Consider the following 57671-nt stretch of genomic DNA (forward strand, 5'->3'; position numbering starts at 1 on the left):
TGCTGTAGTATCAGTTGAGAAAAATGGATTTCCAGTCCCTGCTGCAAAAATGACAACACGTTTCTTTTCGAGATGGCGAATTGCTTTTCTTCTTATATATGGTTCAGCCACTTGTCGCATTTCAATAGACGTTTGGACGCGGGTCTGAATCCCATTATTTTCTAGGCTATCCTGAAGTGCTAGAGAATTCATAATTGTAGCCAGCATCCCCATATAATCAGCTGTCGCACGATCCATTCCCATTTCACTACCGACTTTACCACGCCAGATATTTCCTCCACCAACTACAATTGCTACCTCTACACCTAATTCTGCTACTTCTTTCACTTGCGCGGCAATAGATTGAATTACCTGTGGTTCTATTCCATAGCCTTCTTTTCCGCTTAAAGCCTCTCCACTTAATTTTAACACAATTCTACGGTACTGAGCTGTTGTCATAATTACCTCCATAGAAATATAATATTGTTTATATTAATGCTTGTTAAGTACAGGTCAAGTATTGTACCTATTAGTACTAGTTAGAAAACTTGGCTTATCGATAAGCCTTAATGGCGAACCCCTTAGTTGTACTTATGCAGTAAGAAAGTATTTATACTATCTTAACTATGAACAAAAGCGTAAGCTTCCGTTTAGTGACGTATGAATCGCGCCCACGCATCGCGGTTGGGTCGACATTGTCACAGGATGTGGTGGTTTTAGTCGAACATCATTTATTCCTTAAAATAAGGAGGTGTAGAAAATCCATTAGTCACTGGGTGCTGGAGCCAGATGTTGCTTACACAGTAACCAAAGTACGTAACGCAAAAGATTTATACTATCTTACTCCAGAAATAGGGAACAACAGTTACGTGTTCCCCATTTTTAGAATTTATTATTTTTTCATTTGGCTCTTTACTTCTTCAGCGAAGTTTTCTTCACGTTTTTCCATACCTTCGCCTACTTCATAGCGAACAAACGTTTTCACTTCAGCACCTTTATCAGCTACATAATTCTTTACTTTTTGATCTGGATCTTTGACAAAATTTTGTTCCAAAAGACAAATTTCTTCAAAGAATTTACCTAGACGACCCTCAACCATTTTTTCAACGATTTTTTCTGGCTTACCTTCATTTAAAGCCTGTGTTTTTAATACCTCGCGCTCACGGTTTACTTCATCTTCAGACACTGCATCACGTGATACATAACGTGGACTAACAGCTGCTGCATGCATAGCTATATCTTTCGCAACTTCATCATCAGTTGTTCCTTCAAGTAAAGAAAGTACACCAATACTGCCTCCCATATGAAGATAAGCACCAAACGCATCATTATCCGTTTTGTTCAAAAGTGTAAAACGGCGAAGTGAAATCTTTTCTCCAATTTTAGCAATTATAGAGTTGATGTATGATTCAACTTTATCACCTTCACCATGAAGGTTTTGCTGTAAAGCTTCTTCAACTGTTTCAGGATTTTGCTTCACAATATGTTTACCTAGTTCAGATAGCAATTGTTTAAATTGATCATTTTTAGTTACAAAGTCTGTTTCGCAGTTAACTTCTAAAAGCACAGCAGAATTATTATCAATCTCAATATGTGTTAACCCTTCAGCAGCAACGCGGTCTGCTTTTTTCGCTGCTTTTGCAACACCTTTTTCACGTAAGAAGTCTATTGCTTTATCAATGTCTCCATCTGTTTCTTGAAGTGCTTTCTTACAGTCCATCATTCCTGCGCCGGTTCTTTCTCGAAGTTCTTTAACCATTTTAGCGGTAATGTCCATTGTAAATCCTCCTTGTAATGTGAAACTATATTTTTTTGCAAAACCTATGTGTCAATTTTACTTAAAACCCTTATACTTTGAAGTGCAAGCCTTAATTGCACTTATGCAGCAGGAAAGTAGTTATACATTCATAGCTGCAAAAAAGGGTGATAAAAGGCTTATCCCCTTATCACCCGACCTTTTACAATACTACTCTTTATCAGTTTCAGCGTTGTCTACAGCGACAGCTTCTTCAGCTTGTGCTTTTGCTTGCGCTTCTACTTCTTCAGTTTCTTCGCCTTGCTTCACTTCTAGAATAGCGTCTGCTATTTTAGATGTTAAAAGCTTGACAGCACGAATTGCATCATCGTTCGCTGGGATAACATAGTCAATTTCATCTGGGTCACAATTTGTGTCGACCATTCCGATAATCGGAATATTCAATTTATGTGCTTCAGCAATCGCAATGCGTTCTTTACGCGGATCGATTACAAACATAGCGTCTGGAAGTTTTTTCATTTCTTTTATTCCACCTAGAAATTTAACTAAGCGATCTTTTTCTTTCAATAAGTCTACTACTTCTTTTTTAGGAAGTACTTCAAAAGTACCATCCTCTTCCATACGCTCAATATCTTTAAGACGGTTGATACGTTTACGGATTGTTTGGAAATTAGTTAATGTTCCACCTAACCAGCGTTGGTTAATATAGTACATGCCAGAACGAGTTGCTTCATCACGAACTGAGTCCTGCGCTTGTTTTTTTGTACCTACAAAAAGAACTGTACCGCCATTTGATGCGATTTCTTTAACGTATTTGTACGCTTCATCTACCTTCTTAACTGTTTTTTGAAGGTCAATGATATAAATACCGTTACGCTCTGTGAAGATATATTTCTTCATCTTTGGATTCCAACGGCGTGTCTGGTGACCGAAATGTACACCAGCCTCCAACAATTGTTTCATCGAAATTACTGACATAAAAAATTCCTCCTATTGGTTTTATTCCTCCGCTTAGGTCATTTTTGCATAAAGACCATTAAATGGCACCATTTACCCAAATCACTAAACGTGTGTTGTTTAACTTGCTCACTTTCGATCGGTGAACATAGTATTTACACCAAAAATAAATATACCATATCAGATATTCGCAATCAAGTTTTATTAATAGTTTTCTCATAAACAATAATATTTTTTTGTTCTATTCGTAAATTATACCGCTCTTTAACCATTGCAGGCGATATAAACTCCAACACAGACTAAAGGTATCCAACTCTCAGTATATTACATGACTCTCTGCCCACGCAACTGCTTTCACCGCTCAGGGTACCAAGGCGACATCTTCTCAAGCAGCCGCTTTTACAGTGTCCTCCTTAGCTTACCACGAGCCTTCGACGCATAGGACGTGCTAGTGCAGACGTTGCCACAAGACGTGGCGTACTTAGTCTGCCTCGCTTTCCGCAGTGTCTCGTAATTCCAACTGCTCGTTTAAATGATTTAGATCTTAATTAAATCCATCAAATACATTTTGCTAATTATAGGACATAATGAGTAAAATCCAGCGCAGGAAATACACGAAGACTACTGCAGGAAACTGGCTAAAAACGGTCACCTCTGCGACCAACGCCGGTACTAGAACGTCCTGTTCGTCGTAGCAACAGCTGAAGATCCCGCAGGAAGCGGTTTTTGCTTCTGAGGAAGCTGGAGCGTTGCTCTAAGGTTCGTGAAGTGTATTTCCAGGGGTATCATAGTGCTTAAGTGTTTTTCCGCATTATGTTGCAGTTTACAGATTTTGTTTCACAACGAACTTTTAGAATGGAGATGCTCTACCTATCCATAAGTCAGATAGACAGGGTGATTCTCTTGGTTTACTTACCATGCAGTTTTATTATTAGCTCTGCTTCAGTTTTTCCACAGTTCAACCGTCGTGCGATATCTTCCACTTTTAATCCTTGATCATAAAGCTGTAGTATTTTTGCTTGCATTGAAGTTTCGGAATCATCTACAACTTTAGCAGACTCAGGGATATATTCAGGTACTTTTTCTTCTTTCTGTTCTGCTTCAAATTCTATCGATGATGGAGCAACGGTCTCAGAATTAGTTTTCCCAATTTCTTCCTCTAAAAAACGGTTTTCTTCTTTAATTTCCTCTAAATATGTTTCCAATAGTTCCATAATATCTTGTGAACTATCCTTTTTTAATAGCTGAAGCTGTTTGAACAATTGAAAGATTGCTACTAAAGCAACTAAGTGTAACAAAAAACTTATTATAAGTAACATTGATGTCATCGTATCCCTCTATCCACTAAAATCAATTTTTTTACCCAAGTAAGGATGTTCTGCAAATTCATCATACTCAGATTTAGCTTTCTGTTCTTCTGAATTATTAACACCCTGTTCATCTTCGTCCTTGATTTTAACGTCATTAATGCTTTCAAACTCTTGTACCCGCTTACGTTTCTGTTCAATATCTTTTAATTGACTTTGCGCAAGCGACTCTTGAAAGTGCTGGTTTTGTTTCAGCATTTGTTCTTGAAGTTTTCCTGCATCTTGTGTCCTTGGAAGCGCCACCTGCATTTCTATTGATTTCCAGCTCAACAGAATCACTTCCCTTAATTTTCTATTTTATACTTTGCATAACAATTTCATTATTGCCTAACTTCATTTATATATATATTGATGATTTCTATCACTTTTACGTTTATATCTTCCAAAAGTAATAATTTTACTTGAATTAACTTGACCTCATATAATCAGAAGGAATTCATCTATTGATTTATTCTCAATTGTCTTTTATTTCGATAGTGTTGCTTGTAATTCCTCTTTTTGTGCCAATAATTTTTTCTCATGATCAACTACCTTTTTGTTAACACCAAGTATAATTTCTGTTTGGTATGCTTTGCTTCTACTAACTTACCAGCAGAGAAAGAACCATCAATTATATTACCTCTTTGATAAAAGACTTGTCATTTTGCATTGATGTTGTGCTATGTAATTCATGTTCTTAAAAAACGATCTTCCCTGTTGGTTGATTTTTCTTAGCGCCACGGTGGAAATATACACACTTTCCATAGGTATATTTCCACTGCTGGCGAGGGTGCATTTACCTACCTTTGTTCCAAACTTTCTGCGTGTTTCTCGGTCCGATAACGAACATTGCTCACGTTTTTAATCTTCTTGACCCATAAGGACCAGGAATTCTAAAATTTTACTCTCTTGTTTATTGGGTAGATTGCATTTTATTAATTGTGTTTTTTAATTTGAAAATAGCTTTTCTGTGAATTTGCGATATACGGGAAGTCGTCAATTCCAAGACTTGCCCTATCTCTGTTAAAGTGAGTTCCTGATGATAAAATAAACTAACAACCATCTGTTCATTTTCATTTAACAGTTTAATACTTTCTGTTAGTTCCTGTTTTATTTCTGTTTGAAGCATATGATCATCTGGTGAAATGGAAGATTCATCAGGTATGGTATAACCAATACCCTCTTTATGTTCTGCTGAATTATCTTTAGGTTTTTCTTCAATTGACAATATGTTTGCAAAAAGGGAGTCTTTTACCAATTCTTCCACTTCATGTACAGGTATTTCTAACTTAGCAGCGATCTCATCAGCAGTTGGAATACGCTGATAACTTTGCTCCAACTCCTGGGACACTTTCTCAATTCTTTTAGTCTTTTCTCTAATGGATCTTGGTAGCCAATCTTCCTTTCTTAGCCCATCAATAATAGCACCACGTATACGAAACGATGCGTATGTATCAAATTTAAGATTACGATTGTGTTCAAATTTATTTAACGCATCAAATAAGCCCATCAATCCAAAGCTCTTCAAGTCATCTTTATTAACATTACTTGGCAGGTGACTCGAAACTCTTTCGACGTGAAAGGTTACTAGATACATATAATTTTCAATTAATTCATTTGCGGCTTCATTATCTTTGTTTTCTAGCCAGTTTTTCCACAGTTTTTGCTCTAGAGGAGATTTATTAGTTGTCATTTGATTGCTCCTCCCTTTTATTTATAGTAAATGGGGACTTCTAATTTTATGCTATATGACCAATTCACCTTTATTTACTGTACGTATTTTCAAGTTACCTGTGGCAGGGTCAAAATCAATTGTTCTGCCACTGTTACCACCAACATCCATAGCTACAACTGGTATTCCATATTGTCTTAGCTTCTCTTGGATAGCTTGTACATTTCTTGGACCAATCCGCATTAAATCATTAGATGATTCAAATTGAAACATTTGTGCACCACCGGCTAACTTAGCTTGTAAAGCATATTTTCTCGCACCATTTGTGCATAATTCTTTAATTAAATAGTCTATAGCAGTATTGGCATATTTAAATTCATTCATATTTAACTGTTTCGCAAGGTTAGAGTCCGGCAACATCACATGTGCTAATCCTGCAACTTTACGTGATAAGTCATATAAAACTACACCTACACATGATCCAAGGCCTGATGTGCGTATTAGATGTGGTGCTTTTACAATATTCAAATCAGCAATTCTAACCTTTACCACTATTTGTGTATCATCCATTATTTTCAATTCCCAATACTTTAAATATTTTAGGAAACGCTTCCGGATCTGGCAGAAAAAAGAAATTACCATGTATCCCATCAGCAGATTCACTATCATTAATTTTGGTATCAATAATTATGGCATAATCAGTAACTTGTGATACTTCAATTAAGCCAACTGTCAATACAGCTCCAGCCATATCAATACTTAAATATGGTACTGATGGTTGCATCTGAAGGCTTGTGAAATCAGATAGGGCAGTAATATAGGATCCAGTTAGTATATTGCCTGTTTCTTTTAATGCAGAAAGTACCAATTCATTTGGTTCTTTATCACTTAATAAATTAAAGTCATGTTCATTGGTAATACTTTTTACCAATGATTCAGCTTCCTCAATACTTAGAATAAAATAAACTTTTCCTGTAGCCTCACCCGAAATGTGTATCATAATTCCAACGATGGGCGTTTCTGGACCACCTATCATCTCCATCACTTCATCGAACGCCACAACATTCACAGAAGGAACCTGCATATCAATTTTTTTATTAATTAATTTCGACATAGATGTAGCTGCATTTCCAGCACCAATATTTCCTATTTCCCGTAACACATCCATTTGTACTGTTGAAAGACGACTTATATCTTCCATCCTATTAACCTTCCACTGATTTTAACTCGTTTATTTCCTCTTTAGTTAAAACCTTTCGTAAATTGAGCAGTATTAGTAAACGATTATCAAGTTTTGCAACACCGTCAATATAATCAATATCTACTGACCCTATTACCTCTGGCGCTGGTTCAATCGTGTCTTCTGGAATATCAATTACATCGTTTGCAGCATCAACAATCAGACCTACCTCCATTTCATCAAGGTAAACAATGATGATCCGACTGGATTCTGTGAACTCAGTTTCCTTTAACCCAAAGCGGATTCTAAGATCGATTATCGGTGTAACGACCCCACGTAAATTAATAACCCCTTTAACGAAATCAGCAGTTTGTGGAACTCTTGTTATCGGTTGGATTCGCTCAATTGAACCTACTTGCTGTACTGATACAGCATATTCTTCATCATTTAATTGAAAAATAATTACCTTACGATCAACAATTGTCTCATTGTTCATTTTAATTCCTCCAATTTCAGTTTTTATTTAATTAGAGCGTTACTGTCAATAATTAAGGCTACTTCTCCGTCTCCCAGAATAGTTGCTCCAGATATAGCAAAAGTGTTAGATAAATAATCTCCTAATGATTTTAATACGACTTCCTGCTGACCAATCAACGAATCGACAACAAGTCCAGCCATTTTATCTCCTTTACGAACAATGACAACCGATAAATATTCTTGATCTTCTTTATTTGTTTGTGGAACAGTAAAAATCTCACTCAAATAAGCTAGCGGTACTACTTTACCCCGAAAATCTATTACGCTTTTATTATGAGCATACATGATCCGGTCTTTATGAATGATGGAAGTCTCAATTATTGATGATAATGGAACTGCATACTTTTCATTTTGTAATTCTACTAACAACACAGACATTATTGATAAGGTTAACGGTAATTGAATCGAAAATTTTGACCCTTTATCGACTGTTGCGTCAATTGTTATACCGCCACCTAATGACTCTATTGTATTCTTCACAACATCCAACCCTACACCACGTCCCGACAAATCGGAAATTGCGTCTGCTGTTGAGAATCCGCTTTCCATAATTAGATCATAGATTTGTTGATCTGATAGGGTCTCAGCATGTGCACTGCTTATTACTTGGTTAGTAATTGCCTTTTCAAGTACTTTTTGTTTATTAATTCCGGCACCATCATCTGATATTTCAATGAACACATGATTTCCACTATGGTATGCCTCTAGCGTAATTGTTCCTTTCTCGGGCTTTCCTTTTGCTTTTCGCTCTTGTGGTAATTCAATCCCGTGATCCATTGCATTTCTTATTAGATGGACCAATGGATCGCCGACTTCATCAATAACTGTTCGGTCTAATTCCGTTTCTGCACCAATGATGTCAATTTCCACAATTTTATTTAAATCACGTGCAATTTGCCTTATCATACGCGGAAATCGATTAAACACCTGATCAATTGGTACCATTCGCATTGTTAGAATGATATTTTGCAAGTCTCCGGACACACGTGTCATACGCTCGACAGTTTCCTGCAAATCGTTGTTATCAAGCTCCAATGAAATTTGCTCTAAACGCCCACGGTCAATAACCAATTCCTCAAATAAGTTCATTAAAACATCCAGGCGATCAATATTTACCCGAATTGTTTTACTTAGAGTGCTCTTACCAGTACTTTTTCCTTCATCTTTATTTTTTTCTGGCAATTCCGTTTCCTCACGGATTTCCATCGCAGACTCTTTATTCTTCTGCTCCTGTGTATATGTATCTATTGAAAAGTGATTTACGTTAACTTTTTCAATTTCTGACACTTTCATAATTTTCGATTGTATTTCTTCTTCTTCAAATTGAGATACTAGAAGCATTGTAAAAGAATTTTCAAAGTTCTCTTCTTCCAGCTCATTAACAGATGGTTCGGATTTAATAACCTCTCCAAGTTTCTCTAATACTTCAAATACCATAAAAACACGAGCACCTTTTAGTAAACAATCTTCGCTTAAGTGTACTGATATTTCATAGTTAAAAAAACCGCGTTCTGATGATTCTTTTAAAATGGAAATCTCAAACTGGTCTAATGATTTAACAGTTTCAAGTGTATTAAAGGTTTCACTTGAACCGTTTTCATTGGCTTTATCATTAATTATTTCCTTTTCACCTTTTTCAATTTTATCCAGATATGTAACAATATGGCTTACATTTCGTTTTCCGTCTCCTCCGTTTCCGATATCTTCAACAATTGCGTTTAACTGATCAACCGCTTCAAAAAGAGTATCAATCATGTCAGATTGGACAGCTATTTTATCGTACCTGATACCATCAAAAATGTTTTCCAACTTATGCGTTAAGTTAGCTACATCAGTATAGCCCATAGTTGCAGACATACCTTTCAATGTATGTGCAGCCCGAAATATTTCATCTATAATCTTTTTGTCTTCCGGATTTTTCTCCAATTCAAGTAACTGTTTGTATAACTCTTCCAAGTGCTCTGTGCTTTCATCAATAAACACATCTAAATATTGTGTTGTATCCATTTTACGTCCCCCCTGATCTATTTACTAACTTCGTAATGGTATCCCCTACTTGATGTAAATGAACAATATGATTGACGCGGTTTGTTTTCACAGCTGCTTTAGGCATTCCATATACAACAGATGATTCTTCCGCTTCGGCAATTATAACTGATTCTGGGTCAGATTCTTTCAAATCATTTATTCCCTGTGATCCATCACTGCCCATTCCAGTTAACACAGCAGAAATTTTGTTAACCTTTTCAACTTTTGCCAATGATTCAAAAAGAACATCAACTGCAGGTCTATGCCCATTTCTTGGTTTTTCCTGAGTCAACTCAATAACATGCGCAGTTCCAACAGTGTTCAACTTCATATGATAATTTCCTGGTGCAATATATGCAGTTCCTTCATTTATAAATTCTCCATGGGATGCTTCTTTAATATGAATATTAGCTAATTTATCTAATCGTTCGGCAAGTGACTTGGTAAACCCTGGAGGCATATGCTGCACAATCAATATAGATGCCGGAATGTTAACTGGCAAATCGCTTAATACCCGTTTAAGTGCTTTCGGTCCACCAGTAGATGCCCCTATAGTTACAATTGATTTGGAATATCTTCGCAGAACAGTAGTATCTGTTACGCTGCCATTTTCCTTTAAGGGTCTCTTTTTAACTATTTTTGCTTGTGAAGCAACAATAACCTTAGTTATTATCACTTCTTTCATTTGAGCTGTGTCTATGGAATTTACTCCTGTAGGCTTTGTTATAAATTCAACTGCCCCTTCAGATATTGCCTGGACTGTCTTGGATGTTCCTTCTTTTGTCGCACTTGAGAGCATAATTACTGGAGTTGGTATTTGCTCCATAATATGTTGTAATGCTGTAATTCCATCCATTACCGGCATTTCAACATCGAGTGTAACAACATCTGGCTTATGTTTATGAACTTTTTGAAGTCCATCCTGGCCATTTCTTGCTGCAGCAACTACTTCGATTCGATTATCACTGGATAACATATCTGTGATTATTTTACGCATAAATGCTGAATCATCAATCACTACAATGCGTATGGGCGTCATGTGAATTACCTCTCCATCATAAACTGCTTTAATTTTGTTACAAAGGAAGTAGATTTTTGTTGCTGATATTCAGTTCCATATGATGTGTAGTTGTTGACAATTTCTTTAATAGCCTTAGATACAGCAGCCTTTTCATTTAATAGAACGTATGGTATTTGGCGGATTACTGCAGTTGATACTATTTTATCATCAGGGAGTATGCCCAGCTTCTGAATTTCTACATCTAAAAATTGAGTAACAACCCTTTGAAATCTATCCAATGCTTGGTATCCACTTTTCACAGAAGCTGAGCGGTTCATAATAACTGATATTGGCATATTTCTTTGCTTATTTAAAATGTGCTTTATCATGCCATACGCATCAGTAATGGATGTCGGTTCTGGCGTGGTGACGACAACACATTCATCAGATGCAAGAATTAATGATAGACTATCATTTGTTGCTCCTGCCCCCATATCAAAAATGATATAATCATACATTTTAACTAATTCATCATATTGCTGATAGAAGTAGTCTCTTTTCTCCTGATCCATCATAAAAAGATCTGTTAACCCCGATCCTGCTGCAACATATGCCAAACCACGTGGTCCTGTTTCTATAATATCATGAACGGATAAGTGACCAGTAAACATATCAACAATTGTTTTCTCCGAATGTAAACCTAGTAATATATCAATATTACCCATTCCGACATCCAAATCTAGCAGAAGAACTTTCTTATCCTGATTAAGTAGCTCTAATGAAAAGTTTAACGCGACATTTGATTTTCCCACACCACCCTTTCCACTTACTACTGCTATTGTTCTTGCCTGTCTTGGGTCTTTGGAAATTTCCAATTGACGTCTAAGGCTTGCAGCTTGATCATGCATCACTATATTCACCTACTATATAGTTACTAATCAGTTTCGGAGACGGCTCAATTATATCGTCCGGTACATCCTGCCCATTTGTCATAAATGCCACTCCTACATTTTTCTTTAACGCAATGTTCAACATGCTGCCATATTGTCTTGTCTCATCAACTTTAGTAAAAATAACTTCACTTATCGATAAATGCCTGAATTGATCGTGTATTTCTGTAATATCTTTTGGCTTTGCTGTCATGGATAATACTAAATACGTTTCGATAGAAGCATTAAATTCAATACTATTCTGCAGTTCTTTTACGTACTTTTCATCGCGAAAATTGCGTCCAGCAGTATCAACAAGAATTAAATCATAGGATTTAAACTTTTCAACAGCATCCTTGTAATCGTCAATATTATAAGCGACTTCAATTGGTATATCTAGTATCTTTGAATATGTTTTTAATTGTTCTATAGCCGCAATTCGATATGTATCAGCAGTAATAAGTGCAACCTTTTTGTTGTCCTTTAACATACTAGCCGCTGCTACTTTTGCAATAGTAGTTGTTTTTCCAACCCCTGTTGGACCAACAAATTGAATAATCTTCTTTTGATATGTCAGTCCCTCAAATGGTAATTCACTTAATCTGTTTTCTATTTCTGCCTTTGTATCATCCAAAATACTAGCTTGTGTTGGAGTATGTTCTGGTAAATTATCATGTTTGCTAAGAATGGTATCAATTATACTTTCTGCCAAATCCTTATCAATTTCTTGATTTATCAAGTGGTAAAAGATAACTTGATACTCATCCGGATAATCGTTATTTCTATGCGATGACTGCACTTCAATAATTTTCTTTAAGTGTCGTATTTCATTTAAAATAGTACCATCTTCAACATTCGCTGTTTTATTGACACGACTCGTATCCTTTAACGTTTCCTGCTTTTTTGGTGGCTGAGGCTGTGGGTCGAGTGCTGCAATTACTTCAATATTTCTTTTCTTAAAAAACCCTAAAAAGCCACCGTGGAAAATCTCCTTTGAATTTAATATGACAGCTTCAGGTCCTAGTTCTTTACGTATTCGATTCATGGCCTCTGGCATTGTTGATGCTACATACTTTTTCACCTTCATGCTACATTCACCACTCCAACACTTTGTATTTGAACACTTGGTTCTAATTCGTTATACGATAGCACAACCACTTGTGGAAGGAACCTATCTAATAACTGTTTTAGATACATCCTGATTGCAGGTGAGCATAGAACAACAGCTGTTTCTTCTTGCAATGTCAGCTTTTCTACTTCATCATGGAGTGTTTTCACGATGATTTGCTGTGACTCAGGGTCTAACGCTATGTAATTACCATGCTCAGTCTGTTGAATACTTTCTGCAATCATTTTTTCTACTTTTCCTGAAACAGTAATCACTTTTAATGACATATCATCAGTTGCATATTGTTTCGTTATTTGTGATGATAATGCTTGCCGTACATATTCGGTTAAAAGTTCTGTGTCATTTGTCATCTTGGCAAAATCAGCCAACGTTTCAAAAATAATTGGTAGATTTCGAACCGAGATATTTTCTTTAAGCAGCTTAGCTAAAACTTTTTGAACATCGCCAACTGCTAATGGCTCTGGAGTTACCTCCTCTACCAGGATTGGATAGTTTTCTTTCAAGTGATCGATTAACTGCTTTGTTTCCTGACGGCCCAAAAGCGCATGAGCATTTTGTTTGATTATTTCCGTGATATGAGTCGAAACAACTGATGGAGGATCAACCACCGTGTACCCGGATAACTCTGCATCATCCTTATTCTCTTCACTAATCCACTTTGCCGGTAAACCAAATGCCGGCTCTTTTGTCTCGATACCATCTATCTCTTCATCATCTATGTCTGGAGTCATTGCTAGATAATGATCAAGCAACAATTCTCCAAATGCGACTTCATTTCCCTTTATTTTCAGCCGGTACTCATTCGGGTTTAGCTGAATATTATCTCGAATTCGCACTACGGGAACTACAATACCCAATTCGATAGCAAGCTGTCTTCGAATCATTACTACCCGGTCAAGTAAATCTCCGCCTTGACTAGCATCGACCAACGGAATAAGTGCATAACCGAATTCGAATTCAATCGGATCCATGTTTAATAGATTTACGACACTTTCAGGTGACTTCATTGATGATGACTCCGTCTGCTCCTCTTCCTCGATATCAGTCTCTTCTTTTTCATCGGATGGTCTAAGAAGTACATATCCGCCTAATGCTAATAGTCCGGCCATCGTTGTTGTTAGGAAGAAATTAATTGGTGTAAACCCTAGTAGGAATAATGTTCCCGCTGCAATAAATAACAATTTTGGGTATTGCAGGAGCTGTTCCGTTACATCACTGCCCAAATTACCGGTTGATGTTGTTCTTGTAACTACAATCCCTGTAGCAGTTGCTATTAATAGTGCAGGTATCTGACTTACTAATCCATCGCCAACGGTAAGACGCATATATGTATTCATTGCCTCCGTAAAGGTGAAGTCCATCTGAACCATACCAATAACAAGTCCAAAGATAATATTAATTAACACAATAATAATCCCTGCTATAGCATCACCTTTCACGAATTTACTTGCACCATCCATAGCACCATGAAAATCAGCTTCACTTTCTACTTTCTCACGTCGTTCTTTAGCCTGTTGCTCTGAAATCAATCCAGCATTCAAATCTGCATCAATACTCATCTGCTTACCAGGCATAGCATCTAATGTGAATCTTGCAGCAACTTCAGATACTCGCTCTGCACCTTTTGTAATGACTAAAAATTGAATAATTACTAGAATAACAAATACAACAAAGCCTACAAGAGGGTTATCGCCAATTACAAAAGATCCGAATGTAGCAATGACTCCACCAGCTTCTGCCTCAGATAATATTGATCTGGTAGTCGAAACGTTCAAAGCAAGTCTAAACAATGTCAATAACAATAAGAGAGAAGGAAATATAGAAAACTGCAGTGCCTCACGTGTATTCATCGAAACTAAAATAACGACAAGTGCTAAAGATATATTACATAAAATAAGTATACTTAATAGCCATCCCGGTAAAGGGACGACAAGCATAACTATTATTAAAATTACTCCTAAAAGTACGGATAAATCACGTGCTTTCATAGATGTCTCTCCTTATTGCCCAACTTTTTTCTCTACCCTGTAAACGTAAGCCAGCATTTCAGCTACAGCTTGATAAAATTCTTCTGGTATAATATCACCAATTTCAATGACATCATATAAGGTTCTTGCCAGTGGCTTATTTTCAACTGTAACTACACTGTTTGCTTTAGCAATTTCCCTAATTTTGAACGCTATCTGATCGACCCCTTTTGCAACAACATATGGAGCGGAAGCTTTATCTTCGTCATACTTAATCGCGATAGCAAAATGTGTAGGGTTAGTAATCACCACATCTGCTGAAGGAATCTCGCTCATCATCCGCCTCGTCGCCATTTGACGTTGTTTCTCTTTAATTTTCGCTTTGATTTGAGGGTCACCTTCGATATTTTTATGCTCATCTTTAACATCTTTTTTCGACATCTTTAAGCTTTTTTCGAAGTCATATTTTTGATAGGTGTAATCTAAAACAGATAGAAATAGTAATGCGAATGCTGCTGAAACACCCATAATAATTGTAATTCTTCCAAAAAAACCAATAGCACTCTCAGCGGTTTTGAATGCAAGCATCATCATCTCATCTTTATATATCCAAATAATTAAAAATGTAATTATTCCAATAAAGGTGATTTTTAATAACGACTTTAGGAGTTCAACTAAAGCTCTAGCCGAAAAAATCTTTTTTGCTCCTTGAATTGGATCCAGTTTCTTCAAATCAAGCTTTAATGGCTCTGTCGTAAACAAAAATCCGATTTGTGTGAAATTAGAGGCCAAACCTGCAAGAATTGCAACGACCATTATTGGCGCCAGCATTTTCCCAAGCTCTAATGATGTTTCTGTTAATACCTGGCCAACTGATGGTATCGTTACGTCCCAATTCATATACTCTGTAAAGGTGTGTTGAAACATTGTTGTCATAATGTCTTTCATGAATCCACCAAACACTACTAAAATCACGAAACAAAAAAACAATAAAAATGCTGTATTTATGTCCTGACTTTTGGCTACTTTCCCTTTTTTCCTTTCGTCCTGACGTTTTTTGGGTGTAGCTTTTTCCGTTTTTTCATCGGCGCCCGCAAAATATTGCAAGTCCAGTTTTAAGTGCACATTAAGCACCTCCGAATAATTGCATTAAACCTCGCATTGCATCAAACATCGTTTCAAAAAGGCTTTTCGCCAAAACAATGTAAAGACTAAGGAAAAATAAAATAACGACAAAACTCACGAAAATTTTTATCGGTAATCCTACTACAAACACATTTAATTGTGGTACTGCTCTAGCAATAATTCCCAGCGCAACATCAACTAAAAATAAACAGCCAACAATTGGAATCGCCATCTGGAAAGCAATCACAAACATTTTATTAAAAGTAGTTATCACAAAATCAGCGATTGTACCATCTTCAAATGGAATAAAAGATTCTATAGGAATTAAATTATAGCTATAAAAGATTCCATCTATTAACAAATGATGACCATTTACCGATAATAAGAATAATAAGGCAATTATATAAAGATACTGACCTGTTAAGGGACTTTGAGCACCTGTTTGCGGATCAATTACATTAGCAATTGCAAATCCCATTTGGAAATCTATGAAACCACCAGCAATTTGGATGGCTGATAGTATAATATAAGCTAGTAATCCTATTAAAAGACCAACAATTGCTTCCTTAACTAATAAGAACAAAAACATATCATCAATTAACACGTCCGATGAGTCAACTGTGTAAAACATTACTAATGCCAAAAAGAATGAAAAACCAATCTTAAATGGCGTTGGGATTGTTCGATACGAAAATAATGGAACTGTCGAAAAAAATGCTAGAACTCGTACAAAAATTAGTAAAAAAACAGGAATACTAGAAAGATTAATAATATCTAACATGCTTTACCCTACAAACTGATTAAGATTTTGATATAAATTCACCGTGAATTCGACCATTTTCGTAAGCATCCATGGTCCAAAAAATACAAGTCCTACTAACACAGCTACAATTTTTGGTATAAAGGCTAGTGTTTGTTCCTGTATTTGAGTTGTGGCCTGGAAAATACTGACAAGAAGTCCCACAGCTAACGCCAAGATAAGCAATGGGCCAGATATAAGTAAAATAACATAGACACCTTTTTCAGCTAAGGTTAATACAAACTCACTCGTCAAATATAATCACCTGCCTTAAAAACCTTGTAATAATGACTGTGTTATTAAGTACCAGCCATCTACTAATACAAATAACAGTATTTTAAACGGTAATGAAATCATTACTGGTGGTAGCATCATCATCCCCATGGACATAAGAACACTTGCAACAGCCATATCAATAATCAAAAATGGAACGAAGATCATGAATCCCATCTGAAAGGCAGTTTTTAATTCGCTAATCGCGAAAGCTGGTACCAATGTAGTTAACGGAATATCCTGTATATTATCTGGTTTATCAATTTCTGCATAATTCATAAATAGTGCCAGGTCTTTTTGCCTTGTATGTTTTGACATAAATTCTTTCATTGGTGTACTTGCTCGATCATATGCTTCATCCAATGTTATATTTTCTTCAAAAAGCGGCTGTAAAGCCTCATCGTAGACTTGATTAAACGTTGGTGCCATTACAAAAAATGTAAGAAACAACGCCAGTCCGATTAATACTTGGTTTGGTGGCATTTGCTGAGTAGCAAGTGATGTTCTAACAAATGACAGTACAATTATTATCCTTGTAAAACTTGTCATTAAAATTAATATACTTGGTGCTAACGATAAAACAGTAAGTAATAATAATAGTTTTACTGATGTTGATATAGATGAAGGATCAGATCCAGAAAACATATCGATAAATTCATTCATGTTTATCTTCCTTCTGTTTACGTTGATTGATTAATTTTGTTCTGCTTTGTTTTAATTTATTTAATTCACTTGAAAACATATTTTTAAAATCTTTCTTAGATTGATTTGCTTCATCTGAATCTGCTTTTTGTTGAAAAATAGAAGTCAATAATGACTTTGATTGCTCTTCATTGGATTCATTACTATGTAAAATCTCTTTTTTTGCTTCTTCTTCACTAATTTCTTGTAGCATTTCCACATTTTCACCGACACCTATAACGAAGATTTTTGAGCCTATTCGGACAAGCTGAATTGATTTATTAGGACCAACTGAGATACCACCTAAATTTTCCAACGCTTTTACTTGTTGAAACAGTTTATTACGCTTGCTTAAAAACTTAAGTAATAAGTATATAAGTCCAAGTACCAACAGTAAGGCAAAAAACATTTTGACCAAGTTAAATAGTAATGATCCATTACTCATTTCACCAGACTCCTCATCACTATCGGTATCATTAGGAGCTGTTTCAGTCTTTGTACAATCAACATCTTCATCGAGGCAATTTTCCACACTAGGTCCCGCCTCAGTAATCTCAGGATACGAAGCGGTGAAAACGAAAGCTATGATACAAATAAATAATCCTAGTCTTTTTATCACTATACTCACTCGTTTCTTAATCTAGCGCCTTCTGGATTGCTTCAACAACTCGTTCTGCCTGGAACGGTTTAACGATGAAATCTTTAGCGCCAGCCTGAATAGCATCTATAACCATAGCTTGTTGTCCCATAGCAGAGCACATGATTATATTTGCATCACCATCTAATTGTTTTAATTCTTTTAAAGCAGCTAACCCGTCCATCTCTGGCATCGTAATATCGAGTGTAACGAGATCAGGTTTCAACTCCTTATATTTCTCAATTGCTTCTACGCCATCTTGCGCTTCGCCAACCACTTCAAATCCGTTTTTACTTAAAATATCTTTTATCATCATACGCATGAAAGCTGCGTCATCTACTATTAAAATTTGTTTTGCCATTGTAGTAATCCCCCTTTTAAATATATTATTTATTTAGTTTCATTAAACGGTCTGTTCTGCTGCTAATATCTGTTACACGAACACCAAAGTTCTCATCAATAACTACTACTTCACCCTTAGCAATTAATTTTTCGTTCACCAAGATATCCACTGGTTCACCTGCAAGTTTGTCTAATTCAATTATTGATCCAGCTGATAGTTCCAAAATATCCTTAATGGTCCTTTTTGTACGACCAAGTTCAACCGTTACTTTTAATGGTATATCCAAAAGCATGTCCAGATTACGCTGCTCATTCTTGTTCAACTCAACTTGTTCAAAATTCGAGAATGTTGCTTGTTGAATAGAAGAACTATCTTGGTCAATTGAATCTCCCAGATATTGTGCACTCTCAGACCTTTCCTGAACTGAATTCGTCTTCTGTTCAGTTTTCACTTTTGACTTTTCTGTCTCTGCTGTTACTGCTGCTTCTTTTTCCCCATCAGAAGAAGATGCATTCAACAACTGATCAACCAATTCCTTAGCAAATTGAACAGGTATCAACTGCATTATATTAGAGTCTATTAGGTTACCAACTTGCAGCTGAAAAGAAACTTTCACAAATTGTTCTTCATCAGAGATAGATTCTTCACTTTTATCACCATTAGATTTTTCAAGATTAATAGTTGGCGGTGATATATCAACACGTTTCCCAAATACCGTTGACATACTTGTTGCAGCAGTTCCCATCATTTGATTCATTGCTTCCTGAACAGCACTCAAATGTATTTCATTTAATTCGTTATCAGGAGATGTTCCGTCACCACCTAGCATAATGTCTGAAATAACAGCAGCATCTTCTGACTTCATAACCAGTACATTTTTCCCATTGAATCCTTCTATATAATTTACCTGAATATTTACATGATCAAAATCAAATACATTATTTATTTCAGTATTTTTGATAACAGTAACTTTTGGAGTTGTAATATCTACTTTTTGATTTAGTAAAGTAGACAATGTTGTTGCCGAGCTTCCAAAAGAGATATTACCTATTTCACCTAGGGTATCTATTTCAATTGTTGATAAAGAATTTAAAGTATCGCTTGAATTTTTAACCATATCGTCCTCTTCTTCACCTACTTTTAGAAGTGCATCTATTTCGTCTTGGGAAAGCATACCGTCATTCATTATTGTCCCCCCCCTTAATTTCTCCGAGTACTTGCACTGACATCTTATTTTTAAATTTGCCAGGCTGTACATAGAATTTAGGTTCATCATTTACCGCTAATGTTAATGGATGATCTATTGACTGATTTAGCGCTATTATGTCATCTGCACCTAAATTAAGTAGCTGCTGAATGCTAATATTGGTGTTACCCAATATTGTCTTTGCTTCAATATTAGCAAGTTGAATATTGTTAGATAATTTTTCATATGCTTCTGGGTCCCGCTTCTTAGTAGCTGTTTGCATCCAATAATGCACTGATAACTTTGGAATAATAGGTTCTAATACTATATGTGGAATACAAATGTTAATCATGCCACTCGTTTCACCTATTGTTGTATTTAATGAAACTACAACAACTGTTTCATTTGGTGATACCATTTGAAGAAATTGCGGATTCACTTCAAAATCCTCTAGTACTGGATCAATTTCGATTAAGGATGACCAAGCCTCTTGTAAGTTAACTGTCGCTTTTTCAAATAGTTGAGACATTAGCATTGTTTCAATTTCAGTTAAATTTTCCACTTTGTTAACACTATGCCCTTTTCCACCAAGAACCCTGTCAAGCATTCCATATGCAATATTTGGATTAACTTCCATTAAAATTCTGCCTTCAAGTGGTTCTAGACTGTACATGTTTAATACGGTCATTTTGGGAACAGATCGAATAAATTCTTCATAAGGTATTTGGTCAACAGACGCAACAGAGATATTGACATATGTTCTTAATTGCGCAGAGAAGTAAGTTGTTAATAAACGGGCATAATTCTCATGAATCCTGGACAAACTGCGGATTTGATCTTTAGAAAATCGAAGCGCACGCTTAAAATCATATTCTCGAACCTTTTGCTCTTTTTCTTCTTTTTTTAATTCATCTGCATTCATTTCGCCCGACGATATTGCTGATAATAATGCATCAATCTCATTTTGCGAAAGTACTTCTTCCACTAGAAACCTCACCTCCAAACAGGAGAATTTACCTTACTACTGTAATATTTTATTTATTGTATACACATCTGTAATGCTACCTTTTGTCATTACCTTATTTAATTCTAACTGAACAACATCTTCTAAATTTGATAATCCTGATTTGAAATCTTCTTCATTCATTTTAGCAAGTTCTTTTATTAAGATGTTTTTAAGCTGAAATTCCCTTTTTATAACTTCTTCCTTCGCGTCCTTACTATCCGTTATAATTTGAAATTGAATTCGTACAAAACTGCCATCTTGTAAATCGGTAGTGATTTCAGAAGTTTGATACGAATTTTCTACGATTTCATCAATTGATTGTGCATTGCCGTTATTTTTATCACCGGTAAAATTTAAAACTACTATAAGTGCAACTACACCAGCCAACAATAAAATACTTATTGATGTCACCATCGTTTTCCCCAGTCTACCGCTCATTAACATCACCCACTTCTTTAAACCATCCATTTAAACCGATTTTACGATAATAGTCTGTTACTATTTGTTGAACGTCAGATTCAGAGTCTTTGACAACAATTTTCTTACCATTCATCAATGTAATCGTCGTATCTGGATGTGATTGAATCTGTTCAATCATAATTGCATTTAATAGAAATAGTTCTCCATTTAGTCTAGTAAGCTGAACCATATTTATGGCGGGAGTGCCACCTTATTGATGGACACCCCCTACCTCCCTACATTATCGTTTTAAATTCACCAGTTCTTGAAGAATTTCATCTGATGTTGTAATGATTCTAGTATTAGCCTGGAATCCACGCTGTGCTGTAATCATCTCAGTAAATTCTGAGGCAAGGTCCACATTTGACATTTCTAGTGAACCACTGACTATTGATGCAACTCCATCAGTTTCAGGTTCAGATAACCCGGTATAACCCGCGTTCTCCGTATTTAAATACAAGTTACTACCTGCTTTTTGAAGACCGGCTGGGTTTGAGAAACTTGCAAGAGCAACTTGCCCGGCTACTTGAGTATTACCATCTGCATCAATATAATTTACAGTACCATTTGTTTGTACACTGAAACTTTGTGCTGTTTCAGGAATGTTGAGTGCAGAAATATTCCCAGTGTCGCCCTGATTAGCAGAGCCCATTAAATATAATCCATCAGAGTTCACAATGTTCCCATTTGTATCCAGATAAAAATTTCCCGCTCGAGTGTAAGAAACATTTGAATTATCCAAATTAATATTATCAAGTTCATTAGGGTTACTTGGGTCAAATATATCGCCTTGAGGATCATCTCTAGCTATATCACTTGCAACAACGAACATTCCATCACCTTCCAATGAAAAATCTAGCGGATTATTCGTTGTTTGACGGAAACCTTGTGTATGGATGTTATCAATTGAACCCATTTGTGAACCTAATCCAATCTGTGCTGGGTTTACACCACCACGAGTATCTGTTGCACCTTGTGCACCTGATGACATTTGACTCATCATATCCTGAAACGTTACACGTCCCTTTTTAAACCCTGCAGTATTTACGTTGGCAATATTATTACCAATAACATCCAATTTCGTTTGAAAACCTTTCATTCCAGAAATACCTGCATACATTGAACGTAACATAATTATTTCTCCCCTTTATTGGTTTTTATCAAATCTAGCTTCAGCGACTAATAGAAGTGCATCCACTATTTTAGCTGTATCACTCATTCAACAGCTTAATGGGCCTCCCAATCGGGTCCAGCCTATTCGTTTATTAGTATTGTTCCATTAATATTGGTGAAAATTTTGCTTGTTGCTTCTTCCTTGTTCATTGCTGTTACGACAGTATTGTTTTTAGTACTTACAAGCAAAGCAGCGTTATCCGTAACAACTAATGAATCCGTTACACCTTTATGTTTAGCTTCAGTCATTTTTTCTGAAATTGCTTGCCATTGCGTTTCACTTATCGTTATATTTCGTTCATTTAAGCGTTCTTTGGCGTGCTTACTGACTTTAGGATGGTGTATCTCTGCTAAAATGTCCTTAAAGTTAGTTGATTCATTCTTTGTTTCTGTTTTCCTTACTGGTGGTAATGGCATTGCATGATGCTGCTGTAACTGATTAATGCGATCCATATTACTCACTTCCTTCAGGAGAAGGCCCTGTTACATTTTCTTCAGTACCACTATCTGAACTCGCATCTGGATCGCTCACCTGTGTAATCGAATCTGCATAAATCTTTTCACCATTCTCAAGTTCCAGTACAGCCCAACCTTGATCTTGACTTACAGCAGTAACTTTACTTGTTTCAATGCCGATTTTTTCTCCAGTCTCTTCATCATAAGCTTGATAAGAAACTTCTTTGCCAATCATATGACTATTTTTTAGTATTGGAGAAACCGTTTGATTTTGTACAAGATTATCAATTGAGTTCGTCATATTCATCATTTGTTCCAGGGATGAAAATGATGCCATTTGAGATACAAACTCTTGATCCTTCATTGGATTTGTTGGATCCTGATTTTGCAGCTGGGTCATTAAAATCTTCAAGAATTCATCTTTACCTAAATCAGGACTTGGAACCCGCTCTGTCGATTGGTTATTTAAATATAGTGATGGATCTATAGTTGTCATGTTTTTCACCTACACTTTCTCATTCATTAAGATATTTTGAAATTGCGTCTCAAAATCATTATCTTCTTCTTGATCGTCCTGTTCAGAGTGATTGGACTGACCTTGTTCCTGTCTACTATTGTGTTCATCATCTTGTTCACTTTGATTCGTTTGCGCTTGTTGAGATGATACTTCCTGCTTTTCAACCACTACCTGTTGTGGTGAAAACATGTTTCTCAGTTGGTGCATATTCGACTCAAGCATTTCTTTAGCAGCATGAGAAGTAACCATTATTTTAACGGTCATTTCCCCATTCATTTGTGTCAGTTTGACCATCATGTCACCAAGGTTTTCCGGCCGTAATGTGATATTTAACTGCGATGTACCATTTTGCATTGTTAAGAATTTGCTAGTTTTCATAACTTTTTGGAACTGATCTATTAATTGTTTGTCTACTGTATTGTTACTTTGATTTTGATTCATATGAATAACGTATTGTTCAACCTTTGATAAAGGAATCGATGATGTCATTGACATGGGTTGCTGTCCGGATATTTTATCACTATTTGCTTGACTTCCTACTGCATGCTGCAACCATTTTGTTACATCATTACTAGTTACTTTCGCATCAGAATTGTACTGTTGCTTGGAAACAAGTTGATTTCTCTTTTGAAAAGATTGTAAGAGTTCTTTCCATATTCCCTGTTCTTTACTACTGCTTTTAAATGAATCTTGTGAAATAACTGCTTGTTTCATATCTTGTTTTTTCTCTAGAGCTGTCCATTGTTCCAGCAACTTTAGTAATACCGGTGCTGCTTTAGAAGCGCTTTTCTGATCCGTTATTTGTGATAGTAATCTTTCAGCTTTTACGGACAATGCCTCAAATTGTTGTTGAAGAGCTTTATTGCTCAAGACTGTTGATTGTTCTAAATAAGTAAGAAATGAACCTACATTTACTTCTGTTTTACTATTCTGCTCTGATATTAGTTTGTTAATTGATCCTTCGAGCATTTTCATTACTTGCGCTTTTAATGCTGCACCATTCTCATTATCCACAACAATACTATTAATTGTAGCTTCCAACATTTGCATTGCTTTTTCTTCCGATAACGAGCCCTCTTTTCCTGTAGCAATGCTTTTAATAGCTTGCACTAACTTTTGCATTGCTTCTTCTTCTGAGGCTGCACTATTAATTAGCTTTTGAACATCACTTGTATCCATCAGCATGTTAACGATAGACATTTCATCCTGTGAGTTATCTTCGCTACTTAATTGTTCGGTTACTCCCGTTTTTGAGCCTGACAATAAATTTTGAAAAACAGACTGTTTATCTGGTGTGCCCTTTCTGGAGTTTTGCTCCAATGCTCCTCGTGTTTGCATTACCTGTTGAAAAATAGTTCCAATCGCATTCATCTTTCTCACCCCCTTTCAAGTTAAGTCACATAAGAATTAGTTTGTTACAAACAATTGAGTCAACTCTGCAGCCAAATCAGGTTCCATTTCTTCAAAAATTCTCCCACGCACATCATTAGGTAATTTCTTAAGTATTCCTACAGCTAAATCTTGCTCCATATTTTCAATAATTAATGCTGCCTGTTCACTATCCATTTCCTTAAAAGATGAAGAAATCGCTTTAATTGAATCCTCCCCTGATTCAGCTGCATCATCAGAGGTTTCTGATTCGCTCTTATTCTCATCGGAATTACTGTTCTCAAGTTTGACAATTTCCTGTTCCAATTGTCCGACGGTAGACTCGAGATTAGACACTTTCTGATTCAGTTGTGATATTTTCTCATCTTTAGTAGCAATAATATTCTTCGTCTTCTGTTCTTCTCGCTGTTCATTCTTCTCTTTATCCGTCGTGATCATAGAAGATACAACTGGTATACTATTTCCAGTACTTTTAGCCCAACCGATAACATCAACACCAGCAACTGTAAATATAATTATTGTTAAAGTTACCGCAACAATAAATGGAATTACAATGGCAAAAAAGAACCATAGAATTGGATTTGTTTTATTTTGTTGTTTATTATTATCCTTCACCATATTTCTCACCTAATTTTCTGGCTAAAATATTGCTGCATAGAAATTTCATCCATTTGAGCATTTTCATTCTTCTTAGTAAGCTCTTCATCTGCCTTATGCCTGTGTTCAATTATTTTTTCAAACTTTTTCACTTCAACAAACGCATTGGTTAGTTTCTCATGGTTAGTATCCATTTCATTTCTTGCTTTTTGTACATCATGCTGAAGTTTGACAATCTGGTTATTCAATATTTCTATATAGCCTACTTGCTCTTTAATCCTATCTATTGGTGTTGTTTGATGGAGATATCCTTCATATGATTCTTCAGCTACTTCTTTTTTTCTTAGTAGGTTATACAATTGTGTAGCTATTTCCTCAAAGAAATCAATTGATTGCTGATATGCTTTTTGTGCATCTCTCTTTTCACTTTCACGTACATTTAATATTTTGGATAATGCAACTGTCTCTGCCATCAAATTCCTCCATTAAGCAACTTTTGCATCTGATTAATTGATTCTTCAAGCGTTTGGTATTCAAATATTTCTTGCTTCAAAAACTCCTGTATCTTTGGGTGGTATGATATTGCCTTATCGATTTCCTGATTAGTTCCCCGCTTATAAGCACCAATTTGAATTAATTCGTTATTCTCTTCATAAGTAGCCATTAATGTCCTTATTTTTTGCGCAGCATCCAAATGTTGTTTACTAGAAACCTGATTCATTACTCTACTAATCGACTTTAATATATTAATAGCAGGAAATTGACCTTGTTCAGCTAAGTTTCTATCTAATACAAAATGACCATCCAGTATACCCCTAACTGTGTCAGCAATTGGTTCATTCATATCATCACCGTCTACCAGAACAGTATAGAATGCCGTTATAGTTCCATTTTCACTTGTGCCTGTTCGTTCCAATAGTTTAGGCAATGTAGCAAATACAGACGGGGTATAGCCTTTTGTTGTTGGTGGCTCTCCAGTCGCTAAACCAACCTCTCTTTGCGCCATTGCAACCCTTGTTACAGAATCCATCATCAGATTAACTTGAAATCCTAGGTCTCGAAAATATTCACTAATTGCAGTTGCGGTATATGCTCCTTTTATTCGCATTAAAGCTGGCTGATCAGATGTTGCTACCACTACAATAGACTTTTTTAACCCTTCATCTCCCAGGTCATTCTCAATAAACTCTCGAACTTCCCTGCCTCGCTCACCAATTAAACCAATCACATTTATATCTGCGCTACTATTACGAGCTATCATGCCAAGTAAAGTACTTTTACCAACGCCGCTACCTGCAAATATACCTATCCTTTGCCCTTTACCTACTGTTAACAACGAATCAATTGCCTTAACCCCCACCTGGATTGGCTCAGATATGGGCGCACGTGATAGTGGGTTTGGTGGTGATTGCTCCGTTAAATAACTTGACAACCCTTTTGGAAGTTTAGAATCATCCAAACACCTGCCAAGCGAATCAACTACTTTACCAATTAAACCTCGTCCGATTTTCACTGACAATGCTTCTCCTGTTGACTCTACTAAACATCCTGGGCCGATTTCAGTTACCTGCGCGTATGGCATAAGAATAATTTTTTCATTGTTAAAACCAACTACTTCAGACATGACTGGTTTTTTATTAGTCGAGCTATGAATCAGACAAACTTCACCGATATTTGCATCAGGACCCTGTGATTCAATCATGAGCCCCACAACTCGCAATACTTTCCCATACCGTTTTAATGTGTCTGCTTGATCAATGGCATCAAAAAATTTTGTTGTTGTCATTGGTCACTCTCCATATTGACCTCATATAATACTTCACGCAGTTCCTGGAGTTGAACATCTATACTGGCATCAATTCGTCCAAAGGGATGTTCAATCAAACAACTATCTTCTTTTAATTGTTCATTAATATAGAAAGATACATTTAAATCCTTATCAACAAGTTGGACAATTTCATCTTTTTGCTTCATCACCAGTTCATAATTATTTGGGTGTAAATATATTGAAAGGTCAGACTGGTCTTTTATATCTTTAATTGCTGTATTAACAATTTTAATGAATGAGTCAGGATTCTCATTTAACTCTTTCTTGATAATCTTTTCTGCAACATGTATGGCTAGCTCTAAAATAGTTTCATCGCTTTGTTCAATTGTAGAATGATAATCTTTCGTTGCTGATTCAACAATTTTATTAGCATTTGTCAGTAATTCCTTATATTGGTCCTGGCCCTCTTGCTTACCAAGTTCAAAGCCTTTTTCAAATCCCTCATCCTGAGCCTGTTTAATGTACTTTTCTCTTTCGGCTTCCCAATTTTCTTTAGCTTTTTCAATTTCAGCATTTGTTTGTTGTACCAATGTCGCTTGTTGTTCTTGTATTTGCTGGAGCCTATCGCGTGCCTGAGTGATTTCCGATTGTATACTTATTCGATCATCTTCTAAACCAGTAGAAGCCTGAGCGCTATCTTGATTATTTAACTCAATCGGCCTCACTTTTATAAGTTTTTCTTTCATTGTACGTGATTGGTTTGAAAAAATATTAGACAATGATATCATCACCTCCACCACGGGCTATAACGATTTCGCCAATTTCCTCCAAGCGACGTATGGCACCCACGATTCTTGTTTGCGCTTCTTCCACATCTCGTAATCTAACTGGCCCCATATATTCCATTTCCTCTTTAAATGTCTCTGCCATCCGTTGAGACATATTGTTAAAGACTATATCCTTTACTTCATCACTAGCAACCTTAAGTGAAAGACGTAAATCCTCATTTTCAACTTCCCGTATGACACGTTGTATTGCACGATTATCCAGTACAACAATATCCTCAAATACAAACATGCGTTTTTTGATTTCTTCAGCCAACTCTGGGTCCTGGATTTCAAGTGCATCCAAAATTGTTTTTTCGGTACTTCTATCAACACCATTTAATACTTCAACAACGGCTGCAATACCACCAGTTTGAGTATAGTCTTCAGTTAATGAGGAAGATATTTTCCGTTCTAATACCTGCTCCACCTGACTTATAATCTCAGGTGATGTTGAATCCATTGTTGCGATACGTTTTGCAATCTCTGCCTGCATTTCCTGTGGTAACTCGGATAATATTTGTCCTGACTGCTCCGGATCTAAGTAGGATAATACAAGTGCGATAGTTTGTGGGTGTTCATGTTGAATAAAATTTAATACTTGCTGCGGATCGGCTTTACGTGCAAAATCAAATGGCCTGACTTGTAATGATGATGTCAGTCGTTCTATGATGTTAGTTGCCTCACTCTGCCCAAAAGCTTTTTCCAGCACAGATTTTGCATACCCAATCCCGCCCTGTGTAATATAATCCTGCGCCAAAGCAATTTGGTGAAATTGATCAAGTACATCTTCCTTCGTATTCGATTCAACTTTTTTTACTGAAGAAATTTCCAAACTCAATTTTTCTATTTCTTCTTCCGATAAATGCTTGTACACTTGAGCAGATACGTCTGGACCCAAGGAGATTAAGAGGATAGCCGCTTTTTGTTTGCCTGTGAGAGTAGAATGTTTTGCCATTTCAAAATACCTCCTTAATCTTCCGAAATCCAGCTTCGTAAAAGTTTAGCAAATTCTTCTGGTTTATCTTTAGCCATTTTCTCTAATTGTTTTTTACGTACTACTGATTCAGAGTCCTGTTCATCACCTATTTCTGGTAGCTCTTCACTCGTTTGAGTTCCTATCGTCTCTTCTACTACTTCCTCTTCTTCCTTATTACGGTTACGAACTAACAAGAAGATTAATAAGATAATAATAGCTAATAATATTCCGCCTGCTATATACATCCATAATGGAATAACTGGAGTAGTTGGTTGTGCTGTATCAGCACTTTCACTGAATTCCTGGAACACGATAGATGTTTTTTCTTCAGTCTGAATCTCCCCATATTCCCCATCTATTGATGTACTGATGATAGAATCTAAAATTGATGCCATTCCAGCAGAAACTGTTTCTTGTTCCTGATTCGATAAATATTGAATTTCATCCCCATTTTTACTTTTCACTTCGTCAACTGCTACTTGAATTCCCAAATCACGAATTTTGTAGGGACTCTCAACAATTTCTTTACGAATACGGTTATATTCATTATTTATCGTCTCTTTAGAAAGTTCGTATTCACCATCTTCTCCTTCTTCAGTTGCCTCATAATTAGGTATGTCTTCTTCACCAGTTCCACCAGTTCCGCCGACCGGAGGGTTACCTGTATAGGTTTCATGAATACTTTCAATACTTATCGGTACACCTTCCATATTTTCTACATCTACTGGCTCAATAAGTTCTTCAACTCGGTTTTCCTGTCTGAAGTCAACATCAGCTGTTACAGAAACAATAACATTCTCCATCCCAACCATAGCTCCAAGCATCTGTTGAAGTCTTCGTCTTATATCACGTTCTATATCTTGCTTAACATCCTGCTGATATGTATATGTATCCTTATTGGCAACACCATTTTGTGTATTCCTGTCGAAGTATTCAAAATACTGATTCATAATAACGATATCTTCAGAAGGCAGATTAGGAACAGCTTTTGATACTAAGTGATATAATGAATCAATTTGATTGCCTTTAAACTGATAGCCAGGTTGTGTATTTATCACTATAGAAGCACTTGCATCCTGCACAGATTCACTAACAAAAACAGGCTCTTCAGGCATATTGATCATGACTTTTGCATCTTCAATTCCTTCTACACCTTTTATTAAATTAGCTAATTCCGTTTGCATAGCATCCAGTTTTATCATACTGAATTCGTTATCTGTAATACCCCAGGAAGCATTTTCACTGAAAAAGGAGTAATCAATATTACCACTATTAGGTATTCCTTGCCCTGCAAGATCAACAAGTAATGAATTTACGCTACTTTCAGGTACCGTAACAGTTGTACCTCCACTTTCCAGCTCATAAGGAACACCTCTTGCATCTAATTCAGTTTTTATTTGTCCGACTTCTTGTAAAGATAGGTTATTATATAAAGGAACTAGTTTAGAATCAGATGTAAACAGTATTATTGCTAGAATCAAAGCAACAACTATTGCAATAGAACCTATAAATATTCCCTTTTGACCTTTAGTACGCCTGGTCCAAAAAGATTTAGCTGTATCTTTGAATTTCAATAATTTTTCCTTCATATATTCCCCCGCCAAATTCCAGTTTCTATTTAATAGCTATCTCTGTATTCTATAGCAACTATTAGGACCTCATAAAAATCGTTTGAATATTTTTTACAGTTTAAAGAGCAAAAAAATATTAGAAAACTTAGCTTATCACCAGAAAGCGTTTTTATCTACTTAGAATTCCTTATACTTTGGAGCGCAAGCACTAATGGCGAATGCCTCAATTGCACTTATGCAATAATGAAATTAATTAGTATTACCAACAAAGGTTAACTTCCAGTTTGCATTTTTATAGTAGATAGTGGCTGCACACGGCAGCCATTTTGGTTCTATAATGCTAAGCATAATCACTTGCTCTTTTCAGTTGCTACTAGATATTTCCTTTATATCTGCATGCGCATAATTTCTTTATAAGCATCAATTACTTTACGTTGTACTTGTACAGAGGTCTCCAACGTAATGCTTGCTTTTTGTGCTGTAATCATAACATTATGTAAATCATCAATTTCTCCATTAGCCATTGCCTCAGTTTTTGAATTCGAAGCAACTTGTGTATCATTCACCTGTTCAATTGCTGCTTTTAACGAATTTGCAAAGTTACTCTGTGCCTCACCTGGTGAAATTGACGGCTTACCTGCTCCCGGATTGGTAATTGCAGGCTGAGTTACTCCATTTACTAAAGGGTTCATATAATAGCTCCTTCGTTTTTATTTTCCAATTTCCAGTGCCTTTAACAACATATTTTTACTCGCATTCATTGATGTGATATTTGCTTCATACGATCTGGTTGTACTCATTAAATCAACCATTTCTTTTAATGGGTCCACATTCGGCATTTCTACATAACCAGCTTCATCAGCGTCTGGATGATTGGGGTTATAAACAACCTTAAATGGCTCATCATCTTCAGTAATTTCTGATACTTTCACTCCAGAACCCTGGTCTGATGAGTTAGTTGCTTTATGTAAGAAAGATTTGAAATTTTGTCCGTTAGGTTCCATAACAACCATTTTCCGTCGATAAGGTTCATATTCACCATTTTCATTCATTGTGGCCCTGGTTGTTTGAGCATTAGCAATATTCGAAGAAACAACATCCATTCGAAGCCTTTGCGCTGTTAGTGCACTTGCACTTGTGTTAATTGCATTAAATATTGACATAATTACCTCCCTCCTCTAATTACCGTTTGAAGACTGCTGAATTTACCATTCATACGATCAACCAAACTTCGATAATAGATTTGATTTTTTGCTAAGTCGGACATTTCTTTGTCTATGTCAACGTTATTCCCATTGTGGTTATACATAGAATTCCTATTCGTAATTGTTTGAAAAGATTGGTTAGTATTTACATTGTTAAAAGATATATGTTTCGGATGTGTTCGCTTTGTCTCAAAGGATGTATTTAATGCCTCATTTAACACATTTTTAAATGCAACGTCTTTTGACTTATAATTAGGTGTGTCGACATTTGCAATATTGTTTGAAATAGTCCGGTTTTTAGCCGATGCATAATTAAGGGAGTTTTCAAGTTTTTGGAATGTACCACCAAATAATTCCATTGCAATCCTCCTAACTTTTAGTAAAAAGACCGACATAAACTATTTTATGTATACGAACATTGTAATTTATATCAGATTTAAAGTCTATCACATTTCGACAATTTTCTCTTTGGGAAAAATAATTAGTTAAATTTATCTAGGACTATTAGCATGTAAAACATACTTTTTTTTACAGAAATTGATATGAAATGTTAATTTTTGTGAAATTATTACCTTTCAAAAAAATTTTTTCATACAAAAAAAAACGGTTATCCTCGGGATAACCGTTTTTTGTATGAATGTTTTATCTTGAACGTAATTTTTCCAATTCTACGAGGAATTTACTGTTTAATACTTTAATGTAAGTACCCTTCATTCCAAGTGAACGTGACTCAATTACACCAGCACTCTCGAGCTTTCTTAAAGCATTAACAATGACTGACCTGGTAATTCCAACTCTGTCTGCAATTTTACTTGCAACCAGCAGTCCTTCGTTACCATTTAATTCTTCAAAAATATGATCAATTGCCTCTAATTCACTATAGGACAGAGAACTAATTGCCATTTGGACTACTGCTTTACTTCTAGCTTCAACTTCAATTTCTTCTGTTTTCTCATGCAATATTTCCATGCCTACTACAGTTGATCCATATTCAGCAAGAAGTAAATCATCATCACTAAAACTATCATTTAATCTGCTTAATATAAGTGTACCCAGACGTTCTCCTCCACCAATTATCGGAACAATAGTAGTCAAGCCACTACCGAATAATTCACGATTTTCTACTGGGAATGCAGTATAAGGGCTATCAATATCAAGGTTTGCAGTAGTTTCATGAATATTGAATAATCCATCTGTATATTCCTCAGGAAATTGCCTTTCCTCAAGCATAGATTTCATGCGTTCATTCTCGATTTCCTGGTTAATTGCAAACCCTAACAACTTTCCTCGTCTGCTCAAGATAAAAATATTACCTTTGATTACATCTCTTAAGGATGCAGACATCTCATTAAAGTTCACCGATTTTCCTGTTGCTTTTTGCAACATAGCGTTAATTTTTCTTGCGCGATCTAAAAGTTCCATAATGATCCTCCATTTCGTTAATTCGATTTATAGTATAAATTGACTTAAATCTTTGTTTTTAACAATATTACTTAATTTTTTATCGACATATTCTTTCGTAATATCAATTGTTTCCATATTAATATCCGGTGCTTCAAACGATAAATCTTCTAAAAGCTTTTCTAAGATGGTATGGAGTCTTCTTGCACCAATATTATCTGTATCCTGATTAACTTGATAGGCAATTTCTGCCAGTCTATTTATAGCTTCGTCCGTAAAAACAACATTTATACCTTCAATTTTAATCAATGCAGTATATTGTTTTAACAAAGCATTTGATGGTTCTTTCAAAATTCGTTTAAAATCTTCAACGGTTAGCTTTTCAAGTTCTACTCTGATTGGAAATCTTCCTTGTAATTCAGGTATTAAATCAGAAGGTTTTGCCATGTGGAATGCACCTGCAGCTATAAAAAGCATGTGATCCGTCTTCACAGGACCATGTTTTGTTACTACAGTAGATCCTTCAACAATAGGTAAAATATCGCGCTGTACCCCTTCTCTTGAAACATTTGCAGAATTATCCTGTTTTGCTGCAACCTTATCAATTTCATCGATAAATATTATGCCTGATTGCTCGGCACGCTGAACAGCCTCTTGACCAGCCTCTTCCATGTCAACCAGTTTATGCGCTTCTTGCTGTGTTAGAATTTTTCTTGCTTCAGAAACAGGAAGTTTACGTTTTTTCTTTTTCTTAGGCATAAATTGACCTAAAGCATCTTGCATGTTTGTGCCCATTTGCTCCATTCCTGATCCCTGAAGCATATCAAACATTGATGGTGGCACTTCTTCAATTTCAATTGTTACTAAATTATCCTCTAACTCTCCAAGGGATAACTGATTTTCTACCCGCTTACGTTTATTCTTAATTTCCTCATCTTTTGGTGCATTTTCACCCTCATCGTTCTCTTCCTCAGCCGAGAATAACATTTCAAACGGATTTTTCATACTATTTTGCTTTTTTGCTTGTGGTACCAGTAATTGAACTAGTTTTTTATTAGCTTCAGTCTCTGCTTTGCCCATTACTTCACTCATTTTTTCTTCTTTAACCATCCGCATAGACATTTCAACCAGGTCACGAATCATTGATTCAACATCACGACCAACGTAACCAACTTCAGTAAACTTCGTTGCCTCAACTTTCACAAAAGGTGCACTAACTAATTTAGCCAGTCTGCGGGCAATTTCAGTCTTTCCTATTCCTGTTGGTCCAATCATTAAAATGTTCTTTGGTACTATTTCTTCTTTAATATCCTCATCAAGCTTCATTCTGCGGTACCGGTTCCTCAATGCTACAGCAACCGATTTTTTTGCATTATCCTGACCAATTATATACTTATCTAACTGACCCACAATTTGTTTTGGCGTAAAATCAATACTCATTATTCACGAAGGCCTCCTCATTAATCAAGTACCTCTAATGTAATATGGTCATTTGTATAGACACATATTTCACCCGCTACTTCCAACGCTGCTTTGGCAATCTCTTTCGCTGTTAAACTTTCTGAATATCTTACTAAAGCTCTCCCAGCACTTAATGCATAGTTTCCACCAGAACCTATTGCAAGTATACCATCGTCAGGTTCAATGACTTCTCCAGTGCCAGACACAAGGAACATGTTCTCTTTATTCATCACAATTAGCATAGCCTCTAATTTACGAAGAACTTTATCACTACGCCATTCTTTTGCTAACTCCACAGAAGCTCTAGCAAGATTTCCGTCATATGCTTCAAGCTTCCCCTCAAATTTTTCAAATAAAGTAAAAGCATCCGCAACAGACCCTGCAAACCCAGCTAACACCTGCCCATTAAATAATGTACGAACTTTTTTTGCTTTATGTTTCATGACAACAGCATTTCCTAATGTAACCTGCCCATCGCCACTCATTGCACATTGATCGTCATGTTTAATAGCAAAAATCGTTGTAGCATGCATTTCAGCTGCCACTATCATCACCTCTTTGATCTGAATATTTATCACTTGCTCTTGGATGACTATTCATATATACACTACGCAAACGATCCTTTGTTACATGTGTATATATTTGAGTAGCTGATAAATTTTCGTGCCCTAATAATTCTTGGACTGTACGGAGATCAGCACCCTCATTCAACATATGTGTTGCAAATGTATGCCTCAGTTTATGTGGGTTAACATGTACTGTTAATGCTGCTTTTTCAACTATCTTATTGAGAATCAGTCTCATTCCTCTTGAAGTCAGCGGAGCACCTCTAGCATTAAGAAAGACGGAGTTTGTAGAACTATTAGCTTTATCTAAAAGTTTATTCCTTCCATCATTTATGTAGGTATCCAATGCAACTTCTGCAAATCGTCCAAATGGTATATATCGTTCTTTTCTACCCTTCCCTTTTATAAACATTGTACCAATAGTGAAATCAATATCTTCCAATAACATCCCTTGACACTCACTTACTCGTATACCAGTTGCATAGAGTGTCTCAATTATTGCTTGATTTCGCTGTCCAACAGGATCGGATAAATCATTCACTTCAAATAACTTTTCCAATTCTTCCATATAAAGAAAGCTAGGTATTGGTTTAGAAGCCTTGGGAAGAGTCACATTAACGAATGGATTGCCAGTCACTTGATCTTCACGTTCCAAAAACTTATAAAAACTTCTAATGCTGGAAATTTTCCTTGATACAGATCTCCTGCTTAACTTTCGGTCGTATAAAATTGTTAAAAACAAGCGAATCTCCTGATAATTAACTTCTTGAAGATTATCAATTCCCTCTTGGTATAAAAAAGCGAAAAAGGTTTCCAGATCATTTAGATAATATTTGACAGTGTATTGCGAAGCGTTTTTCTCTATTTGTAAATACTCAATAAATGCCTCGCTGGATTTTTTAAAATGATTCAATTTTCCACCTCGTTCAAACAGCGAATAAATCATATCACAGAATAATTAGGAAAGCAATAAACTTAACTAAATTGTAACAAAATTCTGAATTGGACTCAATGTCTTCCACTCTAATAAGATAAGGTTACCCGTATCAATAATATTCGGGGGGAACCTAAGTCTGTCAAGTAAATAATCTTACCAATGCGTAATTATATCTTTTTCATATTCAATAGTCAACAATCAAGAATTGAATTATTTAAAAAACTTGACTAATTGTTAAATCAATATTTTTTGAAAGATTTTTTGTTTTCTTAGAAATTTGGAGTGCATGACTTAATGCCATATTACTTCTACACCCAAAACAGTCCTAATTGATTTATTTTATTTTTCGTATCAGTCGTACCTAATTCATATAAACGACGATAAATTTTAATCAGATGATCATCATAACTTCTTCGTTCATCGTCAGCTCCCCACTCATCAAATGGTTTTCTTAAATATTCCGTTGCTTTTCGACCATCCTTATTTTTTCAATAAATTATTGCTGCTTTAACTTCATCACGGCTGGCCATGATTTCATATTCAATGCTGTTATCAGGAACTGAAACTTCGCGTATATGTTCTGTATCAACAGCCACAAAGTTAGTTTTTTGTTCCTTTTTGTTAATAACCTCCCTGTTTATTCATCCTTCCCCTATTTAGTAAGTTAAAAACCTAAATATTATGCAGTAAGTAAGTAGTTATACTTGCTTAACTGCAAAAAAAACTACTCGTTAGAACGAGCAGTTAATTTTGTATACTTTCTTTATAATCACAATTCACACATTGTATTCGAGTTTCTTTTTTATTTTTCTTTTCAACAAGTAATGATTCGCATTTTGGACATGGTCTTGAAATTGGTTTATCCCATGAAACAAAGTCACAATCAGGAAAACGATCACATCCGTAAAAAGTTCTCTTTTTCTTTGACTTACGTTCAACCACATTTCCTTCTTCACACTTAGGACATTTCACACCAATTTCTTTTAAAATCGGTTTTGTGTTCCGACACTCTGGGAAGTTCGAACAAGCTAAAAACTTACCATATCTCCCCATCTTGTATACCATTTCATGTCCGCATTTTTCACAGTCAATGCCAGCAGGTTCATCTCTTATTTCTATCTTTTCCATTTCCTGTTCTGCTTTTTCCAGTCGCTTATGAAAATCTGAATAAAATGTATCGAGTATTTGAACCCATTCTGTTTTTCCTTCTTCAATGGAATCAAGATCCCCTTCCATTTTCACAGTAAAATCTACATCGATTATTTCTGGGAAGAATTCTTCTAGGATATCTATTACAATTCCACCTAGTTCAGTTGGAATAAAGCGTTTATTATCAATACTTACATACCCGCGACGCTGAATTGTGTCCAATGTAGGTGCAAATGTGGATGGTCGGCCAATACCTTGCTCTTCCATTGTTCGAACAAGTCTTGCTTCCGTATATCTTGGTGGCGGCTGTGTGAAATGCTGGTTTGGTGTAACCTCTGTTGCATCAACAACCATACCTTCCTTTAAGTCAGGCAAAAACTTGTTTTCGTCCTTCTTATTATCATCTGTACCTTCTACATATACTTTCATAAACCCTTTAAATTTAACTTTGGATCCAGTTGCTCGAAACTCAACTCCATTGTTTAGTAGGTGAACAGTCATAGTGTCCATAATAGCAGGTGCCATTTGACTTGCAAGAAAGCGTTCCCAGATCAACTTGTACAGACGATACTGATCTCTAGACAAAACGGGTTTCATTGTTTTTGGATCACGTATAGCCGATGTGGGTCTAACTGCCTCATGGGCATCCTGGGCACCCTCTTGTTTCTTACCCTTACTTGTGTTGCCTAGAAACTCCTTACCATACTGTTCTTCTATATATCCTTTAGCCTCTTGTTTGGCGGTATCAGAAATTCGAGTTGAGTCTGTACGCATATAAGTAATTAAACCTGTTATTCCTCCAGATTTTTTTCCTAAATCAATACCTTCATATAACTGCTGTGCAACCATCATTGTTTTCTTAGCACGGAAGTTAAGCTTTCGCGCAGCTTCTTGTTGTAATGAAGATGTTGTAAAAGGCTTAGCTGGATTTCGTTTCCGCTCACGTTTATTTACTTTTTCAACCGAGAATTTTTTATCATCCATTTTTTCGATAATGGATTTTACATCCTGTTCTGTTTTCAATTCCTTCTTCTTGTTGTCAACTCCATAAAATGATCCTTCGAAAACTTCTTTATCTTTGAGGAAACTAGCCTCGATAGACCAATATTCCTCAGGTTTGAAGTTCTCTATTTCCCTCTCTCGGTCAATAATCATTTTTACTGCTACCGATTGTACTCGACCGGCACTTAAACCTTTTTTAACCTTCTTCCATAACAAAGGGCTTATGTTATAACCAACAAGACGATCAAGAATCCGTCTTGCTTGTTGAGCATCAACCAAATCATTATTGATCGTACGAGGATGTTTAAACGATTCCTTTATAGCATCTTTTGTTATTTCATTAAAAACAACACGACATTGTGAATTTTCATCAACATTTAAACTATGTGCTAAATGCCAGGCAATTGCTTCCCCTTCTCTGTCGGGGTCGGCTGCAAGATAAACTTTCTTTGCTTTCTTAGCTGCAGTTTTCAATTCTTTTAAAACATCGCCTTTACCACGAATCGTTATATACTTTGGCTTAAATTGATCTTCTATATCTACACCCATTTGACTTTTTGGTAAATCCCTTACATGTCCCATGGATGCTTTTACTTTATATTTCTTTCCTAAATAACGTTCGATCGTTTTCGCTTTTGCAGGCGATTCGACGATCACGAGGTAATCTGACATTTATTTTCCTCCCAAAATGAGGTTATTATTAAATAAATTGGAAATCTTCACTAATATTAAATAGTTACCATACATTTGTCAAACATGATATAAAATATAATACTCTAGAACAATGCTTTCAAATAACCCAATTCGGCATTATTCTATCCCAATCTTCTAGAATATCACCAGGGTCTAGTACTAATTTCGCACCATCCTGAATCATTTTATGACACCCCTTAGTTTGTTCCAATAACGGGGATCCAGGAACAGCATATACCTCTCTGCCTTGGTCTAAAGCCTGGTCAACTGTAATTAAGGTACCACTCTTATTGGTAGCCTCTATTACTAATGTACCGAAACTTAAGCCACTTATTATCCGATTTCTTTCTGGAAAGTAAAATCGCTCTGGTGGTGAATTAGGAGTATACTCAGAAAGTAACAAGCCGTATTTAGCAATTTGTTTAAAAAGAACTGTATTTTCTTTAGGATATATGTGGTTAAATCCACTACCCAGGACTGCAATTGTCTTTCCATTATTTTGCAAGGCCATCTGATGTGCAAAACTATCAATCCCTGTAGCCATACCACTAACAATGACCCAGTTTCTCTGAATTAATGGCAGAACATATTTCTCCATTTTTAATTTGGCTTCCCTGGATGGTTTTCGTGTCCCAATTACACTCAGAATTGGATTTTGGTGCAATAAATCTGTATCACCAATGGCATATAGTACCAGTGGCGCGTCTTTAATAGTTTTTAACACAAAAGGATAGTTTCCGTCAACTACTGTTATCACTTTATATGATTTTAAGTCACTTTTAAGCTGGTTCTTTAATTCCTGGCTACGAAGGTCTGAATGAAATAAAACTGCATTTTTATGGGGTAATGAAAAAAATTGGGTAAATTGCGTTGAAGTAAGTGTGTAGATGCTTTTTAATGTAGGGTCATAGCGGAAGAAATTTCGGATGGTTTTACGCGTAATACCACGACAGCGGTGCAAATGAATTAATCGTTTTCGAACTAATTCCAATAGATCACTTCCTTATTTATATAGGAGGAACCCAGAAGCAATTTCACCTCAGGGTTCCAAACATTTAATTAATGTGTTTTACATTTGTCTTGAAGATTTTTTTCTTTTAATACGCTAATCATGGTTTCACCCATTACTGCTGGTGTCTCAGCAACTTTAATACCACAATCGTTCATGACACGTATCTTCTCATCTGCTGTACCTTTACCACCAGAGATAATCGCCCCAGCATGACCCATACGCTTTCCTGGAGGTGCTGTAGCGCCACCAATAAAGCCTACTACTGGCTTTGTCATATTAGCTTTCACCCACTCAGCAGCTTCTTCTTCCGCAGTTCCGCCGATTTCACCAATCATAATTACTGCTTCTGTATCTGGATCATCATTAAATGCTTTTAATACATCAATGAAATCAGTACCATTAACAGGATCTCCACCAATACCGACAGCAGAAGATTGTCCATATCCATTTTCTGATAATTGATGCACTGCTTCATAAGTTAATGTTCCAGAACGTGAAACAACACCGATATGTCCTTTCTTATGAATGTATCCTGGCATAATACCAATTTTACATTCTTCTGGTGTAATAACACCTGGGCAGTTAGGACCTACAAGGCGTGTCTTTTTGCCTTCCATATACCTTTTTACTTTGACCATATCCATAACAGGAATATGCTCCGTAATACAGATAGCAAGGTCTAAATCAGCATCTACCGCTTCCAGGATTGCATCTGCAGCAAATGGTGCAGGCACATAAATGACAGAAGCAGTAGCTCCTGTTTCTTCAACTGCATCCTGTACTGTATTAAATACAGGAACCCCTTCTACTTCTGTACCGCCTTTTTTCGGTGTCACACCGCCAACGATTTTTGTACCATATTCAAGCATTTGTTTTGTATGAAATTTTGCTGTACCACCAGTAATACCTTGGACAATTACTTTAGTATCTTTATTTACATATACACTCATTTTCGTCCGTCCTTTCTGCACAAAATACGATCATTTTTTCTAATACAGTTGCCTCTTCTATTGAACCTACTTTACCATAGAGACAATTTTTTCGGCGCCATCAGCCATTGATCCTGCTGACGTAATGTTTAAACCAGATTCGTCGAGTATCTGCTTACCTAACTTAACGTTAGTTCCTTCCAAACGTACTACAAGCGGCATTTCTAATCCTACTTGTTTAGTCGCTTCTACAACACCTTCAGCAATAACATCACACTTCATAATACCGCCAAAAATGTTAACAAAAATACCTTTTACATTGGAATCGGACAAAATGATTTTAAATGCTTCCGTAACCTTTTCAGCTGTTGCACCGCCCCCAACGTCAAGGAAGTTAGCGGGGTCGCCGCCGTAATGTTTAATGATATCCATAGTAGACATAGCAAGCCCTGCACCATTAACCATACAACCAATGTTACCATCTAATGATACATAACTTAGATCATATTTGGATGCATCAATTTCCTTCTCATCTTCCTCATCCAAATCACGTAACTCAAGGATGTCTTTTTGACGAAACATTGCATTATCATCAAAGTTTAATTTGGAATCTAATGCAAGAACCTGTCCATCACCAGTTGTAACAAGCGGATTAATTTCAGCGATAGAGCAATCTTTGTCTACAAATGCAGTATAAAGACTCATCATAAACTTCGCTGCCTTACCAATTAATTCATCTGGAATATTTATATTAAATGCTAGTCTCCGAGCTTGGTAACCTGAAAGTCCCACTACTGGATCAATAATTTCCTTGAAAATTTTCTCCGGTGTTTCTGCAGCAACTTCCTCAATTTCTGTACCGCCTTCTTCTGATGCCATCATAACAACACGAGAAGTAGCACGATCCATTACTAGTCCAACATAATATTCTTTTTGAATATCACAGCCTTCCTCGATAAGAAGACGCTTGACTTCCTTACCTTCTGGACCAGTTTGGTGTGTAACTAATGTTTTTCCTAAAATTTCATTTGCGTATGTACGCACTTCATCCAAGTTTTTCGCAATTTTCACGCCGCCAGCTTTACCCCGACCACCTGCGTGGATTTGTGCTTTAACTACTTTTACGGAACTATCGAGTTTTTCCGCAGCTTCAACTGCTTCGTCTACCGTATATGCAACATGTCCATTTGGAACATTTACACCATAGCTTCGCAAAATATCTTTGCCTTGATACTCATGAATGTTCATCTTTCATCCTCCCATCAAAATTCACTGCATTCCTATTGTATAAAAAAACAACAAATTTCACAACAATAAGTGATTATTAGACAAAATTGACAGAAACTGATCTGAGATGTACCGAGAGTGCTCAGCATTGCAGGTAGTTGCAGTTATATAGGATATCAACTTTTTTCACGGGCACAAACTACCTTTCATTATTATAATCGAATATCGATCGAAAAAAGTGTCATAATATTTTATTAAAATATATGACACTATTTATGGTCGGCAAACGATTGTAATTATAAGATAAGTATTTAGCTAATTTTTGTTAGAATTTGCTACATTTTGGTCTGTTTTGTAGACAAATGCGAACACTTCAGCAACTGCTTGATACAATTCTTCAGGAATAGTTTCATTTATGTTAAGTTCTGCCAAAAGCTCAACTAATGAGGAATCTTCCTGAACAGGAACATTATTTTCCTTGGCTTTTTCTATAATACTTTCTGCTATGAGTCCTTTTCCAGTTGCAGTTACTTTTGGTGCATGCTCATGATCCTGGTCATACCTTAATGCTGCGGCTTTATTTCTTTTTTCAGTCATACCCAATAATCCACTCCCTGATAGGAATTCTGATACGCTGTTTTGAGCTTATCATTATCTGTGTGATTGTTTTCATGAATTGGTTTAATAGTAATAGTTGAAAGCTTATAATTTAATGACTCCAGTCCTACTTTCAACATTGGTTTAAGGGAAGTAGAGTAATCAGCGATTTCACCTTGATCATTATATATGGTTATAGCTACAGCACGTTTTTGAATATTCATGTCAATAATGGTTTCCTTTAGATGTGCTAGTTCCAAATAAAATATTATTCGACAAAAATCAGGGTTTATTTTCCCGTTCTCAGACTTTTTCCCCTCGAAATCTAGTTGCATATCATTAGGTAAATCTAATTTTTCAGCCGGAATCTGTAAGCTTGCTTGAAGAAAATTGGTTGTGTCATTTACCGACTGTATTTGCATTCCATTTATAAAGTTCAATAATTGTTGTGAACGATCCTGAACAGTCCCCTCCGATTGCTGCAGGATTTGCATAAGCATCGATTTAATTGTAGCTGTTTGCTGTTGTCCCATATTATTTGCAAGCTGATTCTCATAGTTCAGTCCAGTAAATCGCAATACTTGTTGTAATTGACCTAAAAATTGTTCCTTTGGAGAAGAATTAAGAAACGATTCACCTAGTTTCATCGTTGTTAAAGTACGCTCTATGTTTGTGTAAGTATCGCTGCTTGCCATCGTTTGTAATACAGTAAGAAGTTGACGCATTTGTGCTGGATTATTCTCTATGAGCTTTGTTAGTTGTTGCTGCTGAGTACCTGAGATAATAGGCATTAAAGACTTGCTTATCTGCTGTTTCAGCTGGGCAAATTCCTGCCCTGGCAATGTTGTATTGTTTGCAGTGGCAGTTTCAACAGAAAGTCCCCAAGTTTGAACAATTGCCTTTGATGTGGCCCTTATATTAGTACTATTACCACTCATTTGTTCTAGCAATCTAATTGCTTTAGTATTGCTTAACTGAAATGGTAATATTGCATGGTTACCTGAAGCAAGATTATTTTGTCTTGAAAAAGCTGCCCATTCTGACTTCCAAGCAGAAAACTCAACATTTGCATCTACAGCTCCAGAGCTTTTTAACACATTAAAGAGTTGTTGGTTATTAGTGGCAGCTTGACTTATTATTTGCCTTACTACCTGATTAGGTCGTTCAGTCATTTGACTGATTCGATTAATTAAATTCTGATGGAGCTGAGTTTGATTAGGATCTTGTCTTAACCGCTGCAACAATGACTTCATTTGGTCTGTCATTCCAGTCTTGTTTGTTGCAGCCAATGCTTGATAAACCGAGTCTGTTATTGGCAATCTTGCCGAAATCATTTCTTTCACTATTTGCTGGGTATTATATTTATTTTGTGCGCCATCCAACTGCTGGAATGCCTTTTGTATTTGCTCTTTTGAAAACGGTATCTTTTCACTGATTAAAGACTGCATAAGTGCAACATTAGTCTTAGTGGGTTTAAGACCAAGTTGCCGTATTAGACTCACCATATTTGTATTAGACTGATTTTTTAATTGTTCTCCAATTACTTTTAAATGAATAACATTATCTGATGCTTGAACTTGAAAATGATACTTTCCACCAACAGCCAAAGAGGCTTCTAATTGAGCGATCATTTTTTGTGTTCCAAGCTGAATTTGTGCTTTATTATCCGGGAATAATTTAACAATTTTTCCTTGAACAATTTGCCCTGGTCTTAAGGTTTGTGTGGAATTAGAAACCTGAGATGAAGTTATTCGCTGTCCTGATAAATGTTGAATACTCATAGAAAGCCCCCCCTCCATCAATCAATTAAGCGCATTTCGTAAAACATACAGGTCTTTAACCGTCGCAGTTGATATAAACTGTGAAGTAACATGGCAAAATAGCAGAGTGATTCGTCATCGCTTCGGAAGTACATTCCGCTGGGTTTTGCTCAATTATTCAAAAAAATAAATGCATATTGTGATGATATAAACAAGATTTTAGACCATCTAAACCAGCAGTTGGAATATGCGAGACTCCTGTGCGACAGCGATCCTAAGAGCCCCCACAGGGAGCGTTCTTTGCGAGCGAGGCAGACTAAGTACTAAGTACGCCTCGTCCTGTGGCAACGTCTGCACTGGCACGTCCTATGCGTTGGAGGCTCGTGGTGAGCCCACGGCTAGGGAAGAAACTGTGAAAGCATAAACTTGAACAGATGTCGCCTTTGTACCCGGAGTGGTGAAAGCGAGTATATTCCAACTTCGCGGTTAGTGAGCCTCACTAAATGATATTAATCGAATCTATGTCGCAGTTTATATCAACTGCGCTATGATTTCGTTATTTTGATAATGCAACAATCTTTTAGATAACGGTTATTAGTTAATAGCATTTCTTACAGGTGCATACGACTTTCGATGATAGGGAGATATGCCGTGTTCTGTTAACATCTCCATATGATGCTTCGTGCCGTACCCCATATTAGATTTGAATTCATAGACAGGGTAATTCTTATGTAAATCCTTCATTAAATTATCACGAGTAACCTTTGCCAAAATACTTGCAGCAGCAATAGTTATGCTTTCTTGATCACCCTTTATAATGGGTTCAGAGGTACATGGTAAATTTTCAAGTGATACGGCATCAAGTAATACATGATCCGGTTTTGGATTCAATTGGTTTATAGCATCATACATTGCAAGTTTTGTAGCTTCGTAGATATTGACCTGGTCGATTTTTTGGCTGCTTATAATGGATATTCCATAACTAACCGCCTGATTCTTTAAAATACTAAAGAACTTGTTTATTGTGGACTCATTCAGCTGTTTGGAATCGTTTAATCCAAGCAATTCAAATTCCCTCGGTAAAATAACGGAAGCGGCTACAACAGGGCCCGCAAGTGGTCCGCGACCAGCTTCATCAACACCAGCTATATACTGGCAGCCATTCGCATAGCAGTTTTTCTCATACCGGGACATTTGCACAAAGTTCTGTTTTATTTTCTGTTCTCTTAGTTTTTGGCGTTCATACTGTTTAATGAGTTTCTGAACTCCTTTTCGCTCGTCCTTTTTCAAATCATTTACAAATGATTCATCAACCTTTTCAGTTTCAAATAGCTTTTTTATCATAGCAATCGATTTATGTTCCATTTAATCACCTTTTTCTATTTCTTTATATCGGCTGTTTCCCTGAAAAAGTGAAAAGTGACATCATCAATAGATGTATGCCACTTAACTTTCAGGTGTTTCAAGTGTGATGTCGCCAAGTTTACCGGTCCTCAGATCACGTATTACCAAATCCGATACTTTTTCAAAATTTACGTTTCCGCCACTTTCCAATGCACCACGCTGTTTTCCAATAGATACAAATATCTCCCACATATCTTCCATATCAGGTTCAATTGTATAGCGCTCTTCAAGCTGTTTGGGGTAATGCTCTTGCATATATTTAATAACGAATGCTACTATATCCTGCAACGATAGGAGTTGATCCTTAATCGTACCAATAGCTGCTAATCGATAGCCAACTATTTCATCTTCAAATTTAGGCCACAAAATTCCCGGTGTATCAAGTAACTCAAAGTCTTTTTTTACTTTAATCCATAGCTGGTGCTTTGTTACACCTGGCTTGTCACCAGTTTTTGCAATCTTTTTATTTGCGAGACGATTAATTAAAGTAGACTTACCTACATTTGGAATACCGATTATCATTGCCCGGGCCGGCCGTGGCTGAATACCTTTTTTTCTTAGTTTTTCCATTTTTTCTTGACCTAGCTCTTTACCTAATTGGATTACTCGTTTCAAGTCAGCCTTATCATTCACGTTAATTGCTATCGCATACACGTTTTGTTCTTTAAAATAAGAGATCCATCTATCCGTTTCACGATTATCTGCTAAATCTCTTTTCATCAGAACAATCATTTTAGGCTTGTTTTGTAAGACTTGTTGCAGCATTGGGTTTTGTGAAGATAATGGGGCTCTGGCATCAACTAGCTCCATTACGAAATCAACTAACTTTAATTTCTCTTCGACTTCACGTCTTGCTTTTGCCATATGCCCTGGGAACCATTGTATAGTCATTGTTTTATCACCTTATTTACTTATAGTCTGCATTCTGTCAAATGGCCAGTATATTAAACTTGTTTTTCCAACAATTTGATCCATGGGTATTAGACCTAACATACGGCTATCTGTTGAGTTGTTACGATTATCCCCTAACACAAGCACATGATCTTCAGGAATCTGTTTATATTCACCGGGAAGCTCTTCAAGCTTAAATTCACTTGTTAAAGAATTAGTAGACATTCTATTTTGTTTTTGTGCTGTCAGAAATGGTTCCTTGACCTCTTCTCCATTGATATACAATACATCATCGTCAACAGCAACGTGTTCACCAGGTAATCCGATAATCCGTTTTATGAAATCCTTTTGGTCTGAAGCATGGAAAACAACTATATCAAACCGTTTTGGCTCATCTATATCATATAAAAATTTATTAACAATCATTTGGTCCCGATCATGCAATGTAGGCATCATGGATGGACCATCTACAACAATTGGGGCAAAAAAGAACGTTCGGACAATAAAGGCTAATGCAAAAGCAATTAGTAAAGCCTTTATCCAGTCAAACCATTCACTTTTCTGTTTAGCCATATATTCCCCTCCGACAACAGCTATATGTATTATAGTATTATTTATTACCTTTATTATATCATTTAACATTAAAATTAGTACTTGTATTTAAAGTAAAAAGGAGCTTGCACACATGGGCCAAGCTCCTTTCCAATAATGTTGACTATTATCTGCGTTCTTTAATACGTGCTGCTTTACCACGTAAATTACGTAGATAGTATAGTTTTGCACGTCGAACAATACCACGACGAGAAACTTCAATTTTCGCAACGCGAGGTGAATGTACTGGGAATGTACGTTCAACACCAACACCGTAAGAAATTTTTCTTACTGTAAATGTTTCACTGATTCCACCGTTTTGGCGTTTAATTACAACACCTTCGAAAACCTGAATACGTTCACGTGTTCCTTCGACAACTTTAACGTGTACTTTAACAGTGTCTCCTGGGCGAAACTCAGGATGATCAGTGCGAAGTTGCTCTTTTGTAATGTCTGCAATTAATTGTTGCATCCTACTTCACTCCTTCCAAACCAATGCTCATATCTCGCTAAGGGACAGCGGAACACCGTTTATACGACTTAAGTATCCTACTTAAGCACAACAGTAAATATACCATATTGATATAATGAGTTCAACTATATTTTTCTATTTATTATTAAATTCATTCCATATTTTAGTGTCTTCATCGGATAAAGAGTGTTTATCAATTAATTCACGTCGTCTTTCATATGTCCGTTTCAATGATTCTTTCCTGCGCCATGCTTCTATTTTAGCATGGTCACCAGACAACAGAATATCTGGAACTTTCATACCTCGAAAGTTAGCTGGACGAGTGTAATGTGGATGTTCCAATAATCCAGTTGAAAAAGAATCTTCAGGTGCAGATTCTTTATTACCTAGCACATCAGGTAATAAGCGAACAACACTGTCGATAACAACCATAGCGCCAAGTTCTCCACCGGTAAGCACATAATCACCTATGGAAATTTCATCGGTGACGAGCTGTTCTCTGATCCGTTCATCGTACCCCTCATAATGACCACAAATAAATACAAGATGCTCTTCTTTTGCTAGCTCCTCGGCTTTTTTCTGATTATAAGGTTCACCCTGTGGACACATAAGTACAATTCGTGGCTTTGTTGGCCTTTCCTTAACAACTGCTTCAACAGCATCAAATACAGGTTGTGGAGTTAACACCATACCTGCTCCTCCACCATATGGGTAGTCATCGACTTTATAATGTTTGTCTTGGCTATAATCACGAAAGTTTATTAGGTTATAGCTAAATTTATCTTTTTCATATGCTTTTTTAAGAATCGAAGAATTAAAAACTCCGGACAACATTTCAGGAAATAAGGTCAATACATCAATATGCATTAGTCCAGCAGTCCTTCCATTGGTTCAATAATCACTTTATTAGCTGCCACATCGACCTGTTTGACAATTTCTTCAATATAGGGAATGAGGACGTCTTTCCCCTTTTCTTGTTTCATAACCCATACATCATTTGCTCCCGGTGACAAAATTTCTTTAATTACTCCGATTTTTTCACCACTAAGCAAATAAACATCACAGCCAATAATTTCGTGGTAATAGTATTCATCTTCTTCCAGGTCGGTTAATTGACCTTCCGTTATTTTCAAAAATGCACCTTTATAATGCTCAACATCGCTAATGTTGTCGATTCCTTTAAATTGAAGAAGATCAAACCCCTTATGTACACGATGTGAATTTATTTCCAATTCAATAGGAGCTTCGTTTTCTTTCACTAAAAATAATGTTCCTCCAACTTCAAACCGTTCATCAAAATCACTGATACGAAGTACTTTTACTTCGCCTCTTATACCATGTGTGTTTATTATTTTACCGACATTAAACATCTTTTCAGTCATAATTTCACCTGCTACTCATCAATTCGAATAACGATGTCATCTTCAATAACAATCGCTGTTTCTTCCATAATCTCATTCCAATGCGATCCAACTTTCACTTCAACAAGAGATTCAACTTCTTTTTCCGTAATTTCACTGCCTATTTCCAGCATATCCAACTGTTCGATCTTAAAATCAAGCAATTTAATCTTTTCCTTGCGATTTTTAACTTCCTGCTGAAATCGCTGAGAAAGTTCTTGTTTTGATACGCCTGTTTTATTTTGTAATTTACGTTGTTCAAACAGGAGCTGTTGACACTCTTGTTCAAGTCGCATTTTATGATTATAAAAATTTTTGTGCAATTTTGCTTTACTTTTATCGGTAATAACTTGCTTTATGAGAACCTTCTTTATTATTTGCACTACTGTTCCTCGCTCTCCTAAACAGTCTTGGTACAGAAAATAATGAATTAGATGTGGAAAAAGGGAAAGGTATCCCCTCTCCCTTTACATAATATCCAAATAAATACGTTTATTTGCATCCGATTTCGCTGCATAAACAACGGTTCGAATTGCCTTTGCGATACGTCCATTTTTGCCAATAACCTTACCAACATCGTTTTGATTTACAGAAAGATGGTAAACAATCTTTGCATCCTCTTCTGTTTCTGTTACAACAATGTCCTCTGGTTGATCAACTAATGGTGTAACAATTGATTCGATTAGGGCTTTCATGATATCACACTACTTTACTTTTGATTTTTCTGGTCGTGGAATTTTTTCATGATGCCTTCTTTTGAGAAAAGGTTACGAACTGTATCACTTGGTTTTGCACCTTTAGTCATCCAATCCAATGCTTTTTCTTCATCTATTTTAACTTCAACTGGATTAACTACAGGATTGTATGTTCCAATTTGCTCGATTAAGCGACCATCGCGTGGAGAACGTGAATCTGCTACAACTAAACGATAAAATGGATTTCTTTTAGATCCCATACGTTTTAAACGAATTTTAACTGCCATGTTATTGCACCTCCAATAAATATGTTTTACACAATTTTAGATTCTAACAGAAAGTTCAAAGTCTGTAAAGTGTTTTTCCATTACATGATAGAAAGATATTGAATCTTAAAGGAAGATAGACTAAAACCCCCACTTCGCGCGGCAACGTCAATCCGCCTGCGTTGGGCTGGCGCTTGCGCCTTTGTTCTTGTTTAGGAAACTATAAAATTTAAGTGCTATGGATAACTGAACTCCCGATTCAGCCTCGTCCAGCTCCAGCGCCTAGCACCTAGTGGACTTCCCTCCCCGTGTCTACGATAAGTCAACATCGAATCGCTAACGCTCTTCGTGTATCCTTTATTTCACACGGGTCAGTCCAGTCCATACGGCGCTAAACAGGCGCTTGCGCTTTTGTTCTTACATAAACGGAAACTTCATTCCTTTGCCTTTTTTACCTTTTTGGGCACCTGTCATTTGCTTCATCATTTTTTTCATTTCATCAAATTGCTTCAATAAACGGTTCACCTGCGAAACTGAAGTTCCAGAACCTTTTGCAATTCTTTTTTTCCGGCTTGCGTTCATAATACTTGGCTCTTGTCGTTCTTTCTTAGTCATCGATTGGATAATCGCTTCAACATAAACAAGCTGTTTCTCATCAATTTGTGCGTTTTTCAGACCCTTCATCTTGCTGGCACCAGGAATCATACCCATCAGATCTTCTAAAGGTCCCATTTCCTTCACTTGACCCATCTGCTCCAAAAAGTCATCAAAGGTAAAGGATGCTGTACGCATTTTTTGTTCGAGTTCTTTTGCTTGTTTCTCATCAACGTTTGTCTGTGCTTTTTCAATAAGTGATAACACATCACCCATACCGAGAATTCGAGATGCCATTCGTTCAGGATGAAATGCCTCAAATCCATCTAGTTTTTCACCAGTACCGGCAAATTTTATAGGTTTATCAGTAACAGCTTTGATGGAAAGTGCTGCACCACCACGTGTATCACCATCAAGTTTAGTTAAAACAACACCAGATAAGTCTAGCTGTTCATTAAAGCTTTCGGCAACATTTACTGCGTCCTGACCTGTCATTGCATCGACAACTAGGAATATTTCATCTGGTTTAACGGATGACTTAATTTGCTGTAGTTCATCCATTAAATCAGTATCAACATGTAAACGTCCTGCTGTATCAATAATGACATAATCATTGTGGTCTGCTTTAGCCTGTTGTACGGCTTCAGATGCGATATCAACAGGATTAGCCTCTGTACCTTTTGAAAAAACAGGCATATCCAATTGCTGGCCAAGAGTTTCAAGCTGCTCTATCGCTGCTGGACGATAAACGTCGCATGCTGCTAATAATGGCGAGCGATTATGCTGTTTTCGTAAATGGTTTGCGAGCTTACCAGTTGTCGTTGTCTTACCGGCACCTTGCAGACCAACCATCATGATTACAGTTGGTGAACGATCGGCAACAGCTATTTTGCTTTGCTCACCACCCATAAGTTCTGTTAATTCTTCTTTTACAACTTTGATCACCTGCTGTCCAGGTGTTAAGCTCTCCATCACTTCCTGACCAACAGCGCGTTCTTTAATCCGTTTAATTAAGTCTTTTACAACTTTAAAGTTTACATCGGCTTCAAGTAAAGCGAGTCTAACTTCACGCGTCATTTCTTTAACGTCTTGTTCTGAGACCTTACCCTTACCTTTTATTTTTTTCATCGTGCTTTGTAAACGGTCGGCCAATCCTTCAAATGCCATAGAAGGTGTCCCCCTAATCTAATTCTTTTAATTGATTAATAAACTTTTGCATATTACTATCATTAGCAGTCACTTCATTCAGCTGGGCTAAAATATTGACACGCTGCTGAAATTTATCATATAGTTTCAACTTTTGTTCATAGGACTCAAGCATTTTTTCTGTACGTCTAATATTATCATAAACAGCTTGCCTGGAAACCTCAAATAGCTCGGAAATTTCACCCAGTGAATAGTCCTCCAAATAATACATTTCCATATAATTACGCTGTTTAGGGGTTAGTAGCTCTTGATAAAAGTCGAATAAATAATTAACTCGCGTTGTTTTTTCCAGCAATCAAAACACCCCTTGTTAAGTGAAATTCCTTTACATAAAATATAGTAACATTATTCTGGATTCTCTTCAAGGAGATCAGCGAATAAACCATAGACAAATGCATGTGCGTTAAACTCCTGAAGATCCTCTACTTTTTCACCAAGCCCCACATATTTAACAGGGATATTTAATTCATTTCGGATTGCTAAAACAATTCCACCTTTTGCAGTTCCATCAAGCTTCGTTAGTACAATACCAGTTACATCGGTTGCGTCGGAAAATGTTTTTGCCTGACTCATTGCATTTTGACCAGTCGTTCCATCTAATACTAGCAACACTTCATGTGGTGCCCCAGGAACTTCCCGCTCAATAACCCGCTTAACTTTGGAAAGCTCATTCATTAAGTTCACCTTATTTTGTAACCTTCCAGCTGTATCACAGATTAATACATCAGCATTACGAGATTTCGCAGCCTTAATCCCGTCAAATATAACCGCAGCAGGGTCACTTCCGGCACTTTGCTTAATTACATCTACATTGGCACGTTCTCCCCACACATCCAACTGTTCGATAGCGCCAGCACGGAAAGTATCACCGGCTGCTAATACAACATTTTTACCATCCTGTTTTAATTTGTGTGCAAGTTTACCAATAGAGGTTGTTTTGCCAACTCCATTTACACCAACAACAAGAATTACAGAAAGTTGGTTTTCTTCAATATGCAACGCTTCAATTTCCTCATCATCGTCTCCATAGTAAATTTCTACAAGCTTTTCAGAAATAACATCCTTTATTTCTTTCGTATCTTTTATATTTTGACGTTTAACTTCCATCTTTAATTCTTCAACAAGATCCATTACAGTCATAACCCCAACGTCTGCTGATATAAGCACTTCTTCCAGTTCTTCAAAAAAATCCTCATCAACTTTTCGATAGCGGGCGATCAGATCATTAATCTTGCCTGAAAAGGAATTTCGTGTCTTTTCCATACCTTCTTTATATTTTGCTGAAACTTCTTCTGTTTCTTCGTTTTGCTTGAATTTATTTTTCAATTTTTCCATGAAACTCATCTATGTGACATCCTCCCTACGAGTTAACTAATTCTTTCGTATCTTCTAGCCGAACAGATACTAAACGTGATACTCCAGACTCTTGCATTGTGACACCATATAATACATTTGCCTCTTCCATTGTACCTTTTCGGTGTGTGATTACAATAAATTGCGTATCTTTACTATATGCATTCACATATTTTGCAAACCTCGTAACATTCGCTTCATCAAGTGCAGCTTCTACTTCGTCTAGTACACAAAACGGTACAGGACGAACACGTAATATCGCAAATAATAACGCTATTGCTGTTAATGCGCGTTCACCACCGGAAAGTAGACCCAAATGCTGCAGTCTTTTACCTGGTGGCTGTGCAATAATTTCTACACCTGTATCCAAAAGATTACTTGGGTCGGTTAGCTTCAACTCAGCACGACCGCCTCCAAACAATTGCTCAAAAACAACAGCGAACTCGTCCTTTATCTGATTGAACGTTTCACCGAATCGCTTTTGCATCTCCTCATCCATTTCTGAGATCACGGTATATAACGTTTGTTTTGCTTCCACTAAGTCATTCTTTTGCTCAGATAAAAAGTCATAACGCTCAGAAATACGGTCATATTCATCAATCGCACCCAAATTCACTGTTCCAAGCTGGTCAATCGCTTGTTTAATTTGATTCACCATTGATTTAGTCTCTTCAATATCCTCTGTCTTATCGTAGGTCTGTTTAGCTTTTTCAAACGTAATCGTATAATCTGATTGCAGTTGCGACAGCCTATTCTCCAGCTCTACATCTAAACGGTTCGCTTTAACTTCTTTTTGCTGAATTTCTTGCATAAATGATTGATGCTTTGTGTTCTCTTCTTTTAACTCTCTTTCTTGATCCTGCATAAGCTGTGTTCTTTCTGCTCTATTGGAACGCATATGCTGTATTTTACTCGTTAAAGCTTCCTTATCATCCTTAGCCGATTTGATGTTCTGATCAATATCAGCTTCGGTTTCTGTGGAATTTTGCATTTCAAGTAAGTCATTTAAATCGCTTGCGTATTTTTCAAATTGGGCTTTGTATTCTGTTAATTGATCACTAACCGTATTCGTTTTTTCACGTTGGCTCCTCAAACGTTCTTCCTGTTCAGCTAAAGTTACTTGTGCTTTTTGAAAGTCCTGCTGCAATTGCTCTTGATTTTCTTTAAAATCCGCTTCTTGTTCAGTAAGTTCATTAATCTGATTTTGCACCATTACAAGCTGATTTGAAATATCATCTAGTTCACTTGAAAGTTGCTTATCACGGGATTCTAATTCCTCGTTATCATGATCAAATTGCTGTTTATCTTGATCATACAACGTAAGACTATCATTAAGTGACACCAGCTTCATTTCCACCTCTTTGTACGAGGATCGAATTTCCTGGAGCATTTGATGCTCATTCGTAATAGCGTGTTCTTCATCTACTAATTCCTTTTCTGTCGTATCAATTTGCTGCTTTTGTTTGTCAACTTTCTGTTCAAATGCAGTAGCCTTCTTCTGAAATTCACTTAATTTATCTGTTACTTCCTGCAAATCTTTTTCTCTTGTGAATAAAGACTGATTTGATTTCTTCTGCGCTCCACCAGACATTGAACCTCCTGGATTAACAACGTCACCCTCAAGTGTAACAATACGGTATTTACGCATAACAATTTTTGCGATTTCGTTAGCATCTCGCAATGTTTTCGCGATTATTACATGCCCCATTAAGTGATTGACTGCTTTTTGAAAGTCATTATGTGCAGATACTAAATCCGCAGCGACACCAATAAAACCATCGTGGTTCTGCACTTTTGTTAATACATCTTGTGGCACAAAACGGGCTTTTATTGAGGATAATGGTAAAAAGGTTGCTCGTCCATTACTTGTTTTTTTAAGCCAGCTAATCGCATTACGAGCTGCCGTATCATCGTTTACAACTACATGCTGAGCTTGAGCACCGAGTACTGTTTCAATTGCTGTAATATATGTTTTAGGTACATCAACCAGTTCAATCACAGCACCAGAGATACCATCAAGTTTCCGTTCCTCGCGTGCTTTCAAAACGGCCTTCACACCATAGAAGAATCCTTGATAATCTTCTTTCATATCTTCAAGCATTTCTTGTTTGGATTTTAACTTCTCAATATATTGATAGCCTTGATATAGCTTCGTCTGTGCTTCTTGAAATTCTTGTCGGTCAGTACTCAACTTTTCCTTCAATTGTTGTATAACTGATGCCATAGCGTTATATTTTTTTTCTTGAGCTGAATAGTCAGACTGCAGTTTATCTTTTTGATTCGTAAGCTCGGTTCGTTGTATAAGCAAATCCTCAAATTTCTCTGCCTGTTTATTTTTTTTGCCAGAAATCTGCTGTTGCTGCTGTTCAATCGATTGTTTTTCATTTCGCTTTGCAGCTTGCTTATTTAGAAACTCAATATATTCTGATTTCAGTTCTTCGATTTGCTCAGCAATGTTTTCTCTATCTGTTGTCAACTTTTCTTCTAATTGTTCAACCTGCTGTTTTGTATTATTTCGTTCCGCTTGTAAAGATGAAAGTTGTTCATTTTTTTCATTTAGTTCATCTTTTAGTTTATCGATACGATTTGCAGTTTCATTTTTCTGTGATTCCAGCTTTTCTTTGTTTTCAGCAAAATGTTTTGTTCGTTCATTATGTACCTGTTTTTTGCCTTCAAGTTGTTCAAGTTGTTGTGTTGTTGTTAAAAGATTTGCCTGCAGATTTTCGATTTCTTCATCAAGATCATGGATTTCCTGACGTTCTTTTTCCAGTTTTGCTTCTTTTTGCTGTATTGACGTTTTTAAATTAATTTCATTCATTTTTTCTTTATCTAATTCATCGAGTAACGCTTGCCACTGTTCATGAAGTTGTTCAATTTCCGTAACAAGAAGCGAGATTTCTTGTTGTTTCAGTTGTTCTTTCTTATCCAAATATTTCTTAGCGGTTTCAGCTTGTTCTTCTAGGGGATCTATTTGTTGCTCTATTTCATATATAATATCTTCTACACGATTTAAATTCTCTTGTGTTTCAGCTAATTTATATTCCGCCTTTTTCTTGCGCTGTTTGTATTTAAGTACGCCCGCTGCCTCTTCAAAAATAGTTCGTCGTTCTTCTGCTTTGGAACTTAAAATTTCCTCTACTTTTCCCTGACTTATAATCGAGAATGCTTCACGACCAAGACCTGAATCCATAAATAATTCCACGATATCTTTCAATCGACAGGCTTGTTTATTAATATAAAATTCACTTTCTCCTGAACGGTATACACGGCGTGTAACACTAACTTCTTCATAGTCAAGTGGAAGCGCCTGATCACTATTATCTAGTACTAGAGTGACCTCGGCAACATTCAAGGGCTTTCTGGAATCACTTCCCTGGAAAATAATATCTTCCATTTTGGAACCACGTAAGGATCTTGCTGATTGCTCCCCAAGTACCCATCTGATTGCATCCGTTATATTACTTTTTCCACTTCCATTTGGGCCAACTACTGCTGTAACACCAGGAACAAAATCAACATTGATCCGTTCAGCAAATGATTTGAATCCTACACTTTCTAATCGTTTTAAATACATTATACATTCTCCTATTTCTTGCCGAGATAAAGTAAAATTTTATGTACCATATAAAATTTGGCTTTTTACCGCATTTATTTTATCATAAACATAGGCACAAAAGAAGGCATAGCCAAGTACATACGTGATTTATTGCTTTTGTTATTGTCAAACTAATTAGATGAGGTGTTTACATGAATTTGGAGAATCCATCACAAGAAAACTTAAAGTTTATCCTCGATGAACTTGCAGAGATGTTGAATGTCGTTAACCGCACCATTATGGATCCGGAAGATTATGATTTGGAAAAATACGAGGACATTAAATTTATGTATGATATGATTACGCAGAAGGGGCAGTTAAGTGCTTCAGAAACACAAGCATTTATTGATGAATTACGGTCTGTAAGGAAATCATAACATAAATCCATTAAATTAAAAGCGCAAAACGCCTGTTAAGCGCGTATACAATGCGCTCAACTTTGCGGATGGTTCGAGGACGTGGCCACAGTGGCGGTCTTAGTCACCTTTATTTCTTATTGTAGAGACGGTGTGATAAGTCCATTAGTCTCTAGGCGCGCTGGTCGTTTAAAACGACACGTCCTTTGGCCTCACCGGCACTAGTGCGTCCTGTATGTCGTATCTGACGTGGCTGGTTTTGTAGTTCAGTTATACCAGCAATAAATTTTATAGTTTTAAACTATGTAAAAGGCCAGAGAATCAAATGATTCTCTGGTTTATTCTTTAATATTTCTTAATCGTTATAGCTATCCAATCCATTCTTTGCTGCACGTTGCTCGGCTTCTTTTTTTGTACGACCAACACCAACTCCTGCAACATCACCTTTAATTAGTACCTGTGAAACAAACTCCTTGTCATGGGAAGGGCCATTTTCTTCCACGATACTATATTCTATGTTATGAATTTTATGTTGCTGCACAAGCTCTTGCAGTTGGCTCTTGTAATCCATCGCATGCGAAAAAGCACCAGTTTTTATTTTCGGAAATACATATTTCTCTAAAAATTGGGTAGCAACATCGTATCC

General features: G+C 36.4%; 62 protein-coding genes (2 of these 62 only partly in view). 1 reads left to right on the top strand and 61 read right to left on the bottom strand.

Features of this window, described 5'->3' with window-relative positions; genetic code table 11:
* From pyrH to smc, 60 genes are all read right to left on the bottom strand, one after another.
* A protein-coding gene (gene pyrH, locus BLS02_RS10315; protein WP_092492921.1) for a UMP kinase crosses the window boundary here: on the bottom strand, positions 1-438 show its 5' portion. It extends 285 nt beyond the left edge of the window; 438 of the gene's 723 nt are visible here — the first part of the coding sequence; it begins with the start codon at positions 436-438; the stop codon falls past the left edge of the window.
* Positions 439-871: 433 nt separating this feature from the next.
* The gene (gene tsf / locus BLS02_RS10320) at positions 872-1756 is read right to left on the bottom strand and encodes a translation elongation factor Ts (RefSeq protein WP_092492922.1); all 885 of its coding nucleotides are present in this window, start codon (positions 1754-1756) and stop codon (positions 872-874) included.
* A 189-nt stretch (positions 1757-1945) separates the two neighbouring features.
* Positions 1946-2713 (bottom strand): 30S ribosomal protein S2, encoded by a 768-nt coding sequence (gene rpsB / locus BLS02_RS10325; protein ID WP_092492923.1) that lies wholly within the window; start codon positions 2711-2713, stop codon positions 1946-1948.
* Positions 2714-3600: 887 nt separating this feature from the next.
* Positions 3601-4020, bottom strand: coding sequence for a DUF6115 domain-containing protein (locus BLS02_RS10330; RefSeq protein ID WP_092492924.1), 420 nt, complete (start codon positions 4018-4020; stop codon positions 3601-3603).
* 9 nt (positions 4021-4029) lie between these two features.
* On the bottom strand, positions 4030-4338 hold the full coding sequence (locus BLS02_RS10335; RefSeq protein ID WP_245736102.1) for a hypothetical protein: 309 nt from the start codon (positions 4336-4338) through the stop codon (positions 4030-4032).
* Between the two features lie 613 nt (positions 4339-4951).
* Positions 4952-5731 (bottom strand): FliA/WhiG family RNA polymerase sigma factor, encoded by a 780-nt coding sequence (locus BLS02_RS10340; protein WP_092492926.1) that lies wholly within the window; start codon positions 5729-5731, stop codon positions 4952-4954.
* Positions 5732-5782: 51 nt separating this feature from the next.
* Positions 5783-6280, bottom strand: a complete 498-nt coding sequence (locus BLS02_RS10345) for a chemotaxis protein CheD (RefSeq protein WP_092492927.1) — start codon at positions 6278-6280, stop codon at positions 5783-5785.
* A complete protein-coding gene (locus tag BLS02_RS10350) occupies positions 6273-6911 on the bottom strand; it encodes a chemotaxis protein CheC (protein WP_092492928.1) in 639 nt (212 codons plus the stop codon). Before BLS02_RS10350 ends, BLS02_RS10345 begins: the two co-directional genes overlap by 8 nt.
* A gap of 4 nt (positions 6912-6915) precedes the next feature.
* On the bottom strand, positions 6916-7386 hold the full coding sequence (locus BLS02_RS10355; RefSeq protein ID WP_092492929.1) for a chemotaxis protein CheW: 471 nt from the start codon (positions 7384-7386) through the stop codon (positions 6916-6918).
* Positions 7387-7409: 23 nt separating this feature from the next.
* Positions 7410-9434 carry a chemotaxis protein CheA gene (locus tag BLS02_RS10360; protein ID WP_092492930.1) on the bottom strand — a complete coding sequence of 675 codons (2025 nt, stop codon included), beginning with the start codon at positions 9432-9434 and terminating at the stop codon, positions 7410-7412.
* A 1-nt stretch (position 9435) separates the two neighbouring features.
* Positions 9436-10494 carry a protein-glutamate methylesterase/protein-glutamine glutaminase gene (locus BLS02_RS10365; RefSeq protein WP_092492931.1) on the bottom strand — a complete coding sequence of 353 codons (1059 nt, stop codon included), beginning with the start codon at positions 10492-10494 and terminating at the stop codon, positions 9436-9438.
* Between the two features lie 5 nt (positions 10495-10499).
* Positions 10500-11363, bottom strand: coding sequence for a MinD/ParA family protein (locus BLS02_RS10370; protein WP_092492932.1), 864 nt, complete (start codon positions 11361-11363; stop codon positions 10500-10502).
* Positions 11356-12471: a flagellar biosynthesis GTPase FlhF gene (flhF, locus tag BLS02_RS10375; protein ID WP_092492933.1), complete on the bottom strand. Its 1116-nt coding sequence runs from the start codon at positions 12469-12471 to the stop codon at positions 11356-11358. The genes BLS02_RS10370 and flhF overlap by 8 nt, the downstream gene beginning before the upstream one ends.
* Complete coding sequence (gene flhA, locus BLS02_RS10380) at positions 12468-14501, bottom strand: flagellar biosynthesis protein FlhA (RefSeq protein WP_092492934.1); 2034 nt, start codon at positions 14499-14501, stop codon at positions 12468-12470. The genes flhF and flhA overlap by 4 nt, the downstream gene beginning before the upstream one ends.
* A gap of 12 nt (positions 14502-14513) precedes the next feature.
* Positions 14514-15605 carry a flagellar biosynthesis protein FlhB gene (flhB, locus tag BLS02_RS10385; protein ID WP_092492935.1) on the bottom strand — a complete coding sequence of 364 codons (1092 nt, stop codon included), beginning with the start codon at positions 15603-15605 and terminating at the stop codon, positions 14514-14516.
* Between the two features lies 1 nt (position 15606).
* Positions 15607-16386: a flagellar biosynthetic protein FliR gene (gene fliR / locus BLS02_RS10390; RefSeq protein WP_092492936.1), complete on the bottom strand. Its 780-nt coding sequence runs from the start codon at positions 16384-16386 to the stop codon at positions 15607-15609.
* A gap of 3 nt (positions 16387-16389) precedes the next feature.
* On the bottom strand, positions 16390-16659 hold the full coding sequence (gene fliQ / locus BLS02_RS10395; protein ID WP_092492937.1) for a flagellar biosynthesis protein FliQ: 270 nt from the start codon (positions 16657-16659) through the stop codon (positions 16390-16392).
* 15 nt (positions 16660-16674) lie between these two features.
* Entirely contained in the window at positions 16675-17340 is a 666-nt protein-coding gene (gene fliP, locus BLS02_RS10400; RefSeq protein ID WP_092492938.1) for a flagellar type III secretion system pore protein FliP, read from the bottom strand.
* A complete protein-coding gene (locus BLS02_RS10405) occupies positions 17333-17977 on the bottom strand; it encodes a flagellar biosynthetic protein FliO (RefSeq protein ID WP_139180786.1) in 645 nt (214 codons plus the stop codon). The genes fliP and BLS02_RS10405 overlap by 8 nt, the downstream gene beginning before the upstream one ends.
* 16 nt (positions 17978-17993) lie before the next feature.
* The gene (locus tag BLS02_RS10410) at positions 17994-18356 is read right to left on the bottom strand and encodes a response regulator (RefSeq protein WP_092492940.1); all 363 of its coding nucleotides are present in this window, start codon (positions 18354-18356) and stop codon (positions 17994-17996) included.
* A 25-nt stretch (positions 18357-18381) separates the two neighbouring features.
* Entirely contained in the window at positions 18382-19527 is a 1146-nt protein-coding gene (gene fliY, locus BLS02_RS10415; protein ID WP_175559486.1) for a flagellar motor switch phosphatase FliY, read from the bottom strand.
* Positions 19517-20509 carry a flagellar motor switch protein FliM gene (gene fliM / locus BLS02_RS10420; RefSeq protein WP_092492942.1) on the bottom strand — a complete coding sequence of 331 codons (993 nt, stop codon included), beginning with the start codon at positions 20507-20509 and terminating at the stop codon, positions 19517-19519. Before fliM ends, fliY begins: the two co-directional genes overlap by 11 nt.
* A gap of 36 nt (positions 20510-20545) precedes the next feature.
* Positions 20546-20968, bottom strand: a complete 423-nt coding sequence (fliL, locus tag BLS02_RS10425; RefSeq protein WP_092492943.1) for a flagellar basal body-associated protein FliL — start codon at positions 20966-20968, stop codon at positions 20546-20548.
* A complete protein-coding gene (locus BLS02_RS10430) occupies positions 20958-21179 on the bottom strand; it encodes a flagellar FlbD family protein (RefSeq protein ID WP_092492944.1) in 222 nt (73 codons plus the stop codon). The genes fliL and BLS02_RS10430 overlap by 11 nt, the downstream gene beginning before the upstream one ends.
* A gap of 51 nt (positions 21180-21230) precedes the next feature.
* The gene (gene flgG, locus BLS02_RS10435) at positions 21231-22121 is read right to left on the bottom strand and encodes a flagellar basal body rod protein FlgG (RefSeq protein WP_092492945.1); all 891 of its coding nucleotides are present in this window, start codon (positions 22119-22121) and stop codon (positions 21231-21233) included.
* A 122-nt stretch (positions 22122-22243) separates the two neighbouring features.
* The gene (locus tag BLS02_RS10440) at positions 22244-22615 is read right to left on the bottom strand and encodes a TIGR02530 family flagellar biosynthesis protein (RefSeq protein WP_092492946.1); all 372 of its coding nucleotides are present in this window, start codon (positions 22613-22615) and stop codon (positions 22244-22246) included.
* 1 nt (position 22616) lies between these two features.
* Positions 22617-23114 (bottom strand): flagellar hook assembly protein FlgD, encoded by a 498-nt coding sequence (gene flgD, locus BLS02_RS10445; RefSeq protein WP_092493240.1) that lies wholly within the window; start codon positions 23112-23114, stop codon positions 22617-22619.
* A 9-nt stretch (positions 23115-23123) separates the two neighbouring features.
* A complete protein-coding gene (locus tag BLS02_RS10450) occupies positions 23124-24506 on the bottom strand; it encodes a flagellar hook-length control protein FliK (protein ID WP_092492947.1) in 1383 nt (460 codons plus the stop codon).
* Positions 24507-24542: 36 nt separating this feature from the next.
* A complete protein-coding gene (locus tag BLS02_RS10455; protein ID WP_092492948.1) occupies positions 24543-25142 on the bottom strand; it encodes a MotE family protein in 600 nt (199 codons plus the stop codon).
* 5 nt (positions 25143-25147) lie between these two features.
* Complete coding sequence (fliJ, locus tag BLS02_RS10460) at positions 25148-25594, bottom strand: flagellar export protein FliJ (RefSeq protein WP_092492949.1); 447 nt, start codon at positions 25592-25594, stop codon at positions 25148-25150.
* Positions 25594-26907 carry a flagellar protein export ATPase FliI gene (gene fliI / locus BLS02_RS10465; RefSeq protein WP_092492950.1) on the bottom strand — a complete coding sequence of 438 codons (1314 nt, stop codon included), beginning with the start codon at positions 26905-26907 and terminating at the stop codon, positions 25594-25596. The genes fliJ and fliI overlap by 1 nt, the downstream gene beginning before the upstream one ends.
* Complete coding sequence (gene fliH / locus BLS02_RS10470; RefSeq protein ID WP_175559476.1) at positions 26904-27668, bottom strand: flagellar assembly protein FliH; 765 nt, start codon at positions 27666-27668, stop codon at positions 26904-26906. Before fliH ends, fliI begins: the two co-directional genes overlap by 4 nt.
* The gene (fliG, locus tag BLS02_RS10475) at positions 27661-28671 is read right to left on the bottom strand and encodes a flagellar motor switch protein FliG (protein WP_092492952.1); all 1011 of its coding nucleotides are present in this window, start codon (positions 28669-28671) and stop codon (positions 27661-27663) included. The genes fliH and fliG overlap by 8 nt, the downstream gene beginning before the upstream one ends.
* A 14-nt stretch (positions 28672-28685) precedes the next feature.
* Positions 28686-30281 carry a flagellar basal-body MS-ring/collar protein FliF gene (fliF, locus tag BLS02_RS10480; protein WP_092492953.1) on the bottom strand — a complete coding sequence of 532 codons (1596 nt, stop codon included), beginning with the start codon at positions 30279-30281 and terminating at the stop codon, positions 28686-28688.
* Between the two features lie 368 nt (positions 30282-30649).
* Positions 30650-30955 (bottom strand): flagellar hook-basal body complex protein FliE, encoded by a 306-nt coding sequence (gene fliE / locus BLS02_RS10485; RefSeq protein WP_092492954.1) that lies wholly within the window; start codon positions 30953-30955, stop codon positions 30650-30652.
* An 18-nt stretch (positions 30956-30973) separates the two neighbouring features.
* Positions 30974-31426 carry a flagellar basal body rod protein FlgC gene (flgC, locus tag BLS02_RS10490; protein ID WP_092492955.1) on the bottom strand — a complete coding sequence of 151 codons (453 nt, stop codon included), beginning with the start codon at positions 31424-31426 and terminating at the stop codon, positions 30974-30976.
* Positions 31427-31428: 2 nt separating this feature from the next.
* On the bottom strand, positions 31429-31827 hold the full coding sequence (flgB, locus tag BLS02_RS10495) for a flagellar basal body rod protein FlgB (RefSeq protein ID WP_092492956.1): 399 nt from the start codon (positions 31825-31827) through the stop codon (positions 31429-31431).
* A gap of 283 nt (positions 31828-32110) precedes the next feature.
* Positions 32111-32890, bottom strand: coding sequence for a GTP-sensing pleiotropic transcriptional regulator CodY (codY, locus tag BLS02_RS10500; protein WP_092492957.1), 780 nt, complete (start codon positions 32888-32890; stop codon positions 32111-32113).
* Between the two features lie 27 nt (positions 32891-32917).
* On the bottom strand, positions 32918-34309 hold the full coding sequence (gene hslU / locus BLS02_RS10505; protein ID WP_092492958.1) for an HslU--HslV peptidase ATPase subunit: 1392 nt from the start codon (positions 34307-34309) through the stop codon (positions 32918-32920).
* Positions 34310-34329: 20 nt separating this feature from the next.
* A complete protein-coding gene (hslV, locus tag BLS02_RS10510) occupies positions 34330-34875 on the bottom strand; it encodes an ATP-dependent protease subunit HslV (RefSeq protein ID WP_092492959.1) in 546 nt (181 codons plus the stop codon).
* Positions 34865-35809: a tyrosine recombinase XerC gene (gene xerC, locus BLS02_RS10515; RefSeq protein ID WP_092492960.1), complete on the bottom strand. Its 945-nt coding sequence runs from the start codon at positions 35807-35809 to the stop codon at positions 34865-34867. The genes hslV and xerC overlap by 11 nt, the downstream gene beginning before the upstream one ends.
* Before the next feature lie 768 nt (positions 35810-36577).
* The gene (topA, locus tag BLS02_RS10520; protein ID WP_092492961.1) at positions 36578-38656 is read right to left on the bottom strand and encodes a type I DNA topoisomerase; all 2079 of its coding nucleotides are present in this window, start codon (positions 38654-38656) and stop codon (positions 36578-36580) included.
* Positions 38657-38774: 118 nt separating this feature from the next.
* Entirely contained in the window at positions 38775-39668 is an 894-nt protein-coding gene (gene dprA, locus BLS02_RS10525) for a DNA-processing protein DprA (RefSeq protein WP_092492962.1), read from the bottom strand.
* A gap of 68 nt (positions 39669-39736) precedes the next feature.
* Positions 39737-40639, bottom strand: a complete 903-nt coding sequence (gene sucD / locus BLS02_RS10530; protein WP_092492963.1) for a succinate--CoA ligase subunit alpha — start codon at positions 40637-40639, stop codon at positions 39737-39739.
* A 66-nt stretch (positions 40640-40705) separates the two neighbouring features.
* Entirely contained in the window at positions 40706-41866 is a 1161-nt protein-coding gene (sucC, locus tag BLS02_RS10535; RefSeq protein ID WP_092492964.1) for an ADP-forming succinate--CoA ligase subunit beta, read from the bottom strand.
* A 294-nt stretch (positions 41867-42160) separates the two neighbouring features.
* Positions 42161-42442 (bottom strand): EscU/YscU/HrcU family type III secretion system export apparatus switch protein, encoded by a 282-nt coding sequence (locus BLS02_RS10540; RefSeq protein ID WP_092493241.1) that lies wholly within the window; start codon positions 42440-42442, stop codon positions 42161-42163.
* The gene (locus BLS02_RS10545; protein ID WP_092492965.1) at positions 42439-44223 is read right to left on the bottom strand and encodes a hypothetical protein; all 1785 of its coding nucleotides are present in this window, start codon (positions 44221-44223) and stop codon (positions 42439-42441) included. The genes BLS02_RS10540 and BLS02_RS10545 overlap by 4 nt, the downstream gene beginning before the upstream one ends.
* 573 nt (positions 44224-44796) lie before the next feature.
* Entirely contained in the window at positions 44797-45567 is a 771-nt protein-coding gene (locus BLS02_RS10550; RefSeq protein ID WP_092492966.1) for a ribonuclease HII, read from the bottom strand.
* An 81-nt stretch (positions 45568-45648) separates the two neighbouring features.
* Positions 45649-46497: a ribosome biogenesis GTPase YlqF gene (ylqF, locus tag BLS02_RS10555; RefSeq protein WP_092492967.1), complete on the bottom strand. Its 849-nt coding sequence runs from the start codon at positions 46495-46497 to the stop codon at positions 45649-45651.
* A gap of 12 nt (positions 46498-46509) precedes the next feature.
* On the bottom strand, positions 46510-47070 hold the full coding sequence (lepB, locus tag BLS02_RS10560; RefSeq protein ID WP_092492968.1) for a signal peptidase I: 561 nt from the start codon (positions 47068-47070) through the stop codon (positions 46510-46512).
* Positions 47071-47215: 145 nt separating this feature from the next.
* Positions 47216-47560 (bottom strand): 50S ribosomal protein L19, encoded by a 345-nt coding sequence (gene rplS / locus BLS02_RS10565; protein WP_092492969.1) that lies wholly within the window; start codon positions 47558-47560, stop codon positions 47216-47218.
* Between the two features lie 135 nt (positions 47561-47695).
* Positions 47696-48427: a tRNA (guanosine(37)-N1)-methyltransferase TrmD gene (trmD, locus tag BLS02_RS10570; RefSeq protein ID WP_092492970.1), complete on the bottom strand. Its 732-nt coding sequence runs from the start codon at positions 48425-48427 to the stop codon at positions 47696-47698.
* Positions 48427-48942: a ribosome maturation factor RimM gene (gene rimM, locus BLS02_RS10575; protein WP_092492971.1), complete on the bottom strand. Its 516-nt coding sequence runs from the start codon at positions 48940-48942 to the stop codon at positions 48427-48429. Before rimM ends, trmD begins: the two co-directional genes overlap by 1 nt.
* Before the next feature lie 11 nt (positions 48943-48953).
* Complete coding sequence (locus BLS02_RS10580) at positions 48954-49343, bottom strand: YlqD family protein (protein ID WP_092492972.1); 390 nt, start codon at positions 49341-49343, stop codon at positions 48954-48956.
* An 84-nt stretch (positions 49344-49427) separates the two neighbouring features.
* A complete protein-coding gene (locus BLS02_RS10585; RefSeq protein ID WP_092492973.1) occupies positions 49428-49655 on the bottom strand; it encodes a KH domain-containing protein in 228 nt (75 codons plus the stop codon).
* 14 nt (positions 49656-49669) lie between these two features.
* Positions 49670-49942, bottom strand: a complete 273-nt coding sequence (gene rpsP, locus BLS02_RS10590) for a 30S ribosomal protein S16 (RefSeq protein ID WP_092492974.1) — start codon at positions 49940-49942, stop codon at positions 49670-49672.
* 396 nt (positions 49943-50338) lie between these two features.
* Positions 50339-51682: a signal recognition particle protein gene (gene ffh / locus BLS02_RS10595; protein ID WP_092492975.1), complete on the bottom strand. Its 1344-nt coding sequence runs from the start codon at positions 51680-51682 to the stop codon at positions 50339-50341.
* A gap of 13 nt (positions 51683-51695) precedes the next feature.
* Positions 51696-52016 carry a putative DNA-binding protein gene (locus BLS02_RS10600; protein WP_092492976.1) on the bottom strand — a complete coding sequence of 107 codons (321 nt, stop codon included), beginning with the start codon at positions 52014-52016 and terminating at the stop codon, positions 51696-51698.
* Positions 52017-52066: 50 nt separating this feature from the next.
* Complete coding sequence (gene ftsY, locus BLS02_RS10605) at positions 52067-53065, bottom strand: signal recognition particle-docking protein FtsY (protein WP_092492977.1); 999 nt, start codon at positions 53063-53065, stop codon at positions 52067-52069.
* A 16-nt stretch (positions 53066-53081) separates the two neighbouring features.
* Positions 53082-56648 carry a chromosome segregation protein SMC gene (smc, locus tag BLS02_RS10610; protein ID WP_092492978.1) on the bottom strand — a complete coding sequence of 1189 codons (3567 nt, stop codon included), beginning with the start codon at positions 56646-56648 and terminating at the stop codon, positions 53082-53084.
* A gap of 173 nt (positions 56649-56821) precedes the next feature.
* Here smc and BLS02_RS10615 point away from each other — a divergent pair, with 173 nt between their 5' ends.
* Positions 56822-57046: a DUF1128 domain-containing protein gene (locus tag BLS02_RS10615; RefSeq protein ID WP_092492979.1), complete on the top strand. Its 225-nt coding sequence runs from the start codon at positions 56822-56824 to the stop codon at positions 57044-57046.
* A 334-nt stretch (positions 57047-57380) separates the two neighbouring features.
* On the opposite strand, the gene rnc is transcribed toward BLS02_RS10615, so the two are convergent.
* On the bottom strand, positions 57381-57671 hold the 3' portion of the coding sequence (rnc, locus tag BLS02_RS10620; RefSeq protein WP_092492980.1) for a ribonuclease III. The gene runs 393 nt beyond the window's last position; 291 of the gene's 684 nt are visible here — the last part of the coding sequence; its start codon lies beyond the right edge, outside the window; the stop codon is at positions 57381-57383.

This window comes from Virgibacillus salinus, assembly GCF_900102415.1.
GTDB classification, from domain to species: Bacteria; Bacillota; Bacilli; order Bacillales; family Amphibacillaceae; genus Lentibacillus; species Lentibacillus subterraneus.

What these genes read in the sequence shown, in the direction of transcription:
- rpsB (WP_092492923.1), bottom strand. Translation starts at nt 2,713, where the DNA reads ATGTCAGTAATTTCGATGAAACAATTGTTGGAGGCTGGTGTACATTTC.
- flhA (WP_092492934.1), bottom strand. Translation starts at nt 14,501, where the DNA reads ATGAAAGCACGTGATTTATCCGTACTTTTAGGAGTAATTTTAATAATA.
- flhF (WP_092492933.1), bottom strand. Translation starts at nt 12,471, where the DNA reads ATGAAGGTGAAAAAGTATGTAGCATCAACAATGCCAGAGGCCATGAAT.
- codY (WP_092492957.1), bottom strand. Translation starts at nt 32,890, where the DNA reads ATGGAACTTTTAGATCGCGCAAGAAAAATTAACGCTATGTTGCAAAAA.
- BLS02_RS10365 (WP_092492931.1), bottom strand. Translation starts at nt 10,494, where the DNA reads ATGACGCCCATACGCATTGTAGTGATTGATGATTCAGCATTTATGCGT.
- rplS (WP_092492969.1), bottom strand. Translation starts at nt 47,560, where the DNA reads ATGCAACAATTAATTGCAGACATTACAAAAGAGCAACTTCGCACTGAT.
- ftsY (WP_092492977.1), bottom strand. Translation starts at nt 53,065, where the DNA reads ATGAGTTTCATGGAAAAATTGAAAAATAAATTCAAGCAAAACGAAGAA.
- BLS02_RS10450 (WP_092492947.1), bottom strand. Translation starts at nt 24,506, where the DNA reads ATGAATGCGATTGGAACTATTTTTCAACAGGTAATGCAAACACGAGGA.
- fliG (WP_092492952.1), bottom strand. Translation starts at nt 28,671, where the DNA reads ATGGCAAAACATTCTACTCTCACAGGCAAACAAAAAGCGGCTATCCTC.
- ffh (WP_092492975.1), bottom strand. Translation starts at nt 51,682, where the DNA reads ATGGCATTTGAAGGATTGGCCGACCGTTTACAAAGCACGATGAAAAAA.
- topA (WP_092492961.1), bottom strand. Translation starts at nt 38,656, where the DNA reads ATGTCAGATTACCTCGTGATCGTCGAATCGCCTGCAAAAGCGAAAACG.
- hslU (WP_092492958.1), bottom strand. Translation starts at nt 34,309, where the DNA reads ATGAGTATTGATTTTACGCCAAAACAAATTGTGGGTCAGTTAGATAAG.
- BLS02_RS10355 (WP_092492929.1), bottom strand. Translation starts at nt 7,386, where the DNA reads ATGAACAATGAGACAATTGTTGATCGTAAGGTAATTATTTTTCAATTA.
- trmD (WP_092492970.1), bottom strand. Translation starts at nt 48,427, where the DNA reads ATGCATATTGATGTATTGACCTTATTTCCTGAAATGTTGTCCGGAGTT.
- BLS02_RS10340 (WP_092492926.1), bottom strand. Translation starts at nt 5,731, where the DNA reads ATGACAACTAATAAATCTCCTCTAGAGCAAAAACTGTGGAAAAACTGG.
- BLS02_RS10550 (WP_092492966.1), bottom strand. Translation starts at nt 45,567, where the DNA reads ATGGAACATAAATCGATTGCTATGATAAAAAAGCTATTTGAAACTGAA.
- fliL (WP_092492943.1), bottom strand. Translation starts at nt 20,968, where the DNA reads ATGAGCGGTAGACTGGGGAAAACGATGGTGACATCAATAAGTATTTTA.
- ylqF (WP_092492967.1), bottom strand. Translation starts at nt 46,497, where the DNA reads ATGACTATACAATGGTTCCCAGGGCATATGGCAAAAGCAAGACGTGAA.
- BLS02_RS10615 (WP_092492979.1), top strand. Translation starts at nt 56,822, where the DNA reads ATGAATTTGGAGAATCCATCACAAGAAAACTTAAAGTTTATCCTCGAT.
- BLS02_RS10455 (WP_092492948.1), bottom strand. Translation starts at nt 25,142, where the DNA reads ATGGTGAAGGATAATAATAAACAACAAAATAAAACAAATCCAATTCTA.
- flgG (WP_092492945.1), bottom strand. Translation starts at nt 22,121, where the DNA reads ATGTTACGTTCAATGTATGCAGGTATTTCTGGAATGAAAGGTTTTCAA.
- fliP (WP_092492938.1), bottom strand. Translation starts at nt 17,340, where the DNA reads ATGAATGAATTTATCGATATGTTTTCTGGATCTGATCCTTCATCTATA.
- BLS02_RS10540 (WP_092493241.1), bottom strand. Translation starts at nt 42,442, where the DNA reads ATGACTGAAAAAAGAAATAAAGCCGCAGCATTAAGGTATGACCAGGAT.
- fliE (WP_092492954.1), bottom strand. Translation starts at nt 30,955, where the DNA reads ATGAACCCTTTAGTAAATGGAGTAACTCAGCCTGCAATTACCAATCCG.
- tsf (WP_092492922.1), bottom strand. Translation starts at nt 1,756, where the DNA reads ATGGACATTACCGCTAAAATGGTTAAAGAACTTCGAGAAAGAACCGGC.
- rpsP (WP_092492974.1), bottom strand. Translation starts at nt 49,942, where the DNA reads ATGGCAGTTAAAATTCGTTTAAAACGTATGGGATCTAAAAGAAATCCA.
- rimM (WP_092492971.1), bottom strand. Translation starts at nt 48,942, where the DNA reads ATGACTGAAAAGATGTTTAATGTCGGTAAAATAATAAACACACATGGT.
- BLS02_RS10430 (WP_092492944.1), bottom strand. Translation starts at nt 21,179, where the DNA reads ATGGTTCAGCTTACTAGACTAAATGGAGAACTATTTCTATTAAATGCA.
- flgB (WP_092492956.1), bottom strand. Translation starts at nt 31,827, where the DNA reads ATGGAATTATTTGGTGGTACATTCCAAAAACTTGAAAACTCCCTTAAT.
- sucD (WP_092492963.1), bottom strand. Translation starts at nt 40,639, where the DNA reads ATGAGTGTATATGTAAATAAAGATACTAAAGTAATTGTCCAAGGTATT.
- BLS02_RS10350 (WP_092492928.1), bottom strand. Translation starts at nt 6,911, where the DNA reads ATGGAAGATATAAGTCGTCTTTCAACAGTACAAATGGATGTGTTACGG.
- smc (WP_092492978.1), bottom strand. Translation starts at nt 56,648, where the DNA reads ATGTATTTAAAACGATTAGAAAGTGTAGGATTCAAATCATTTGCTGAA.
- flgC (WP_092492955.1), bottom strand. Translation starts at nt 31,426, where the DNA reads ATGTCAATATTTAATGCAATTAACACAAGTGCAAGTGCACTAACAGCG.
- fliF (WP_092492953.1), bottom strand. Translation starts at nt 30,281, where the DNA reads ATGAAGGAAAAATTATTGAAATTCAAAGATACAGCTAAATCTTTTTGG.
- fliJ (WP_092492949.1), bottom strand. Translation starts at nt 25,594, where the DNA reads ATGGCAGAGACAGTTGCATTATCCAAAATATTAAATGTACGTGAAAGT.
- BLS02_RS10440 (WP_092492946.1), bottom strand. Translation starts at nt 22,615, where the DNA reads ATGGATCGCATTAATCAGTTACAGCAGCATCATGCAATGCCATTACCA.
- BLS02_RS10360 (WP_092492930.1), bottom strand. Translation starts at nt 9,434, where the DNA reads ATGGATACAACACAATATTTAGATGTGTTTATTGATGAAAGCACAGAG.
- BLS02_RS10330 (WP_092492924.1), bottom strand. Translation starts at nt 4,020, where the DNA reads ATGACATCAATGTTACTTATAATAAGTTTTTTGTTACACTTAGTTGCT.
- lepB (WP_092492968.1), bottom strand. Translation starts at nt 47,070, where the DNA reads ATGGCTAAACAGAAAAGTGAATGGTTTGACTGGATAAAGGCTTTACTA.
- BLS02_RS10410 (WP_092492940.1), bottom strand. Translation starts at nt 18,356, where the DNA reads ATGGCAAAACAAATTTTAATAGTAGATGACGCAGCTTTCATGCGTATG.
- BLS02_RS10345 (WP_092492927.1), bottom strand. Translation starts at nt 6,280, where the DNA reads ATGGATGATACACAAATAGTGGTAAAGGTTAGAATTGCTGATTTGAAT.
- BLS02_RS10370 (WP_092492932.1), bottom strand. Translation starts at nt 11,363, where the DNA reads ATGCATGATCAAGCTGCAAGCCTTAGACGTCAATTGGAAATTTCCAAA.
- BLS02_RS10585 (WP_092492973.1), bottom strand. Translation starts at nt 49,655, where the DNA reads ATGAAAGCCCTAATCGAATCAATTGTTACACCATTAGTTGATCAACCA.
- fliI (WP_092492950.1), bottom strand. Translation starts at nt 26,907, where the DNA reads ATGACAACAACAAAATTTTTTGATGCCATTGATCAAGCAGACACATTA.
- fliR (WP_092492936.1), bottom strand. Translation starts at nt 16,386, where the DNA reads ATGTTAGATATTATTAATCTTTCTAGTATTCCTGTTTTTTTACTAATT.
- sucC (WP_092492964.1), bottom strand. Translation starts at nt 41,866, where the DNA reads ATGAACATTCATGAGTATCAAGGCAAAGATATTTTGCGAAGCTATGGT.
- flgD (WP_092493240.1), bottom strand. Translation starts at nt 23,114, where the DNA reads ATGACAACTATAGATCCATCACTATATTTAAATAACCAATCGACAGAG.
- BLS02_RS10545 (WP_092492965.1), bottom strand. Translation starts at nt 44,223, where the DNA reads ATGAGTATTCAACATTTATCAGGACAGCGAATAACTTCATCTCAGGTT.